This is a genomic window from Providencia rettgeri, assembly GCF_013702265.1.
Classification (GTDB): Bacteria; Pseudomonadota; Gammaproteobacteria; order Enterobacterales; family Enterobacteriaceae; genus Providencia; species Providencia zhijiangensis.
The window spans coordinates 692,058-749,728 of record NZ_CP059348.1; the positions used below are offsets into that span (position 1 = coordinate 692,058).

Here is a 57,671-nt window from a genome sequence, read left to right on the forward strand (position 1 = left end):
AGCGCTGATTACTAAAGATGGTACCGTGATGACCGTGAACTACGGTAACTCCGAAGAAGAAGATTCACAGGAGCATACAGGTGCTCAGCTACGTGTTGCAGCTTATGGTCCACATGCCGCGAACGTGATGGGTCTGACCGACCAAACCGATTTGTTCTTTACCATGCGCGATGCGATGGGATTGAAGCAATAAACCAACCCCTGTAGTTAAAAGTTCTCTGTGGCAGGATGCTGCAGAGAACTTTTTTGTTTATAAAGTCCAATAAATCCTCATTAAGTTTCCTTATTCATGCCCTGATTTCTTTTTTATTGTGTAGTCTGTATGCTCTCTATGTATCCGATTTATATAATATTTATATCCGAACAAAGAGAACAATAATAATGAGAGAAGTACGTGAACTCACGCGGGATGAAATCCCAAATGTGTGGTCGATTGATAGAACTGAATTGATTGAACACCTTTATCTTCACCAACAAGGAAAATTAGTTCTTTCCGCTCAGCGTTTTGATATGAAAGGTTGGCCGGAAGGTGAAACCGATGCATACACCCCACATTTACTGAAAAGTTATGATAATGGTGCCGTTTTCTTTGGTATTTTTGATGACGAAAAACTGATTGCGGCGGCGAGTTTAGATAACGTATGGCGAGGAGAAAATCAGGATCTGTTACAACTTTCTTTCCTTCATGTTAGTCACCAATATCGTGGTGAAGGGCTGGGTAGCCAGCTTTTCAAATTTTGTCAGCAGAGGGCGTTGGAGAAAGGCGCTGGTGGGTTGTATATTTCTGCAACCCCTTCCGAAAACACGGTACATTTTTATCAATATATGGGCTGTGAACTGCTCGAAAAGCCAGATCCTGAACTGTTTGCGCTAGAGCCTGAGGATATTCACTTTGTTTGTATTTTTGAGTGATGTTTTCACAGTGGGGAGATATTTTTCCCCACAAAAATTTGATTGATTTTTATAGAAACGCAGATATTATTGATAATCATTATTATCTTTAGCAAAATTATAGGCTAATTAAGAGTTAGCTAAAAACTCGTTAGCTATAAATGGGAGGCGTTATGGGAACTAGCGTATCAAAAGCAACAGGGTTGCGGCGTATTGGTGCTGGTTTGTGGGGCGTCTTCGCGGTGGTGTTACTGAGTATTATGTATTTGCTAAGCAATATGGGGTTTGATCCACTGAAAGTGGCGATGATCACCTTGATGATTACGACGGCAGGCATGCTGTTTAATCGAGGTTCTCGCCGCTTATTAATTATTCCAGCAGTGATGTCTTTAGGCTGTTTTTTGCTGATTTTTATTATGCGAAGCTAAGATTATCTAAGCGATATCTCGGTTAGGAATATTGCGTGAATGGCTATTGAGAATTGAATATCTGAAGATTGAATTTTTCAAGATTAAGGCTACGAATCATTAACAGTGGTGCGAAAGGGGGGACTTGAACCCCCACGTCCATAGGACACTAACACCTGAAGCTAGCGCGTCTACCAATTCCGCCACCCTCGCAAATACTGTCAAAATTCTTTCTATTGATACTTGTCTATATCATGCTCAACGCATAGATAATTGAAATTATGATATGAGCTTTCTTACTCAAAAGAATTTCAATTAGATAAAGGCGACAAACGCCGCTATTCCGTTGAGCATAGATAACTATGTGATACGGATAGCGAAGAGCAGTCAACGCATAGATAATTGAAATTATGAAGAGTAAGTGGTGCGAAAGGGGGGACTTGAACCCCCACGTCCAAAGGACACTAACACCTGAAGCTAGCGCGTCTACCAATTCCGCCACCCTCGCAATACTAACTCTTTTGCATAATTGCTCATGCATCAATAGTACGGTGCGGATTTTAGGCTAATTTGCGCAGACGTCAATAAATTTTTATCAACGCTATCTTGTTTGATGAAAAAACGGCCAACTTATAAAGTTGACCGTTAGAAACAAAATCGACAATGGGATAATTCCGTCGTTTTAGCGCTTAATGGCTTCGTAAACTTTGAATTTACCTGTCTTAGCCAGAACCACATGACCGCCAAACGCTTTATCCAGTAAGTCAGGATAAGGTAAAAATGCGTTCGCCACGATCCGTAAGCGTCCGCCTTTTTTCAGGTGCTTAGGTGCTTGGAAAATCAGTGTTTCTACCGCGTTATAACTGGTGTTGATCCCATCATGGAACGGTGGATTTGAAATGATCCAATCAAATTTATCATCAACATCGGAATAGACGTCGCTTGGGATCACTTTTCCGGTAAGGTTGTTGGCTGCTAATGTTGCTGTAGCGGAATCAATCGCGGATGCGCTGACATCACTCAGAGTTAAGGTGACATCCGGATTTTGTGAGCCGATAACCGCAGCGAGTACGCCGTTACCACAAGCCAGATCAAGCACATTACCACTCATTGGCTCAGTTAATGTGGATAGCAGTAAATCACTGCCGATATCTAACTCGTTATGGCTGAATACACCTGGAAGCGCATGAATTTTCACGCTATCAACCTGATAGTTACGCCACCAGCGTTTAATATCAAATTCGGTTGGTTGCTCGAGTTCACCATAATAGAGCCCACAACGGCGTGCCGAGTCAATTTTTTGCAGTGTTGCAATCCCATCCATAATCGCTTCGGCACTTTTTACGCCACTGCGATTTTCGCCGACGATAAAAATTTGGCTGCCAGCAGCAAGATGGGTACATAAGTCATCAAGTTGGAACGCGGCTTCTTGTTTGTTCTTAGACCAAAAGTAAATTAAGGTGTCGCAAGGTTTAACGAATTCCGCGGTTGCTGTTGAAGCAAACAGAACATTTTCACCCAATGCCGGCTGTAAGTTTTTCCAGCGATGGTACTGGTTAGTGAGCACGCGCACGCTGGCGGCTTCTAAAATTGCGCCCAGTTCATCCTGAATATCGCCTGCCAAAAGAACATGACGATCGGTAAAGTGCTCTAAATGGCGTTGAATAACTTCGCTGGCGGGTGTCAGTAATGACATATTCTGTCTATCTCCTAAAATGAATATAACCACGCGGACTACCTTACCAGAAAAAAGATAAATAGCATTGCTCTGTTGGCGCTATTAATCCCCTTTGATAAGATGTGGTTGTTAACTAACGACTGGGTAAAGCAATGACACGACGTGACAGACTTTTAGAACAAATGGGGATCACTCAATGGATGGTGAGAAATCCGACTGTGTTACGTGGTGAACGTGGTGTACGCATTCCTGAGTCGACTAAGCTTATTATTATCACTGATGAGAACCTTGATTTAAACAGCCAGCTGCTAAAAGATATTTTTCTCACAATGAAGATCGATGAGATTGACGTTGTATGCATTAATTCTGAGCAGCTCAAACTCATTCCAACACCAATAACAATACCTTGTTGGGTGATAGGGGATGGCATTCATCCCGAGGGTTCAAAAGTCACATTTATTTCTCCTGTTTTGTCTGAACTGATAGCAAGCAGCAATGCTAAACAGGCACTATGGAAACAAATTTATCAATATGATGAAAATTTCAACACTCAAGCAATCTGATCTCGCCACAGCCTTCTTAATTGAAAAGTTAAGCCATGATTTTCCGTGGACTGAGCGAGTTTTTTATGGAAACCAAGGTGAAAAGTACCATAATCTAAAAATATCAGTTAATAATCAAATTGTTGGGTATGCAATAACTCAGTATGTATTAGATGAAGCTACGCTGTTTAACATTGCCATTCATCCTGATTTTCAAGGGCGTGGTTATGGGCGTATGTTATTAGAAAGATTAATTAACGACCTTGTTAATCGAGGTATTTCAACGCTATGGCTGGAAGTGCGAGAATCGAACACCTCAGCCATTCATCTGTATGACAAACTCGGTTTTCAACAGGCTACTGTGCGTAAAGATTATTATCCAACGAAAACAGGCCGAGAAGATGCGTTAGTACTGGCATTAACCTTGTTCAGTGAAGATATGTTTAGTCAAAAAGCGTAATCCATTTTTCTAAAGAAAAACCACGGTAGCCCAGCAGCCACCGTGGTTTTTTATAACCTTCACGAGCCTATCATTTACGATTTTTCTGTTTCCGTGAAGATAGGTTTTCTCAAGCGCCCAACTTTTTCTTTCAGGCTCCTTTTGACTTTGGTCGTCGCTTTGACTTCTTCATTCAGACCTTTATAGGTTGAGTAGCACATAATCAACATTAACACCGAAAGTGGGATTGCGGTGGCGACAAGTGCGGACTGTAAACCAGTGAGTCCTCCCGTCATGATAAGCACGATAGCAATCGCCGCAATGACCACTCCCCAGATAGTTTTGGTCACATGGCTTGGATTTGGATTACCATTCTCACTGACCATACCTAAGACGAATACCGCTGAGTTTGCTGACGTAATAAAGAACACCATCACCAAGACCATGGCTAAGATACTGATTAACGTTGGTGCTGGGAAATAATCTAAGAATTTAAACAGTGCAGACGTGACATCGGTTTTGACTGCATCCGCTAAGGCCACTTCACCGAGATTTTGGATGATATGGATGGCTGAGCCGCCCATCACCGCAAACCAAGCAAATGAACCTAACACCGGAATAAATACGGCACCAATCATAAACTCTTTGATTGTACGACCTTTGGAAATACGCGCGACGAAGCTACCCACTAATGGTGCCCATGCAATCCACCAGCCGAAATAAAACAGTGTCCAGTTAGCAATCCACGAACCATCATTATAAGGCTCAGTACGGAATGACATGCTGACGAAATTTTGCATGTAATCCCCGATACCTTGGAACAGTACTTTCAAGATAGTTTGTGTTGGACCAGCAAACAGAATAAACCCCATTAATGCGAAGGCAAGCAACATGTTGAGGTTCGAAAGGTGCTTAATGGCGCCCTGTAATCCTGAAATGGTCGAGGCGATATAAATAACAGTCACAACGGCAATAATCGTGATTTGAATATAAATACTAACAGGCAAATCCCACAGATAATGCATTCCGCTGTTGACTTGTAACGTACCAAACCCGAGGGATGTAGCGATACCAATCACTATGGATAACACGACTAGTACATCCACCCATTTTCCAATTGACCCTTTGATACGATCGCCAATTAATGGATAAAACACGGAACTTAATGAAGAGGGCAATTTTTTTCTGAACTGGAAAAAGGCTAAAGAAACTCCGACTAAGGCATAGCAAGCCCAAGCCGAAACGCCCCAATGCAGATAGACATATTGCATCGCTGTTTTTGCGGATTGCTCCGTCATTCCTGGTCCCATTGGCGGGCTAATATAGTAAGAAACGGGTTCGGCTACGCCCCAAAATACCAAACTGATCCCAATCGATGCGCTAAACAGCATACCGACCCAAGTGGCCGTGTTGTATTCCGGTTTGTCATTATCATCGCCTAAGCGAATATGACCAAACTTCGAAAATCCCAGGTACATACAGAAGCTAAAAAAAATGAAAACGGCGCCGAGAATAAACCAACCTAAGTTGTTATAGATAAAGCTCAGGGCCGAGTGTGAAAATGTTTCCAGTTTGTCGGGAATAAAAGCCCCTAAGCCTATAAGGATAAGGCTAAAGGCGAGGGATACGTAAAATACAGACCTTTTATGATTCATCATACCTCTTCTCCAGTTGCTCACTTCTTTATTATCGCTTTTGTTGAGTCGTTATTTTGCAGGTGATGCTTACTTTGGGTTTACAAAGGATAGCCATTCAAAGATTGCCCAGTCAACAACTAATTAACTAAACATTAACATTGTAATTATTAAATTATGATGCAATGCATTGAATTAAATCATAAATAATTTTATTTATAAAACCTACCGAGATTTTGTTTGATCATTATTGCGATCTTCGTTAACATTCGCCTAAAAGATGTTAACTATAAGTTTACAAAAAGAGAGGGCAATTATGAGCAATGCAGCTAAAGTCATTTCGATTAATGATCACCTTGATATAGATAATGCATGGACTATCCCTGCACGTTATTACACATCCGAAGACATTTTTGATTTTGAAAAAGAAAAAATCTTTGCTAACTCATGGGTTTGTGTTGGTCATGTGAGTGAAGTAAAAGAAAAAAATGCCTATATTACTCGCCAATTAATTGGTGAAAGCCTTGTGATTGTTCGTGGTCGTGATGATGTTTTGCGCGGCTTTTATAACGTTTGCCCTCATCGTGGTCATCAGTTGATCAGCGGTGATGGCGGGAAAATGAAAAACGTGATTACCTGCCCTTATCATGCTTGGGCATTCAAGTTGGATGGGCAGTTGGCACATGCAACTAACTGTGAAAACGTGAATAACTTTGAAGCGGATGCGATGTCATTAAGTTCTTTCCATGTGACTGAGCACGCAGGCTTTATCTATGTAAACTTGACGGACGGTGTGCCTCAACCAATTGAAGAGCAGTTACCCGGTTTAGCCGAAAAAATGGAAGAAGCGTGCGCGGTTATCAATGACCTGAAATTAGCAGCGCGTTTTGTTAGCCATACTCCGGCTAACTGGAAAACCATCGTTGATAACTACATTGAATGCTATCACTGCCCGACTAACCACGTTAGCTTTGCCAGCTCTGTGGATGTGAATGTGTATGAGCACCTGCTTAAAGATAATTGGACGGTACAAATCGGTAAAGCCAAGCCCTCTGAATCCTCTTATCAGTTCGATGAGTCAGTATTAGACCCGCGTTTCTTTGGTTTTTGGATTTGGCCAAGCACCATGTTCAATATGCCTCCTGGCGGCGATTTTATGACCGTGATTTATGAATTCCCGGTGAATGCGGGCGAGACATTGCAGCATTACGATATCTATTTCTTGAATGAAGAACTGACGGAATATCAGAAAAATTTAGTGGAATGGTACCGCACGGTATTCCGTCCTGAAGATTTACGTTTGGTGGAAAGTGTACAAAAAGGCCTGCGTTCCCGTGGATATCGTGGTCAAGGACGCATTATGGCCGATAGACAACGTAGTGGGATCAGCGAGCACGGTGTTGCCCACTTCCACAAAATTGTAGCTGGCGCTCACTCAGAATAATCGCAAGGGATGGGAGACGTGACGATGAACAGGTTAAAACATGCCGCACTATTTCGCCAAGCCTGCTATATCAATGGTCGCTGGGTAGAAACGGAGAACAAAATTCCCGTGACCAATCCGGCGTCTCAAACAGTGCTGGGGACCATCCCCAGCCTAACAGCGACACAGGTTGATGAAGCCATTGAGCAAGCCCATACCGCGATGGCAGGATGGAGCCAATTAACGGCAAAAGCGCGCTCAATTATTTTGCGCCGTTGGTTTGAGTTAATTGAGGAAAACATTGATGATCTTGGGTTGCTGATGACCCTTGAGCAAGGTAAGCCGCTGCATGAAGCAAAAGGCGAAATTCGTTATGCAGCCTCTTTTATTGAGTGGTTTGCAGAGGAAGGTAAGCGTGTTTATGGGGAAACGATTCCACAAACCGTTGGAACAAATCGCCTTTCTACGATCAAGCAACCCATTGGCGTGTGCAGCGCGATTACGCCTTGGAATTTCCCTGCGGCGATGATCACGCGTAAAGCGGCGCCGGCACTTGCAGCAGGGTGCAGTATCATCATCAAGCCGGCCACCGAAACGCCATTTACCGCATTAGCATTGGCTCAACTTGCTGATGAAGCGGGGATCCCTGCGGGTATTTTTAATGTGGTCACTGGGGAATCTCGTATTCTGGGGGAAAGACTGACCAAACATGCGCTGATCAGTAAGTTTTCTTTTACAGGGTCAACACAAGTGGGGCGTGTATTAGCGGAGCAGTGCGCATCGACTATCAAGAAAACGTCGCTTGAATTAGGTGGAAACGCACCATTTATTGTTTTCGACGATGCGGATATCGATAAAGCGGTCACTAGCGCTATCCAAGCCAAATTCCGCAATGGTGGGCAAACCTGTGTCTGTGTTAACCGTTTTTATCTTCATGATGCCATTTTTGATGAATTCGAACGCAAGTTTGTGGCGCAAGTTGCCAAGTTAAAAGTCGGCAATGGTGTGGATGCCGGGGTCGATATTGGGCCGATGATCACCACGAAAGCGATTGATGGAATGAATCAACTTCTTGAGGATGCTCTTGCTAAAGGCGCGCGCCGAGTGACATTAGGTTCTGAAATTGAGGAGCACGGTCACTTTATCAACCCGAAAGTGCTGGTGGATGTTGATGATTCAATGGATATCGTCCATGAAGAGATTTTTGGCCCGATTGCCACATTGATTCGATTTAGTGATGAAGATGAAGTGCTTCGCCGTGCCAATAACACCATATATGGTTTAGCCGCTTATTTCTTTTCTCGGGATGTAAACCGTATTTACCGAGTGGCTGAAAAGCTGCAAAGCGGCATGGTTGGGATCAATACCGGTTTGATTTCTAACGAAGTAGCTCCGTTTGGTGGGGTTAAACAGTCGGGGTTAGGTAAAGAAGGCTCCCATTATGGTATCGATGATTATTTAAGTATCAAATATCTGTGTCTTGATATCGCGTAACGGAAAAAGGAACTGTGATGAGCCAACAAAAAATAGCGGTGAATGTTAGCCGAATTGAACAGGTCAGCCCAACCATTAAAATGTTCGAATTCGTGGCGCAAGAAGGACAACTTAGCCCGTTTAGCGCGGGGAGCCATGTCACGGTTCACATGGATGAACAAGCTGGACTACAACGTGCTTATTCATTAATAAGCGACCCTAAGCAGTGCGATCGTTACTGTATCTCTGTTTTGCGTGACCAGAACTCGAAAGGGGGTTCTGTTTTCATGCACGATAACATTGCGCAGGGGGATGCACTCTATTTATCCCCTGCGCAAAATTTTTTCGCATTAGCGCAAGAGCAGGACAGCAAACATATTTTGATCGCAGGAGGGATTGGGATCACACCATTTTTATCCTACTTGTATGAGCTTGAGCACTCAGGAATGAATTTTGAGCTTCATTACGGGTTCAGTGATAAAGCGACGGCGGCGTTTGTTGATGAATTGCAGGCGCGTATTGGTGCTCGTTTATTCACCTATGATAAATCCCAAGGCCAACGGATGTCCGTTACCACATTAATTCAATCCCAACCTAAAAATAGCCATGTGTATGTCTGTGGGCCTGAAAGACTGATTAATGAAGTCATTGAACGCGGCAATCAACACCTTGGCAGCGCACAAGTGCATTTTGAAAATTTTGGCGAAGTAGCGAGTGAGGGAGACTCTTTTGAAGTGCATTTTCAGCGTTCAGGATTCAGTTTACAGGTTGCGGAAGACCAATCTATTTTGCAGGTTATCGAAGCGGATAAGCGCATAAAGGTGGAATGTATGTGCCGTAATGGCGTTTGTGGAACCTGTGAAACGGCAATTTTGGAAGGGGAGGCCGACCATCGTGATTTGTATCTTGATGACGATGAAAAAGCTGAGCAAAAAACCATGATGCTGTGTGTGTCTCGGGCGAAAGGAAAACGGCTGGTGTTAGATTTATAATCACGATTTCTTAGGTTTATCGCCGCGAAACCCCAGCTTAATCACTGGGGTTTTTACTGTTATTTATGATGGTTTTAATTCAAACATTAAGAAGGATTGATGCTCATCATTAAGATGATGATAGGCGGTGATCTGTTTGTCTTGAAACACAATTTGCCCACGGCCTGTTTGGATAACATCGTCGAGCCACGTTTTATGATTAATGGCTAATTGATACAGAAGGCGCTGTAAGGCTAAATAATCAATATCTGTTGATTGGCTTTTAAGATTACTGGCAAGGATTTCTCCGGCTGTATCGGTAAAGGCAACCAAATGTTGGAAGTGAGTCAGTAACACATCAAAGTAGCATTTGATTTTTCGTAGACGTAATTCATTGTTTTTACGCTCAGTATTATCCAAGCTGATCCCAACTAATTTTGTGACTTTGCCGTTAGGGCCTTTGACGCCAGCAGCTCTGGATGTGATCCAGCGGTAGTCACCTTCCCAGTTGATTTTAAAATCCATTTCATGGGCGCCGCCTTCTTTAATAATTTTGGAGTAACCATTGACCAGCTTATCTTTGGATGCCGGATCCATTAACGCCCAGAAATCTTCGTTGGTGGTAATTTTTATGCCATACACCGCTTCAACGTTATCGGAATAATTCAGCTCACCAGTCAATAAATCCCATTCCCAAGTAACGATCTCCGCCGATTCTTGTAAATGCACTTCATTGATATTGCGCGTGCCGCCTACTCCAGATAGCGAATGTTGGGATTGCGTGTATTCGCCATACTTGAGCCAAATCTTATCGACATCGAGTAAATCAGCCAGCTTATTGAGATTATCTTCGTCAATCATGCCGCCTTTTGTCCACTTATTGACAGCAGTACGGGAAACGCCAAGTTGTTCCCCAACTTTTAACTGGCTCATTTTTTTCTGTTTCAATAGCTTGAGTAAGCGCTCTTTAAAAGTCTCTGGTTCGGTCATTAATGGGCATCCAATTGGTTATATTCATCCCCAAAGATGGGTGGTAAATGGGTGGCGAGATACTTTTCAAGATTTTCAATGAAAACTCTAAGACTAGCACTATTACGTAAACTACGTGAATAAACAGCAAAAACGTCAGCACCTTGATGCCATTGCGGTAGAACGCGCACTAGTTTTCCTGACTGAAGTTCAGGGAGTACACTCCAAAGTGAACGTAATAAAATCCCTTCACCGCTGAGGCACCATTGTTTGGCGACTTCGCCGTTATTGACCATTAATTTACTGTTCGGCGTGATGGTCATGCTTTCTTGTTGGTGCTCTAATTTCCAGATTGCGGGAGCTTGATTGCGTTCTTTGATGGCAATACACAAATGTTTCTGTTCGAGCTCTTGGGGTAAAGAAGGCTGCCCATATTTTTGAATATACGCGGGAGAGGCGCAAAGCACTCGGTTATTGCGGGCTAACCGACGTGCAATAAATTGATCCGAAATAGTGCCGCCAATGCAGATATCAAGATCGATATTCTCACTGATGATATCGACTGATCGATCTGTTAATGTCAGATCAATACCTAAAAGCGGGTAATCGGCACGTAATGCCAGTATAAAGGGATTCAGGTAGGTGCTACCAAAGCCTGTACTGCAACTGATGCGCAGTTCTCCTCGGATCTCTTCGCGACAAGCTTGTAATTCTCCCTGCATGCGCTCCAATTCTTCCAGTAACAACTCACTGCTACGCAGAACAATTCTCCCTTCTGGCGTCAATTGAATAGCGCGAGCACTACGGAAAAACAGCGTTTGCCCTAAGTTTTCTTCTAGTAATTTAATGCGTTTCGATATATAGGCTGGAGATACCAATAGTTGTTCAGCCGCTTGGGAGAAGCTCATCAATCGGGCGACCGTGACAAATACACGGATATCTTCAAGCAAAGGTAGCTTGTTCATAGTTTGTAAACCTAGGGATTACAGTTCATGCCTATACTTTATCACAGCAAGCCATAAACTGGAGAACATGCATAGATAATAATAAGGGCGTTGAAAATGGCACAATTCAATATAGCAGTCATTCCGGGTGATGGAATCGGAACGGAAGTGATCCCTGAAGGATTACGTGTTTTAGAGGCAGCAGCACAAAAGCACGGTGTAAAGCTTAACTTTACACACTTTGACTGGTCGTGTGAAACCTATCACCGTACAGGGCGCATGATGCCGGAAGATGGTTTAGAACAACTGAAAAAATTTGATGCTATTTTCTTAGGTGCAGTTGGGTTTCCTGGAGTTCCCGACCATATTTCCTTATGGGGTTTGTTACTACCAATTCGCCGTGCATTTAATCAATATGTGAATCTGCGCCCGGTTCGTTTATTTGAAGGGATTAAATGCCCGCTGGCGGATAAAAAACCGGGTGATATTGATTTTTATGTAGTGCGTGAAAACGTAGAGGGCGAATATTCTGCAATTGGCGGAATTCAGTATGAAGGGACGGAAGACGAAATGGTGTCCCAGCAAAGTATTTTTACCCGTAAAGGAACTGACCGAATTTTAAAATATGCTTTCGAACTTGCCCATTCTCGCGATAAAAAACATTTAAGTTCAGCCACGAAATCCAATGGATTATTTCACTCAATGCCGTATTGGGATAGCCGTGTGGCTGAAATGGCAAAACAGTATCCAGATGTGAAAGTTGACCAATTCCACATTGATATTTTTGCGGCTAACTTAGTGAGAATGCCGGAATTTTATGATGTGATTGTGGGATCAAACTTATTTGGGGATATTTTGTCAGATCTTGGGCCCGCATGTACGGGGACGATTGCAATTGCACCGTCCGCGAATATCAACCCTGAAAAACAGTTCCCATCGATGTTTGAACCTGTGCATGGTTCCGCACCAGATATTGCTGGGAAAAATATTGCCAACCCAATTGGGACTATCTGGGCGGCAGCGATGATGATGCAGCATCTCGGTTGCCAAGAAATGCACGATACGATTATGTCAGCGGTTGAAACGGCGATTCGAGAACGTCGTCACTTGACTCGCGATATGGGCGGAAACGCCAGCACACAAGAATTGGGGCTGGAAATTGCTCAGTTAGTGGCTGCGTCGGTGTAAGTTTATTGGGCTCCATCCTGTGGGTGGAGCGCCTAACATTTCAGGCTCTGATTGTTTATAACCCCAAGATCTGCGAAAATAACCGCCAATTACGATTAACAATACGGATTTGCTGCGCTTAGAGCCACCTCGAGCCTCTTCCTGATGCCCATACAAATCTGGATATAGACGAAAAGAACGGTTAAATGACAGATCAGAATTTTCTCCATGAAGTTAGCACCCGTAGAACGTTTGCTATCATTTCGCACCCTGATGCCGCCCAGCCTTTCAACGCTTAAAACCACCTTTCATTGCACACCACAATCACATCTCTACGTACTGAATTTAAAGGCTTTTTGTCTTTTTCTCGTTTCTTTGCTTTTCAATGATGTTCAAGCGTAACCTCGGAAAATGTGTACAAACTTGAGTACAAATCGCCATATTTACCGTTTTTAGCCAAATTCCATGACACAAACCTAGCTGTAGGCCTTGTTCCTACTGGGTTTTAGCCAAAACTTGCCTATATTTTTTATGCCAAAAATCGAGAAATGATGGTAAGACGTTCGCGATTATCTCTAATTGTTTGCCGGTTGAGTTGGTTACCGGTTGCTTTCTTGCTGTCCTAAAAGTTCATTTGTATGGGCCTGATCTTCTGAACAAATCATGCATCTTTCTGACCATCAACAAGTGATGAATCAGGCGATGATAGCTTTACATTGATTTTCAGGAGAATGCAGATGACAGCAGTAGCGCACCAAGTAACCCCTTTTCTAACGTCTTACGAAGTTATGGCTCGTTACCACATTAGCTATACGACGCTCTGGCGAAGAATAAAAGATGGCAGCTTGCCGCAACCTCGTATCAACCGAAATACACGAAACAAGCTGTGGCACATTGAAGACTTGGAGGAGTATGAGAAGAATTAGGAATAGATAGCGTAGCTTAGTTTTTCTGTTGGAGCTTGGACTAACGCTTTGAAACGCCGGCTTGTGCCAACAATATAGTTAATATGTACACCAACTTAGGCTAAGATAGCAGCATGGATTTTTTATTGATTGGATGGATAGGTAAGTGACGACTCCTCAAGAACGGACAACAGGTATTACAAATGCGTCGATAAAAAAACGTTTCGGCTCAATTCCCGCTTGGAAGATGTTGAGTGAATATATCTGGAACGGTTTGGATGCTGGTGCATCAGATATTGATGTCATTATTAACACCTGTGATCTCGGCGGGGTGGAGTCAATAGAGATCCATGATAATGGTGAAGGAATTGACTTTCATAACCTAGACCGAAATTTTGATAATTGGGATGACTCATCCAAAAAACAGGTTACCCAAAAAGGCAGTCAAGGCAGAGGGCGGTATTCATTTCATAAATATGCTGCAACAGCAACCTGGCTTACGAGAAGACAATCTGAGAATGCACGTATTACCATAGACTCGTCTCGTATTAAAACGTACAAAGTTGAGTTGATCGACGATAAAGAACAGCATAGTAGTATTCTTTCAAATGGAAGTGGGACATCAGTATTTCTTACGGGCATTACGAGTGAAAAATCTCAAAAAATCCCTAATATTGAAAATATCATGGAGGAGCTTTCAAATGAATTTGGTTGGAAGCTAATAGTTTTTTCTAACCTTAAAATATCAGTTAATAGAGTCCGAGTGACGCCTCCCCAACATAGGTTGTTTCAAGAGCTTATAGATGTTGATGGAAATATATTTAGTTCAAGTATCATTCAGTGGATAAAAAAACCATCTGGTGAAAAGTCATACAATTATTTTAGAGATTCAAAAGAACATCAGAAGTATAGAAATCTGACTGGTTTTAACTACAAAAACAATTTTTTCATAAGTGGATATATACAATCTGAGTGGTTCGATAATTTTCAAGATACCTCATCTCCAAATGCTGATCTCTTCATTAGTGAAAAGAGTGATGGGAATAAAGTTTTAGCTATGCTGCTAAAAGAACTGCGCAACAAAACAGCCGAGATTTATCAGGGGTTCCTTAGAGAAAGAGCTGTTCAGCTTGTCGATTCTTTCGAAGAAAAAGGATATTTTCCTGTTTACAATTGGGAGTCTGACGAAGATCGTTCCTTTAGAATTGCACATACGAAGAAATTAGTAACTAGTATCTGCGTTGCTGATCCAGCAGCTTTTAATGGGCTAAAGGCTAAGCAAACAAAAATTATAATCGGTTTGCTTGATAGGCTATCTACATCAAGTGAAAATGATAGTTTGATAGATATATTGGAAGGCGTTTTAGACTTAAATAAGGAGCAAATGGATGAATTTGCATCTCAAATAAGTAAATCTAAACTTGATTATATAATTAGCACGATTGGACACATTCATAAGCGAGATCTAGTCGTACAGAAAATGAAGTACCTTTTTAAAGAGCACGCTAAAGAAGTTCTAGAAACACCAGACTTACAAGGTATTATTGAGGCTAATACATGGTTGTTTGGCCCTCAGTACACAACTATAGGTGCCGAAGAGGATGACTTTTCTAATACAGCTAGAAATCTTCGGAATTCAGATATTGAAATATTGGATGGGGACGATATCAGTACCAGTGATCTTATTGAAGGCGCTACCATAGAGGGGGCAAAAGGCCAAGTAGATTTGTTTCTTGCACGCAAAATGGTCACAATTGATCATTCTACACAAGAAGAATTTATTAAATGTACGATCATTGAAATAAAAAGACCAAGTGTAGCATTGAATAAGAAACATTTAGCTCAAGCTGAACGTTATGCTGAGGTACTTGATAAGCATCCTGCCTTTAATGATGAGAGAATGAGATTTGATGTTGTTCTTGTTGGAACTAAAATCTCCCAGAATGATACTCAAATTACAAGGCGGTTGAAAGACCTTGCTGGTAAGGGCGGCGCGGGCCTTGTTTCCGGGGCGGATGAAAGAATTCGAGTATACGTTAAAAGTTGGTCTACAATTTTTAATGATTTCGAGGTGACTCATAGTGCTTTATTACAAAAGCTAAAAATAAAGAGAAGCGAGCTAGAGTATAAATCTAAGCAAACCCTTGTGGATGAATTGCAAATACCTCTCTCTGAGGCGTCGTGAGACTTATAATAATTATTCGATAAGTTGTTTTTTTGTAACTGGAAAAACAACTAATCTAAACCGAGCCAAATGCACTACTTGACTCGGTCATTTGTACTAGCTCAGTCTCTTCCTTAATTCAGCTACCCCTTATTGTCCGAAACGCCAGTTGAATGGAAAGCCTGTCGGCTCGATGATGGTTTCTAGTTGTTGATACCAAACGTCGTAAGCATGACGCATTTCGTCCAGGTACTGATATTGGTTGTAGATAGCATCCAGCCCTTTTTTGCTGTGGCCAATCATCAACTCGGCAACTTCTTGCGTCGTGATGGCAGACATTCGCGTTCGCATCGTTCTGCGAAGATCATGCATAGACCAGTGTTCCATCTCAATACCAAGCGATCTGCGAGCCCAGATTTTCACATTGTTAGGAATAGTGGTATCAAAGCCATTTGTGGCAAGCTCTTCTTGTCCGTTCGCGGGAAACAAGTAAGTTGATTTGCTCATCTGCATCGCCAGTTCAATCAGCTCAATAGCTGGCTTAATCAATGGCCGCATGATCGGCGCTCCAATTTTCTCACCTTGTTTGCGGATCTCTATGGGCACTGTCCACATTGCAGATTGCAAGTCAAAGTGATGCTTTTCAGCTTGAATGAGTTCGCCCTTGCGCCCTCCCAATAAGAGAAGCAGTTTTATGTAGATGCGATTCTTCTCAGTGATTTTTGACTCATGCAAATAGCGCCAAAGTATCCTGATCTCGTTGTCATTTAGCACCCGAGTTCGTTTTCCTTTTTTACCGCCAACCTTTTTTGCTGTGATCCCAGCGGCAGCGTTAATTTCCAAAATTTGTTCATCAATCAGCCAGTCATAGAACTTATGCAGTACAGACACTAGGCGCTCTGTGTTTGACGGAGACGATTCCGAAACCTCACGAAGACAGTTTCGCAAGGACAATTCAGTGATGTCAGTTAATGGATACTTGCCAAGTCGGGGCAGCAAATATATTTCACTGCTGCGTTTTTGGTAGTGCCACGTTTTCTCCTTTAGCCCTTGCTTACCGGCAGAGTCTATCCAGTCTCGAAAAATCGATTCGAAGCTTTGATTAGCAGAATACTTAGCCCGTTCCTGCTGTAGGTAAAGCTTGGGGTTTCGGCCTTGATCAAGTACTGCCCTTAACCTATCCAGCTCATTCCTGGCTTCAGCCAGCTTCATAAGGGGGTAAGTACCTATGTCTACCCGCTGTTGCTTGCCATCGAACCGATAACGAAACTGAAAAACAATTTTGCCCTTGGGCGATACCCGAGCACTTAGCCCATCTCGGTCGGCTTTTACTACGGTTTCTTTTGCTTCTTTATTTAACCTGGCATCGAGCCAGCTAACTGATAACGCCATGTTATAAGCCCAGCCCTAGTTTTGATTTTAATGATTGTTTACGTGTTTCTGCTTTGGGTTCTGGCGCTGTACTCATAGAAGTAACTTCACCATCTGGTGCAAGGCCATCCACCGGTACAGATGTCGTGGATAGATTGGGTTGGCTCATTTGAATTAACCCAAAGGTTGCCAGCATCCGCAGACGCTCAGCGCGTTCCCGTGGTGGCGTCTTTTCCAATTCTTTGAGTAGTTCTGGGTGGCTCCCTGGGGGAATGTTGACGACAACTCTCATGATCATGCCCCATAAAACCAGAAGCCTCGGACGTTCGCCAAAACAGACTGCTCAGGCACGATGATCTTGCTTCGTGAAAAAATCTCCTTGGCCGCTTCCTTATAAGCCAAGGCTCCACCTCCGGCGATCAATACCAAGTCCGCATTAATGCTTTCGTCACGCATGGATTGACGCATGGCTGTAAGAGCAACAGGCGCTACCTTTTTCATGGCAGCATTCAGATAAGGTGAAATATCGACTTTTTCTCCAAATAGCAGGACCTGTAAGTCGCCGGTTCTCATGGCTTTTTCAAGTCGATCCATTCCGACTTTGGCACCATGATCTTCCGAAATCAGCTTATCGATGGTTTCCAGTAGCACGGACATTGCCTGAAGACTGGTTCCTGATGAGCTGTAGCGAATTTCTCCGGCCTCAAGGGCAACCCAATCAACAGAAAAGAAGCCGGGATCAATGACGACGACACGACCTTCTTCAATCAAGCCCAGATCACCACCCGTTTGAACCAGATCCATATAGGCACCGGCAGGCTGTGGTAGTACTTTGACGTCATGAACGGTGATGCTGCGCTTAGGCGTCACTTGATGGACACCTTTTAAACGCTGCACAAGGTCAGACTTACGTTGTGGTTCATGAAACTGGGAAACCGGTAATCCAGTGACAACCAAATCGATGGATTCTGTTTCAGCCATTAACAAGGCGGCATGAAAAAGTGCCTTATAGGTTTTTGTGGTGGGATATTCCGGGTGAAGCTCTCGTTCCCAGCCTTGAAGGCGTCCAGCAGGAACACCAGCGGCCCAGCGCTCATTATCGACAGAGACATACAAACAAGTTTCATCATCGCCTCCACCGATACGCTCCGGCATACGATCCGCTGGACCGGCACCCGCAGGTAGAATAATGGTTTTCGGTTCACTACCTGATTGGCCAATTGCCAGCTTCAGGTTTGAGTAACCGATATCTACGCCTAGTACAAACATACTTATCTCCTGTGCACTCAAAGTGCTCTAACGGTTTTCAATCAACCGCGCTGTTCACGCTTGGGCATTTCCAAGTGCTCTGGCGGTTTACTCAAATGTCATTATCAGGATTCGGTGCACTGGCGGTGGGCAGAAAGGTGACAAATCCTTTCATCTATCTGCCTATTGCATTTTTGCAAAAGTATGAGAATAGGCTCTGTTTGGCGGCTGGTGACCTAGCCAAAAAAATTGAGACGCCAAACGTCGTTTGCATTCTGGCCTGAACTTGCCAAACGGTTTGTATCTTCATGGCGATACGTCTTTTTAGGTGTTTTTAAGTGAAATCAGCCTGTATCCCTTGTCGGGTATGGGATTGAGCGAGTCGATTTATATCGAGACGCCAAACAGTGATTGTGACGGCAGTTTTACGTTTGGCGTTTCGATCCAAAAGCCAAACGGATAGTGGTTTTGGCTTTAGGGGTTAATTGGATGGGGAAATTGGTTTGGTAGAAATCGTCAATGAACAATGGAAAGCAGATGTATCAGATTTACTTCAGCAAGAAACGGACAGGCTAAAAGCGCTGGCACGAGCTGAAGTTGATGACTTTTGGGTTACCCATTACAAGGTTCGAGAGAATGAGCCCTTTAAAGACTGGGGTCTGCTTGGTGTCCGTATCAGAGACTTTAAGTATGGCTTTGGCATAGAGTGGTATATCAACAGTTTTCACGGTCAACGAGGCAAACGCGTGGTCTTTAGCAAGGGGCTGCGTATCTCAAAGACGAAGCTGAGATACGCATTTTTAGACTGCCAAGGTTTGGCCAAAGAATGGGAGCTAGCGCTGGCCATGGAGAAAGAGGAATTCTTCAGTGATATTCGACGCCAGGTTGATAAGCTCAACATGCTGCGTCGCAGAGTGAATGCGTATTGAGTCAACTGCGCTACTTCACTCGCGGTAACTGGTCCCAGCGTGTTGTATAAGCGGGAGACAAATGCTCTCGCTTCATCGACCAATCTTTCTTGAGTCCTTGTCCAGCAAAGAAAACCTTTCCGGCACCGCTTTGGTTAATGGTGTCCAATACAGACATTAGCTGCTGGCTATTAGAGCGGGTCGATACGTCATCGAATAGTCCTGGTTGAAACATGCCAGGATCGTAAAAGTCAGACAGCATGACGCCCGCTTTGGCATAACGAAAACCATCCTTCCATATCCGCTTGAGTAAGTGATTGGCCAGCTCGATAAAATCCCGCGTGTCGCAACTGGGGATTAGCAATTCACCCGATGCAGAGTTGCTGTACTGCGGCTCGTTGTCCTTAAAGGGGCTGGTACGTATGAACACGGTCAGCACTTTGGCTTGCTGCTGTTCTTTGCGAAGTTTCTCAGTGGCGCGGGTTGCGTATTCGCATACGGCTTCACTTAAAAATTCAAAGTGCGTCACTTTTACGCCAAATGAACGGCTACAGACGATTTGCTTCTTAGTTGGCGGGATCTCTTCAAGTTCAATGCACGACTCACCATTGAGCTCTCTGACGGTTCTTTCTAAAACCTCTGAAAACTGGTCTCTGATGGCTCTAGGAGAGGCATTGGCGAGATCTAAGGCTGTGGTGATACCCAACGCATTTAAACGCTTAGAAAGCCGTCTACCAACGCCCCAAACATCATCAACCGGGACTAATGCGAGCAATCGACGTTGCCGATCTGGATTGGTCAGGTCTACAACCCCCTGAGTAGCTGGATATTTTTTGGCGGCATGGTTAGCCAGTTTGGCGAGTGTTTTAGTCGGTGCAATGCCTACACAGACGGTGATCCCAATCCAGTGGCCTATGCGCTCTCGCACTTGTTGTCCGAACTCGACAAGAGATATGGCAGACTCAATACCGGTTAAATCCAAAAACGCTTCGTCAATAGAGTAAACCTCTACTCGTGGTGCCATCTCCTCCAAAGTGCGCATCACTCGACTGCTTAAATCTGCATACAGCGCGTACAGTTGGCTAAGAATTCCCGCTAAAAATAGACGAGTAAGTGAGCAACCATTCTGCCGCATGGGTTGCTGGCGTCTAACACCAGAAAAATCACCCAGCCCAACCCGCTGTCTATTTTTTAAGGTGGGCATTCATCTACATGTCTAATTTTTTACCAATTTGATCGCTAAGATGTACTAATTTGATTACCGAGGGAGACTGACGGACTAATTACTTAGGGGCTTAATCGTACAATCTCCACTCGACACCACACAACTCACTTCTGGACATTTCTGAGTTGCATTTTAGCTAATTTAGAAAAACATGAATTAGATAAAGTATGGAAATTTCAAATCAATATGAGGCGGACATGAAGAAATTGAAAAAAGTAGCTTAACTGGGTTGGTCAATTTTGGTTGACCACGTCATGTTCCGGTGAGTACGCAAGTCATTGGCGCTAACGAATATGAAGGTCACTTTGCTTTTGACTTACTCTATAACAACTCTTCAGATATACAGCCTAATACCTTATCGACCGATACGCATGGTACCAATAATGTTAACTTCGCTATATTAGATTTCTTTGGTTACACATTCGCCCCTCGATACGCGAAAATGAAAAAGGTGTTTTTTGAGCTATTTGAAGTGACTGAAGAGAACGGAGGCCGTATTCAATTAAAGAAAGATATTAATCATAAGCTAATTGCTGAAGAATGGGACAATATTCAGCATATTGTTTGTTCATTGAGTCGTAAAACCACCACTCAAAGCACAATCATTAGAAAGTTGAGTAACGGCAAGAGCCGAAGATTGTCAGCATTGCATGAGTACGACCGTTTAATTAAATCTATTTATGTTTTGGAGTATGTTGATAATTCAACGTTGCGTCATTACGTCCAGCAAGCCTTGAACAGAGGTGAAGCATACCATCAGTTAAAACGTGCTATTACTTCAGTTAATGGCAATAAATTTCGTGGGGGGAATGATTACCAAGTATCACAATGGGGTTCTAGGGATTTTCCCCTCTAAAAAGACTTAATCCTCTGTAGACCACACCAATAAATGGCTGCGGAGGTGGGTTACTACTTATAAGTGTGGCAAATTAGGTAAATATCGTACATTTAATACGGAACAGCCCTGATATGGCCATCAAAAACGAAATTACTATTCTCACGAGAGCAGAACAGGCAGATCTTTATTCCCCACCCATTTTTTCAATCGAAGAACAACGTCTGTACTTTTCTCTGAACGATGCGGAATTGGCAGTTTTTCGGTCAATTCGTCTCAGAGCTCATAGATGTTACTTTGTCGCGATTTTGGGATACTTCAAATCAAAGCCCGTCATCCTAGATATCGCTTACTCGCAGGTTTCTAAGGATTTAATGTTCATCAGTAAAGAGCTGCTTGGCGGCAAGGGGCTCAGACCATTCACTCCCTCACAAAAACAAAAAGATCGACTCTACGCAAAAGTATTAGACCTTGCTGGTTATCACAAATGGGACGAAAGTCAGCACTTCAATTCTCTTTTCGACCACCTTGTTCAGGTGGCAATGCCTGGCTGGAGCCGCGTTACCTCTTTGATACTGCTATTGAATTCCTAACCAGTCACAGCATTGCTATCCCTAGGTACACCGTACTCCAGAGACTGATAAGCAGAGCGATGCAGCAGGTCAGAAAAGACCTGGCGCACCAACTTAATCAACTCACCAGTCCTGAACTTCACGTCTTTCTGGACAGCATAACAGCCATTGATGACGGACTAAGCCTGAACCAGCTCAGAGGCGGTGCAAAAAGTCTGACCGTACCTGAACTTAAAAAAGAGCTTGCCCTTTATCATCAGTTAGCGCCATGGCGCACGCAAATCAATGGCGTTATCGATGGGCTTAATCTGTCTCTTAAAAATCGACAACACTTCGGTGAGCTCATCAACTATTACGGTAGTAAACTCAAACGATTCAAACGCGCACAGCAGCATCTATGGTTGCTATGTCACCTGACAGAGCGGATACAACTGGCACTGGAACGGTTAACTGATGGGTTCATTTACCATATCCGCAAGCAACAAGAAGCTGCCAACACCTTTGCACAACAAGCAGTGTTCCTGTCCTGGCAGTCAGCCGCGGACAATGTCACGAAAGCGGCAGAGTTACTGCATCTGTTTGTGGATGAGAACATTGATGATAATCAACCCTTCTCAGTAGTCAGACAACAGGCATTGAAGGTCATGAATGACAGGGATATCCAGACCCTCTGCCTTTACCTGAAAAAACAGAAACGGACCGTGGAAGAGTACCAGTGGCAACATTACGATGAACAATGCAATCTCCTGGAGCAACTGTTAAGGCAGGTGTTCTTGTGCCTTGAATGTGAGGCCGGTAAAGGCTCAGAAGCCGTCGTCGCCCAACTTCAACAGATGCAGACGGAAATCGCATTCGGTGGACCACTGAAGACGATGGATACGTCGCTCATCCCGAAAAAGCACCTCCCATGGTTGGTTAAACAGGATAACGTTAACCCGCAACGTTACGAATGGCTGCTCTACCGGCAGTTAACCTCACGACTGAATGGACGCATTTATTTGCCAAATGTTACCAAATACCGCGCACTGGAAGACGACCTGATCCCCCAGACATCGCAGGATACCTTGCTGGCCTCATCAACACTGGACAGACTAAAACAGCCCGCAGAGTTATTGTTACAGGAGAAACAACACCGGCTGGAAAGTGCACTCAAAGACGTTGCTCTCCATATTGATGAGGGAGACAATCGAAATGTGATCATGAAAAATCGTACCGGTACCCGCTGGCGTCTGCCGACCAAAAGCGCTACATCTCTGGTCAACAATCCCTTTTTTAAGCGAATGCAACCGGTCGGTATCGCGGATGTACTGCGGTATGTAGAGCGCGAAACCGGGTTCATGAAATGTCTGACTCATGTACTTCCGATACAAAAACAAGGGTTCACTCATCAGGATGATTTACTGGCCATTCTGATTGCCAACGCCACTCACCGTGGTGTGTATGGCATGGCGCAGATCTCCGATCGAAGCTATGAACACCTGAGTACGGTGCAGGCCAACTATATCCGGCCTGAAACGCTGCATGACGCCAGCGACGTGATCAATAATGCGGTTGCAGCGCTACCCATCTTCCGCCACTACCATATTCAGGAGGACCAGCTGCATGCCAGTGCGGATGGTCAGAAATTCGAAACCCATCTGGAAACCTTTAAAACCCGGTACTCCTCTAAGTATTTCGGCACCAACAAAGGGATCACGGCCATGACACTGGTGGCCAACCACAGCGCCCTCAATGCTCGGATCATCGGTTCCAACGAGCACGAATCACACTATATTTATGACCTGTTACAATCCAACAGCAGTGAAATCAAACCTGACGTACTCTCGACAGATACACACGGTGTCAATCATGTTAACTTCGCCTTACTGGATCTATGCGGTTACAGTTTTGCACCGCGATACGCGCAGTTCAGTAGTGTCATCAATGATCTGTTTGATGTGACTGAAAGTGAACAAGGCAGCACCATACTGGCGCTAAAGAAGCCTATCAGAACGAATGTTATTACAACGGGATGGCAAGATATCAGGCGTATTGTTCTGTCACTTCAGACAAAGCGGACGACACAAGCAATGCTGGTAAGAAAGTTGTCTGGTTACCCTTCTGGACACCCAATATTACAGGCTCTGACGGAGTATAATCGACTGGTTAAAGCGCAATATTTACTTGACTACATCGACGATGCCAGTTTGCGGCAGTATGTGCAACGTGCCCTGAACCGGGGAGAAGCATGGCACTTCCTTAGACGAGCCATTGCGTCGGTGAATGGTGATCAGTTCCGTGGCAAAAACGAGTCTGAAATCGCTATCTGGAATGAATGCGCAAGATTGCTTGCCAACGCGATCATCTACTTCAACTCCGCGATACTGAGTCATCTTCTGGGACACTTTGAAGCGAGAGGAGATGAAGAGAAAGCGGGTATCACTCGTGCTGTTTCGCCCGTTGCGTGGCAAAATATCAACTTAAGCGGAACGTATAACTTCACTAATACTGGGAAATTGCCCAATATTGGCGAAATAACAAGGCCGATAGTGGATGATTAGGCTCCAAGCTGAAAGTAAACCACCTCCGCAGCCATTTATTGGTGTGGTCTACAGAGGATTATGTCTTTTTAGAGGGGAAAATCCCTAGAACCCCACCTTGAGACAGAACGCGCCTTGGTCAGAATCCCAGTCGCTGGGCGGGTTTGCGCCTACGCTCTTGACCCCCACGAGGTCTGGAAAGGGTACGACAACGCCAAAGAATACGCGGCCTTCGTGACCAAGACGCTGGTCAACAAGGACGGCGATATTAAGCGCCGGATCATGTCGATGTTTAGCCCAGAGGAACGCCCAGACGACAGGGAGTGACGGGCACTGGCTGGCAATGTCTAGCAACGGCAGGCATTTCGGCTGAGGGTAAAAGAACTTTCCGCTAAGCGATAGACTGTATGTAAACACAGTATTGCAAGGACGCGGAACATGCCTCATGTGGCGGCCAGGACGGCCAGCCGGGATCGGGATACTGGTCGTTACCAGAGCCACCGACCCGAGCAAACCCTTCTCTATCAGATCGTTGACGAGTATTACCCGGCATTCGCTGCGCTTATGGCAGAGCAGGGAAAGGAATTGCCGGGCTATGTGCAACGGGAATTTGAAGAATTTCTCCAATGCGGGCGGCTGGAGCATGGCTTTCTACGGGTTCGCTGCGAGTCTTGCCACGCCGAGCACCTGGTCGCTTTCAGCTGTAAGCGTCGCGGTTTCTGCCCGAGCTGTGGGGCGCGGCGGATGGCCGAAAGTGCCGCCTTGCTGGTTGATGAAGTACTGCCTGAACAACCCATGCGTCAGTGGGTGTTGAGCTTCCCGTTTCAGCTGCGTTTCCTGTTTGCCAGCCGGCCCGAGATCATGGGGTGGGTGCTGGGCATCGTTTACCGCGTCATTGCCACGCACCTGGTCAAGAAAGCGGGCCATACCCACCAAGTGGCCAAGACGGGCGCGGTCACCCTGATCCAGCGTTTTGGATCGGCGCTCAATCTGAATGTTCACTTCCACATGCTGTTTCTCGACGGTGTGTATGTCGAGCAATCCCACGGCTCAGCGCGTTTCCGCTGGGTCAAGGCGCCGACCAGCCCAGAGCTCACCCAGCTGACGCACACCATCGCCCACCGGGTGGGTCGCTATCTGGAACGGCAAGGCCTGCTGGAACGGGATGTCGAAAACAGCTATCTGGCCTCGGATGCGGTGGATGACGACCCGATGACACCCCTGCTGGGGCACTCGATCACTTACCGTATCGCTGTCGGTTCACAGGCGGGGCGAAAGGTGTTCACTTTGCAAACTCTGCCGACCAGTGGTGATCCGTTCGGTGACGGGATTGGCAAGGTAGCCGGGTCCAGCCTGCACGCCGGCGTGGCGGCCAGGGCCGATGAACGCAAGAAGCTCGAACGGCTGTGCCGGTACATCAGCCGCCCGGCGGTATCCGAGAAGCGGCTGTCGTTAACACGAGGCGGCAACGTGCGCTACCAGCTCAAGACGCCGTACCGGGACGGCACCACGCACGTCATTTTCGAACCATTGGATTTCATTGCAAGGCTGGCCGCCCTGGTACCGAAGCCCAGAGTCAACCTAACCCGCTTCCACGGGGTGTTCGCACCCAACAGTCGGCACCGGGCGTTGGTCACGCCGGCAAAACGGGGCAGGGGCAACAAGGTCAGGGTGGCTGATGAACCGGCAACACCAGCACAACGGCGAGCGTCGATGACATGGGCGCAACGGCTCAAGCGTGTTTTCAATATCGACATCGAGACCTGCAGCGGCTGCGGCGGCGCCATGAAAGTCATCGCCTGCATTGAAGACCCTATAGTGATCAAGCAGATCCTTGATCACCTGAAGCACAAAGCCGAAACCAGCGGGACCAGGGCGTTACCCGAAAGCCGGGCGCCACCGGCTGAGCTGCTCCTGGGTCTGTTTGACTGACGAGCCTGAAGGCCAACGATACCAATCAAAATGCTGCGTTCACAGCGCCGCGGCAGGGATCCGCCGTGCTGGTTGTCGGAAAAGGAGCCGCTAGTGGGAAAGAGGAGGGTAAATTTTCAGCGTTGCTGGCTCCCCGTCAGCCGGATTGGGTTGCATCGCAGGGGTGTCGAAAGAGTCAACTGCGGTCCAAAGCTGTTGGACTTGGGTGAAAAGGGCGTTTATTCTTCCTATACGTGCCGCGTTCCAGGCGGCGACTATGAGGGCTATGTCGATGCCCATGTGCGCCGGCTGGAGGCGCTACGCCGGGCCGGTATCGTCGAGCGGATCGACGCCGACCAATGGCGCATCCCCGATGATCTGGTCAGCCGTGCCGCCGCCCATGACGCCGGCCGAGACAGTCAGGCCAGCGTTCGCGTCCTTTCCCCGGTCGATCTGAACAAACAGATCGGATCGGACGGCGCGACCTGGCTGGACCGGCGGCTGATCCACGGCGAGACGGCCGACCTTGCGCCAACCGGCTTCGGGCAACAAGTCCGCGAAGCCATGGACCAGCGCCGCGAGCACCATATCGAACAGGGCGACGCCACCCGCAGCCGGGACAGCCGCGTCTTCTACCGGCGCAACCTTCTCGCCATCCTGCGGGAGCGCGAGGTAGCCGGCGTCGGATCGGATATGGCTTTGAGTAAGGGCCTGCCGTTCCGCGCCGCCACGGACGGCGAGAGCGTCAGCGGCAAGTTTACCGGAACCGTGCATCTATCGAGCGGCAAGTTCGCCGTGGTCGAGAAATCCCATGAGTTCACCCTTGTCCCGTGGCGGCCGATCATCGACCGCCAACTCGGCCGCGAGGTTATGGGCATCGTGCAGGGCGGGTCGGTGTCGTGGCAGTTAGGGCGGCAGAGGGGGCTGGAACGCTGAGTGCGCCCATGCCGCATTGCGGGGTTTTGCGCCCATTTCCCCCAAATGTCCCACCAATCATAATTATTCAATTGATTTTAAAGAAAAACCTATTCCTTTTTTTCACCCATTTTGATTTTTCTTTTTAGCCTAAAATAGGTTGCCCGTGAGATACCTGTCTTTGCTGTCACTATACTCATCGTTTCACCTTGCAAAATAAGCTCCTGAGCAGCTGGCGTTCGAGGATGATGTTTTCGTCCAAATTTTACCCCTGCCGCATAGGCTGCAATCCGACCTTCATTTGTTCTTTCTAATATACGTTCACGTTCGGCTTCAGCGACTGCTGCTAGTATCTGAATAACCATTTTCCCCATCGTTCCTTCAGTGCTGAGACCATTTTCAAGAAAGCGAATAGCGGTTCCCTTTTTATAACAGGTATCAACGATACGGATCATGTCAGCAGTATTACGACCGAGGCGATCCATTTTAGTACAAATTATAACGTCATCTTTCTCTGCTCGAGCGAGTAAACGTTGTAATCCTTCACGTTCATCTGTAGCTCCTGTCATCAAATCCGTAAAAATTCGGTCTTCACGTACACCGGCATTTTTCAGTTCCTTAATTTGATGGTTTAGTTTTTGATGACTAGTTGATACTCGAGCATACCCTAATAAAGCCATTTTAGTCTCACTTATCGTTTTTGATACTCTGTAGTATCATAATATATAAAATACGACTTTTGAAACTGACTTTAGGCTAGTTTATGGAGGTATCAAATATCTTAATATTTGATACCTATGTATTTAACAAATATCCAACATTTAGGTAAATTAAGACGGATGTATAAAAATCGAATTAGTATTTTGACAAAAAGTGAAGTCAATGAGCTATATCAGATCCCTTCATTTAATTCTATTGAGAGGTCTGAGTATTTTTCATTAGATGTTAGTCTCAAAAAAGAAATCAATAAAATAGTTAATATAGAAAGTAGAGTTTATCTAATATTGATTATTGGCTATTTCAGGTATAAACCCGTACTTCCTGAATTAACCTCAAAAAACGCAAAGAAAGATATAAAATATATAATCCAAACTTATTATAAAAATGAAAGTACTGTGTTAAATATTGATATCCCCAAAAGCACAAAGTCTCGTCTAGTTAAACAGATGCTTACGATGCTGGGATTTGAACAACTGACGCCAATAATGAAAATTGAATTAGCTGCACGCCTGAATGATGTGGCCACAATTAGTATGGAGCCCAAATATATTTTTGATGAGTTCCTCGCTTTCTTGGGGCAAAAACGCATTGCGCTCCCAGCGTATAGTACTATTCAGAAACTAGTATCTAATGCATTAAATGTTGAAAGAAAAAGAATACTTAATTTGCTTTCAAAAACAATGAGTAATACGACTGCACAGCAAATAACTGCTATTTTACATGATGATGGTAGCTTAAATGACATCAGAGGATACCATCGCAGTGCGAGAGATTTTTCAGCATCAGAAATAGAAAATGAATTGATATCTCATAATCTAATTCAGAGAATTTATCATGAAATAAAAGACTCCATCAATGTATTAGGTATATCACCTAGAAATATGGAGTACTACGCCACTATAGTTAAACACAGTTCAACTTTTAAACTTAAACGTCACCCTAAATGGTTGGGGATCCTTTATTTATGCTGTTATTTGTATTTCAGATATAGAGAAATAAATGACAAGATAATCACCGCCTTTCGATATTTGGTTAAAAAACACAAAAATGCGGCAGCTGCCTGCGCTAAAATTCGAGCTGCTGAGGAAGTTGAACTGATCAATAAAAAACTTAAATACGCCAGTGAAATTTTTAAAGTATTTATTGACAGTAGCATTGATGACAATACATCTTTTGGTGAAATACGCCAAAAAGTTTTTTCTCTTATATCGAGCAATGACATGCATCTTGTTAGTCAATTCTTTAATAACAACAAAATCGATGTTATTGAATACCAATGGCAATATATTGGGCACTGTTGCAAATAGAGATTTGAGTCGATGATGTTCCCTTTAAAAAGTACTTAGAGACCGAAAACCCTGTTGATTAGACACACTTCACCCTGAGGCTGACCATAATAAAATGACGATGCTTGTCCTTTACGTAGTGCACGCATGACTTCAATACCTTTAATTGTGGCATAAGCCGTCTTCATAGATTTGAATCCTAATGTGGCCCTGATGATCCGCTTTAGCTTGCCATGATCACATTCAATCACGTTATTTTTATACTTAATCTGCCTGTGCTCAAGGTCTGGTGGACATTTACCTTCCCGTTTTAACCGTGATAAAGCACGTCCATATGTGGGTGCTTTATCCGTGTTGATCACTTGTGGAATTTGCCACTTCTTCACATTATTTAAAATTTTTCCAAGAAAACAATATGCTGATTTGGTATTACGTCTAGAAGAAAGATAAAAATCAATGGTATCGCCACGTTGATCGACTGCACGATACAGATAAGACCATCGTCCATTCACTTTTACATAGGTTTCATCAATATGCCACGAGCTCAGATCTGTAGGATTACGCCAATACCAGCGTAAACGTTTTTCTATTTCAGGAGCATAACGTTGAACCCAACGGTAAATAGTCGTGTGATCAACATTCACACCCCGTTCGGCCAGCATTTCCTGCAGTTCACGATAGCTAATGCCATATTTACAATACCAGCGCACAGCCCAAAGAATGATTTCGCCCTGAAAATGCCGACCATGGAAAGGATTCATATGCTGCACCTTTAGCTAAAACAGTCTTCAGCTTACCATTCGTGGTTATTTGCAACAGTGCCGCTGACGCACACCATCGCCCACCGGGTGGGTCGCTATCTGGAACGGCAAGGCCTGCTGGAACGGGATGTCGAAAACAGCTATCTGGCCTCGGATGCGGTGGATGACGACCCGATGACACCCCTGCTGGGGCACTCGATCACTTACCGTATCGCTGTCGGTTCACAGGCGGGGCGAAAGGTGTTCACTTTGCAAACTCTGCCGACCAGTGGTGATCCGTTCGGTGACGGGATTGGCAAGGTAGCCGGGTCCAGCCTGCACGCCGGCGTGGCGGCCAGGGCCGATGAACGCAAGAAGCTCGAACGGCTGTGCCGGTACATCAGCCGCCCGGCGGTATCCGAGAAGCGGCTGTCGTTAACACGAGGCGGCAACGTGCGCTACCAGCTCAAGACGCCGTACCGGGACGGCACCACGCACGTCATTTTCGAACCATTGGATTTCATTGCAAGGCTGGCCGCCCTGGTACCGAAGCCCAGAGTCAACCTAACCCGCTTCCACGGGGTGTTCGCACCCAACAGTCGGCACCGGGCGTTGGTCACGCCGGCAAAACGGGGCAGGGGCAACAAGGTCAGGGTGGCTGATGAACCGGCAACACCAGCACAACGGCGAGCGTCGATGACATGGGCGCAACGGCTCAAGCGTGTTTTCAATATCGACATCGAGACCTGCAGCGGCTGCGGCGGCGCCATGAAAGTCATCGCCTGCATTGAAGACCCTATAGTGATCAAGCAGATCCTGGGGTCGTTTGCGGGAGGGGGCGGAATCCTACGCTAAGGCTTTGGCCAGCGATATTCTCCGGTGAGATTGATGTGTTCCCATCCGAGCGGCGAAACATGGGCCAAGAGATCGGGCGATAGCAGCTTTCCATCGCGTTTCTGGTTTGCAACGACCTCGCCGAGCTTCATGGTGTTCCAGAAGATGATGATGGCGGCGAGCAGATTCATGCCGGCGATGCGGTAATGCTGGCCTTCGGCGGAACGGTCGCGGATTTCACCGCGGCGGTGGAAGCTGATTGCCCGCTTCAGCGCATGATGAGCTTCGCCTTTGTTGAGCCCGATCTGGGCACGCCGTTGGAGTTCGGCATCCAGAATCCAGTCGATCATGAACAGGGTGCGCTCGACGCGACCGACTTCCCGCAGGGCTGTCGCGAGCTCGTTCTGCCGCGGATAGGAGGCGAGTTTCCGCAGAATCTGGCTTGGCGCGACGGTCCCGGCAGCAATGGTGGCGGCGATGCGCAGGATGTCGGGCCAATTGCGCTCGATCATGGCTTGGTTGACCTTTCCGCCGATCAACGCTCGCAGGTGCGCCGGGGCGGCCGACGGATTGAACGCGTAGAGCCGTTTGGATGGCAGGTCGCGGATGCGCGGAGCGAACCGGTAGCCGAGAATGGCACATGCGGCAAAGACGTGATCGGTGAAGCCGCCCGTGTCGGTGAACTGCTCGCGGATATGGCGTCCAGCATCGTTCATCAGCAGGCCATCGAGGATGTAAGGCGCTTCGCTTGCCGTTGCAGGAATCACCTGGGTTGCGAACGGCGCATATTGGTCGGAGACGTGGCTATAGGCTTTCAGGCCCGGGGTATTGCCATATTTCGCGTTGACCAGGTTCATGGCCTCACCTTGCTCTGTAGCGACGAAGAACTGTCCGTCGCTCGAAGCCGACGTGCCCATGCCCCAGAACCGGGCCATGGGTAACGCTGCCTGTGCCTCGACCACCATGGCCAGCGCCCGGTCATAGGCTTCGCCCTCGACATGCCACCGTCCAATGCGGATCAATTCCCAGAAGGTGTGGGTGTTTGTCGCATCCGCCATTTTGCGCAAGCCGAGGTTGATCCCTTCCGCCAAGATAACGTTCATTAGCCCGATCCGGTCAGCGCAGGGTGCTCCTGTGCGCAGATGGGTGAACGCTTCGGTGAAGCCGGTCGCCGCATCCACCTCCAGCAGGAGATCGGTGATGCGCGTGGGCGGGATCTGCTTGTAGAGATCGAGCACCAGATCTTCGGCGCCTGTCGGCGCGGCGGCTTCGAGTTTCTCGATATGCAGAACGCCGTTTTCAATCGACCCGCCCGGGATCGTGCCTGCGCGAGCGGCACGGCCAAGCTCGCGCAACCGCATGTCGAGGCGAGCTTGCCGGTCTGCCAGCCATTCCTCCGGCCGCAATGGCACAGCGAGACGACCGCCTTCCGCGATGGATTGTGCCGGAACGAGTGCGTGTTTCAGATCGCCATAGCGCCGGGACCTAGTAAGCCAGACATCTCCGGAGCGGAACGCATGGCCTTGTCGCAAATTCTTCAGGTTAACTCGATGTTGACCATGGGGAGAGAAGTTGCCGCTCCTGATATTGCGGAGCGAGCCGATGATTTTGAATACCATTGCCGAAAAGCTGAAGCGCCAGTCGAAGGATGATTTCAAGGGCAGGCATTTCGAGGCCTGGCTGATTGTACAGGCGGTTGCCTGGTACTTGCGCTACCCGCTCAGCTATCGTGACTTGGAAGAGATGTTTCGCGAGCGGGGCTTCGAGGTCGATCATAGCACGATCAACCGCTGGGTATTGGCTTATGCACCTGTCATCGAGAAACGGCTGCGGCAGTTTCGTCGACCCCATTGCGGCTCGGTCCGGATTGATGAGACCTATGTCAAGATCCGCGGCAAATGGCGCTATCTGTACCGAGCCATCGATAAGCATGGCAATCCGGTGGATTTCCTGCTGACCGCTAAGCGCGATCTCGACGCTGCCAAGCGGTTCTTCCGAAAGATGCTTAAAGATGAACCCTTGTTGTCGCCGAACAGGATTGGGACGGACGGGGCCAACACCTTCCCGTCAACGATCAAAACGTCGGTTGATGATGGGCTTCTCCATCCCGATCCCGTGCATTATGTGACCAAACATCTCCAGCAGGGGATTGAGAGCGACCATTTCCGGGTGAAGAAGAACATGCCGAAGATCGGCGGTTTCCAATCCTTTAACACGGCGCGGCGAACCATCGCGGGTTTCGAGGCGATGCTGTGGCTGCGGAAGGGCTTTGGCTTTTCAGGCGGCTGGACCGTCAATGACCAGAATGATTTGCTTGCGCGCCTCTTCGGACTGCAAAAGGTTAACAAAGCATGAAAATACCGGCCTTGGCTGGGTGATAGCTGCCTCCAAAAGTGTTTGCGACACGCCCGGAACAATTCAGCCACTGCACCCATGTTCCGAGTTGGTGTGGTTTGCGGATCGTATGCCGGCATCTCGTTGCGCAAGATCTGCACCCAATCGGCAGGCACGGGCGGCGATCTCCAATCTGCGGGATCAGTCAGATCACCCGAGTGCGTGGGCATGACAATCGTGCCCTGGGGACCAACACAATCCAGAAGGGCCTGAATCACTGCGACCGGCCCTCCCGCGACCCAGCCGAGCGAGCTTAGCGAACTGTGGACGAGAACTGTGCCACCAAGCGTAAGGCCGTTCTCTCGCATTTGCCTTGCTAGGCTCGCGCGAGTTGCTGGCTGAGGCGTTCTCGAAATCAGCTCTTGTTCGGTCGGCATCTACTCTATTCCTTTGCCCTCGGACGAGTGCTGGGGCGTCGGTTTCCACTATCGGCGAGTACTTCTACACAGCCATCGGTCCAGACGGCCGCGCTTCTGCGGGCGATTTGTGTACGCCCGACAGTCCCGGCTCCGGATCGGACGATTGCGTCGCATCGACCCTGCGCCCAAGCTGCATCATCGAAATTGCCGTCAACCAAGCTCTGATAGAGTTGGTCAAGACCAATGCGGAGCATATACGCCCGGAGCCGCGGCGATCCTGCAAGCTCCGGATGCCTCCGCTCGAAGTAGCGCGTCTGCTGCTCCATACAAGCCAACCACGGCCTCCAGAAGAAGATGTTGGCGACCTCGTATTGGGAATCCCCGAACATCGCCTCGCTCCAGTCAATGACCGCTGTTATGCGGCCATTGTCCGTCAGGACATTGTTGGAGCCGAAATCCGCGTGCACGAGGTGCCGGACTTCGGGGCAGTCCTCGGCCCAAAGCATCAGCTCATCGAGAGCCTGCGCGACGGACGCACTGACGGTGTCGTCCATCACAGTTTGCCAGTGATACACATGGGGATCAGCAATCGCGCATATGAAATCACGCCATGTAGTGTATTGACCGATTCCTTGCGGTCCGAATGGGCCGAACCCGCTCGTCTGGCTAAGATCGGCCGCAGCGATCGCATCCATGGCCTCCGCGACCGGCTGCAGAACAGCGGGCAGTTCGGTTTCAGGCAGGTCTTGCAACGTGACACCCTGTGCACGGCGGGAGATGCAATAGGTCAGGCTCTCGCTGAATTCCCCAATGTCAAGCACTTCCGGAATCGGGAGCGCGGCCGATGCAAAGTGCCGATAAACATAACGATCTTTGTAGAAACCATCGGCGCAGCTATTTACCCGCAGGACATATCCACGCCCTCCTACATCGAAGCTGAAAGCACGAGATTCTTCGCCCTCCGAGAGCTGCATCAGGTCGGAGACGCTGTCGAACTTTTCGATCAGAAACTTCTCGACAGACGTCGCGGTGAGTTCAGGCTTTTTCATATCTCATTGCCCCCGGACGAGCGTCTGCTCCGCCATTCGCCGTCCGCCGTGCCAATCGGATCAGCCGTCCAAATGCGGGATTTTCGTTAGTCGGAGGCCAAACGGCATTGAGCGTCAGCATATCATCAGCGAGCTGAAGAAAGACAATCCCCGATCCGCTCCACGTGTTGCCCCAGCAATCAGCGCGACCTTGCCCCTCCAACGTCATCTCGTTCTCCGCTCATGAGCTCAGCCAATCGACTGGCGAGCGGCATCGCATTCTTCGCATCCCGCCTCTGGCGGATGCAGGAAGATCAACGGATCTCGGCCCAGTTGACCCAGGGCTGTCGCCACAATGTCGCGGGAGCGGATCAACCGAGCAAAGGCATGACCGACTGGACCTTCCTTCTGAAGGCTCTTCTCCTTGAGCCACCTGTCCGCCAAGGCAAAGCGCTCACAGCAGTGGTCATTCTCGAGATAATCGACGCGTACCAACTTGCCATCCTGAAGAATGGTGCAGTGTCTCGGCACCCCATAGGGAACCTTTGCCATCAACTCGGCAAGATGCAGCGTCGTGTTGGCATCGTGTCCCACGCCGAGGAGAAGTACCTGCCCATCGAGTTCATGGACACGGGCGACCGGGCTTGCAGGCGAGTGAGGTGGCAGGGGCAATGGATCAGAGATGATCTGCTCTGCCTGTGGCCCCGCTGCCGCAAAGGCAAATGGATGGGCGCTGCGCTTTACATTTGGCAGGCGCCAGAATGTGTCAGAGACAACTCCAAGGTCCGGTGTAACGGGCGACGTGGCAGGATCGAACGGCTCGTCGTCCAGACCTGACCACGAGGGCATGACGAGCGTCCCTCCCGGACCCAGCGCAGCACGCAGGGCCTCGATCAGTCCAAGTGGCCCATCTTCGAGGGGCCGGACGCTACGGAAGGAGCTGTGGACCAGCAGCACACCGCCGGGGGTAACCCCAAGGTTGAGAAGCTGACCGATGAGCTCGGCTTTTCGCCATTCGTATTGCACGACATTGCACTCCACCGCTGATGACATCAGTCGATCATAGCACGATCAACGGCACTGTTGCAAATAGTCGGTGGTGATAAACTTATCATCCCCTTTTGCTGATGGAGCTGCACATGAACCCATTCAAAGGCCGGCATTTTCAGCGTGACATCATTCTGTGGGCCGTACGCTGGTACTGCAAATACGGCATCAGTTACCGTGAGCTGCAGGAGATGCTGGCTGAACGCGGAGTGAATGTCGATCACTCCACGATTTACCGCTGGGTTCAGCGTTATGCGCCTGAAATGGAAAAACGGCTGCGCTGGTACTGGCGTAACCCTTCCGATCTTTGCCCGTGGCACATGGATGAAACCTACGTGAAGGTCAATGGCCGCTGGGCGTATCTGTACCGGGCCGTCGACAGCCGGGGCCGCACTGTCGATTTTTATCTCTCCTCCCGTCGTAACAGCAAAGCTGCATACCGGTTTCTGGGTAAAATCCTCAACAACGTGAAGAAGTGGCAGATCCCGCGATTCATCAACACGGATAAAGCGCCCGCCTATGGTCGCGCGCTTGCTCTGCTCAAACGCGAAGGCCGGTGCCCGTCTGACGTTGAACACCGACAGATTAAGTACCGGAACAACGTGATTGAATGCGATCATGGCAAACTGAAACGGATAATCGGCGCCACGCTGGGATTTAAATCCATGAAGACGGCTTACGCCACCATCAAAGGTATTGAGGTGATGCGTGCACTACGCAAAGGCCAGGCCTCAGCATTTTATTATGGTGATCCCCTGGGCGAAATGCGCCTGGTAAGCAGAGTTTTTGAAATGTAAGGCCTTTGAATAAGACAAAAGGCTGCCTCATCGCTAACTTTGCAACAGTGCCATTTTAAGCGTTATGCTAAGCCCAGGAAGCCGCAGGATCTTTTGAACCACAACTGCATTAACGTCCGCTATTCTGATACGAGTGGATTGTACGCCTGGGAATTCGAGAAAGATGCTCAGAAATTCAGTCTGAAAGTCAAAGGGCAATATATTGCGAACAGCACGATTCATCAGCTCGATGCAGCATTAGACGGGCTGGGGATTGCCTATATTCCCGAGTATGTTGCAGATGGATATATCAAAAGCGGCAAGCTGATTGCTGTTCTGACCGAGTGGTGTCCATATTTTGACGGCTACCATATTTATTATCCTCACCGCCGACAGGATTCTCCTGCGTTTATGGCTTTTCTGCAAGTTTTGCGTGACAGGTACAATAATGGAATAAGATAAATTTATGAGTAAAGGATTATGTCCACGATAAGCACCTGGGTCGATTCCTGGGAGGCGGCCATGAGGGTAGGGAAGCGCCGTCCCGTCAAGTCAGCGTAATGCTCTGCCAGTGTTACAACCAATTAACCAATTCTGATTAGAAAAACTCATCGAGCATCAAATGAAACTGCAATTTATTCATATCAGGATTATCAATACCATATTTTTGAAAAAGCCGTTTCTGTAATGAAGGAGAAAACTCACCGAGGCAGTTCCATAGGATGGCAAGATCCTGGTATCGGTCTGCGATTCCGACTCGTCCAACATCAATACAACCTATTAATTTCCCCTCGTCAAAAATAAGGTTATCAAGTGAGAAATCACCATGAGTGACGACTGAATCCGGTGAGAATGGCAAAAGCTTATGCATTTCTTTCCAGACTTGTTCAACAGGCCAGCCATTACGCTCGTCATCAAAATCACTCGCATCAACCAAACCGTTATTCATTCGTGATTGCGCCTGAGCGAGACGAAATGCGCGATCGCTGTTAAAAGGACAATTACAAACAGGAATCGAATGCAACCGGCGCAGGAACGCTGCCAGCGCATCAACAATATTTTCACCTGAATCAGGATATTCTTCTAATACCTGGAATGCTGTTTTCCCGGGGATCGCAGTGGTGAGTAACCATGCATCATCAGGAGTACGGATAAAATGCTTGATGGTCGGAAGAGGCATAAATGCCGTCAGCCAGTTTAGTCTGACCATCTCATCTGTAACATCATTGGCAACGCTACCTTTGCCATGTTTCAGAAACAACTCTGGCGCATCGGGCTTCCCATACAATCGATAGATTGTCGCACCTGATTGCCCGACATTATCGCGAGCCCATCTATACCCATATAAATCAGCATCCAGGTTGGAATTTAATCGCGGCCTCGAGCAAGACGTTTCCCGTTGAATATGGCTCATAACACCCCTTGTATTACTGTTTATGTAAGCAGACAGTTTTATTGTTCATGATGATATATTTTTATCGGCACTGTTGCAAATAGTCGGTGGTGATAAACTTATCATCCCCTTTTGCTGATGGAGCTGCACATGAACCCATTCAAAGGCCGGCATTTTCAGCGTGACATCATTCTGTGGGCCGTACGCTGGTACTGCAAATACGGCATCAGTTACCGTGAGCTGCAGGAGATGCTGGCTGAACGCGGAGTGAATGTCGATCACTCCACGATTTACCGCTGGGTTCAGCGTTATGCGCCTGAAATGGAAAAACGGCTGCGCTGGTACTGGCGTAACCCTTCCGATCTTTGCCCGTGGCACATGGATGAAACCTACGTGAAGGTCAATGGCCGCTGGGCGTATCTGTACCGGGCCGTCGACAGCCGGGGCCGCACTGTCGATTTTTATCTCTCCTCCCGTCGTAACAGCAAAGCTGCATACCGGTTTCTGGGTAAAATCCTCAACAACGTGAAGAAGTGGCAGATCCCGCGATTCATCAACACGGATAAAGCGCCCGCCTATGGTCGCGCGCTTGCTCTGCTCAAACGCGAAGGCCGGTGCCCGTCTGACGTTGAACACCGACAGATTAAGTACCGGAACAACGTGATTGAATGCGATCATGGCAAACTGAAACGGATAATCGGCGCCACGCTGGGATTTAAATCCATGAAGACGGCTTACGCCACCATCAAAGGTATTGAGGTGATGCGTGCACTACGCAAAGGCCAGGCCTCAGCATTTTATTATGGTGATCCCCTGGGCGAAATGCGCCTGGTAAGCAGAGTTTTTGAAATGTAAGGCCTTTGAATAAGACAAAAGGCTGCCTCATCGCTAACTTTGCAACAGTGCCGAAAATCTCATATGATCAGAATTACAATCCTGTTGAAAAAGAAGTTACACCTTTTGAAAACTTCAAAAAAGTTCTAGGACGATCAGAAAAGAAAGAATTTTCTACAGACTTCACTTTAGTAGACAAGCAAGAAAAATTGATCAAAGCATATCTGCAAGATCACCGCCACCATATTGAAGATAAGCGGGAGATATACGGAATTAACTCGAAGATACATGCTTTAACTTCAGAGAATCGTACATTCACGAAGGAAGAAATTGTTACCGAGGTTCGTGCGAATCTTAAATCTAAATCTATTTTAGGTGATGAGATCGGTAGCATTAGAGGTATGAAAATTGCAAAAGGTGAGCTTCTCAAACTTGAGGAAGGGTTACAGATCAAGACTGGATTCTTTAAGAAAGAAACCTTTGAGAAGGGAACAGAATTAAAGGTTCTTGATGCCTACAAGATGAAAGATAAACCAATGATTAAAGCTCGAATCAATGATATGGAATATGAGATTCCATTTGAAAAACTTTCTGTTAAGTATTCAGATCGGTACTTCACAGAGTTTAAAGATCAGAGCGCACACCGTTTTACTGCCCGCAATAAAACTGAAGTTTATAGCGAGTACCGTGAGCAGTTATTGAAGCAAAAGATTACTGCACCGGAAGAAAATTTGAATGCTCCTAATCACAAGATGAAGCTGCAAAGCAATCTTAATACTACCCCTAGAAATACACCTAGAATCTAACTTCACCTGGCATAAGCAAGTGAAAATAACAAACCATAAAAGACTTTTTAATGAGTAAAGATGATCATGATAAATTTGTATTATTCCTGATAGTTGTAGGCTTTATCGTGTTAGTTGTTTGCGGTCTTGCGTGGCAGGGAGCAGGCATCTTTAACTTGCCTTTCACAGTGATGCTATGGACTATCATTAGATTAATTATCGTGGTATCGCTTGTATTTATTACTGGAAAATTCGGTCTATCAAGAGAGTTTACTTTCCCCGCAGCAGCAGTAGGTTTAGCTTTTAGTTTATTCCCTGTCCTTGATCATATTGCGTTAGGTTATTCTGCTAAAAATTTCTATGAAACCACTAATTTTATGGGGCAAACGGTTCGGGAATTTGGTGCCAGTAAAATTACGGTCTGGTGGGGTTCGATTTATGCCAAAATAGCCTATGCTAGCCTTGCAGGTTTAATTGGATATGGTGTTAAGGTCGCCACTGATGATTAAAAAAGAAAAACCAACTTGAAGTTGGTTTTTTTGGCACTGTTGCAAATAGAGATTTGAGTCGATGATGTTCCCTTTAAAAAGTACTTAGAGACCGAAAACCCTGTTGATTAGACACACTTCACCCTGAGGCTGACCATAATAAAATGACGATGCTTGTCCTTTACGTAGTGCACGCATGACTTCAATACCTTTAATTGTGGCATAAGCCGTCTTCATAGATTTGAATCCTAATGTGGCCCTGATGATCCGCTTTAGCTTGCCATGATCACATTCAATCACGTTATTTTTATACTTAATCTGCCTGTGCTCAAGGTCTGGTGGACATTTACCTTCCCGTTTTAACCGTGATAAAGCACGTCCATATGTGGGTGCTTTATCCGTGTTGATCACTTGTGGAATTTGCCACTTCTTCACATTATTTAAAATTTTTCCAAGAAAACAATATGCTGATTTGGTATTACGTCTAGAAGAAAGATAAAAATCAATGGTATCGCCACGTTGATCGACTGCACGATACAGATAAGACCATCGTCCATTCACTTTTACATAGGTTTCATCAATATGCCACGAGCTCAGATCTGTAGGATTACGCCAATACCAGCGTAAACGTTTTTCTATTTCAGGAGCATAACGTTGAACCCAACGGTAAATAGTCGTGTGATCAACATTCACACCCCGTTCGGCCAGCATTTCCTGCAGTTCACGATAGCTAATGCCATATTTACAATACCAGCGCACAGCCCAAAGAATGATTTCGCCCTGAAAATGCCGACCATGGAAAGGATTCATATGCTGCACCTTTAGCTAAAACAGTCTTCAGCTTACCATTCGTGGTTATTTGCAACAGTGCCATATATTGATAGTCATCACCTTAAGGTCGCAAATTCAATCAGAAAGCTTTTTATGGCTATTGATATTGTCTATGACAAAGAAACGTCGGTTATTGGACAGCAGATGACTACAAGTAGGAATGATCTTAAGGGTAAGGGTAAGCTCGATACTAAAGATCTAAGAGTAATATACCCATCTGAGAAAAACTACATTGTGAAGGAAGGCATTGTTAATTCGCAACGCTTCGAGTTCCATATGTACAATCGGGTATCCAATAATCTAGAAAATGGCCTTTTTTACTCGTCAGAAAGTGAGCAAAATAAACGACTAGAAGATGATTTAATAGAGCTTAGGGAATGGAATGAGAATAAATCAAGTTTGATAGAAAAAACAGGGCTTGAACGACTGATTAGCCCAATAGAGCAGACTTTAGCTAATTTAGATATAGATTTTAATACAAAGCTGAGTCATGTTAGCCTCAACATAAATTCAGATGCGAATGACTTTGTCAAAAAGCAGCCACAGTCAAATCGGTTACAATGGAGTTTAGCCAGTAAAAAGTGGAAGACCAGCATTGATAATCCGATTTACCGGCAAATAAAAAACACTGGAATAATTGATATCATGAAGTTTGTGAACAATGAAACGGGTTTTTTGTCTGTTTTTAATGCTGTCTCATCCAGAAAAAACACTCTAGAAGCCGATAATAATGATCTTCTTGCTTGTATCTTTGGTAACGGTGCAAACTATGGAGTTCACCGAATAGCGTCTGCGTCAGACCGAAGTATTGGCATACTACGTGACGTCAATGATATGTTTATTCGACCAGATACGACTGAAAAAGCCAATACAGTCATCTCGGATGCTATTGCTGACCTTTCTATTTTTAACTATTGGACGATAAACGAAAAATCACCATTTGGAAGTGTAGATGGGCAAAAGCATACTTGCCGAATCAATACATTCAAAGCACGTTTTTCAGCTAAATACTTTAGAAAGGGAAAAGGGGTTTCCGCAATGACTCTTGTATCTAATCATGTTCCATTAGCAACGACGATCATTTCACCTAACGAGTATGAAGGTCATTTTGCATTTGACCTGTTGTACAATAATGCCAGTGAAATACAACCAAAATCACTCGCAACAGATAATCATGGTATCAATAACGTCAATTTTGCAATATTGGATATATTTGGGTATCAATTTTCCCCACGTTATGCAAAATTCAAAAAAATATTTGATGGTTTGTTTGAAGTGGAACTGGAAGATGAGCAATTAATGATTAGGCTTAAAAAACAGTTTAACTTTAATCTCATTATGCAAGAATGGGAATGCATACAGCACATTATTTGTTCTTTAAGTCGAAAAACAACAGTGCAAAGTACAGTAATAAAAAAATTATCTAATTCAAAACGTAATAATAAGACATTAGCTGCACTTAGAGAATATGATCGAATCATCAAATGCATTTACATTCTCGATTATGTTGATAATAAAACGCTAAGACAATTTGTTCAGCAGGCCCTGAACAGAGGGGAAGCTTATCATCAGTTGAGAAGAGCCATTGCATCTGTTAATGGAAATCAATTCCGAGGTGGGGATGATTATCAAATAGATCAATGGAATGACTGTGCAAGATTAATAGCAAATTGCGTTATTTACTATAATTCAGCACTATTATCAGGCTTAGTTGATAAATTCGAAAAAGAAAATAATCAAAAAGCCATTGATATTCTGACTAATCTGTCACCAGTAGCATGGGGGCACATCCTGCTAGGCGGTAATTATTCGTTTGAAGATAAGGCAGCTATCACAAATTTAAATAACCTTTTAGACGATGTCGACTTACTAAGTGATGATGACGAGATTTGATACTAAAACGTTATCAATCGCGTAAGTGAAGATAAAAAAAAGTATTCGTTTTATTCTGTCTAAATGAATGCTTTTTTATTTTAAATTCAATTAGATAATTATGATTGGTGGGAAGTTTGGGTGAAATGGGCGCAAAACCCCATTGCGAAGCAAAAGATAATCGGATAAAATGTAGCAATTCATATTCGTAAGCGTGGAGTAATCAGATGGGAAATTCCAAGTCAGCAGACAAGTAAGCCGCAACAACCAGTATTGTTGTTGCGGCGCTCTGTAAGGCTAGTCTCATCTGATTGCTGACGAGCAGACGTCGCCCGGTATTCCTTAATCGAGGGTTGATTCGTCATGACCACCACACGCCCCGCGTGGGCCTATACGCTGCCGGCAGCACTGCTGCTGATGGCTCCTTTCGACATCCTCGCTTCACTGGCGATGGATATTTATCTCCCTGTCGTTCCAGCGATGCCCGGCATCCTGAACACGACGCCCGCTATGATCCAACTCACGTTGAGCCTCTATATGGTGATGCTCGGCGTGGGCCAGGTGATTTTTGGTCCGCTCTCAGACAGAATCGGGCGACGGCCAATTCTACTTGCGGGCGCAACGGCTTTCGTCATTGCGTCTCTGGGAGCAGCTTGGTCTTCAACTGCACCGGCCTTTGTCGCTTTCCGTCTACTTCAAGCAGTGGGCGCGTCGGCCATGCTGGTGGCGACGTTCGCGACGGTTCGCGACGTTTATGCCAACCGTCCTGAGGGTGTCGTCATCTACGGCCTTTTCAGTTCGATGCTGGCGTTCGTGCCTGCGCTCGGCCCTATCGCCGGAGTATTGATCGGCGAGTTCTTGGGATGGCAGGCGATATTCATTACTTTGGCTATACTGGCGATGCTCGCACTCCTAAATGCGGGTTTCAGGTGGCACGAAACCCGCCCTCTGGATCAAGTCAAGACGCGCCGATCTGTCTTGCCGATCTTCGCGAGTCCGGCTTTTTGGGTTTACACTGTCGGCTTTAGCGCCGGTATGGGCACCTACTTCGTCTTCTTCTCGACGGCTCCCCGTGTGCTCATAGGCCAAGCGGAATATTCCGAGATCGGATTCAGCTTTGCCTTCGCCACTGTCGCGCTTGTAATGATCGTGACAACCCGTTTCGCGAAGTCCTTTGTCGCCAGATGGGGCATCGCAGGATGCGTGGCGCGTGGGATGGCGTTGCTTGTTTGCGGAGCGGTCCTGTTGGGGATCGGCGAACTTTACGGCTCGCCGTCATTCCTCACCTTCATCCTACCGATGTGGGTTGTCGCGGTCGGTATTGTCTTCACGGTGTCCGTTACCGCGAACGGCGCTTTGGCAGAGTTCGACGACATCGCGGGATCAGCGGTCGCGTTCTACTTCTGCGTTCAAAGCCTGATAGTCAGCATTGTCGGGACATTGGCGGTGGCACTTTTAAACGGTGACACAGCGTGGCCCGTGATCTGTTACGCCACGGCGATGGCGGTACTGGTTTCGTTGGGGCTGGTGCTCCTTCGGCTCCGTGGGGCTGCCACCGAGAAGTCGCCAGTCGTCTAACCGACGACTGGTAGCAGGCCCGCTCCGATGCGGCGCACTAACCATCGAAACCTCGTGAATGTCGGTATCCTGTCTGGCAGGATACCGCTCATTTCCCTTGTTCAGTTCATCGCCGTCGCCGAGCATCTGAATTTTCGGCATGCGGCCAAGGCACTTGGTATCAGCCAGTCGAGCGTCAGCGCGCGTGTGAAAGCGCTGGAGGATAACCTTGGTGTCCTGCTATTTGAGCGCCATGCGCGGGGCGTTCGGCTAACAGACGCAGGCAGGCACTTCATGGAGCGTGTCACGGCGGGTGTCGATCAACTCGATCACGCAGTGAAGACCGCGGAGTGACGGGCACTGGCTGGCAATGTCTAGCAACGGCAGGCATTTCGGCTGAGGGTAAAAGAACTTTCCGCTAAGCGATAGACTGTATGTAAACACAGTATTGCAAGGACGCGGAACATGCCTCATGTGGCGGCCAGGACGGCCAGCCGGGATCGGGATACTGGTCGTTACCAGAGCCACCGACCCGAGCAAACCCTTCTCTATCAGATCGTTGACGAGTATTACCCGGCATTCGCTGCGCTTATGGCAGAGCAGGGAAAGGAATTGCCGGGCTATGTGCAACGGGAATTTGAAGAATTTCTCCAATGCGGGCGGCTGGAGCATGGCTTTCTACGGGTTCGCTGCGAGTCTTGCCACGCCGAGCACCTGGTCGCTTTCAGCTGTAAGCGTCGCGGTTTCTGCCCGAGCTGTGGGGCGCGGCGGATGGCCGAAAGTGCCGCCTTGCTGGTTGATGAAGTACTGCCTGAACAACCCATGCGTCAGTGGGTGTTGAGCTTCCCGTTTCAGCTGCGTTTCCTGTTTGGGGTCGTTTGCGGGAAGGGGCGGAATCCTACGCTAAGGCTTTGGCCAGCGATATTCTCCGGTGAGATTGATGTGTTCCCAGGGGATAGGAGAAGTCGCTTGATATCTAGTATGACGTCTGTCGCACCTGCTTGATCGCGGCCGCGATAGCTAGATCGCGTTGCTCCTCTTCTCCATCCGCGTTCCAAGCTGCGGAAAGGCACCCATAAGCGTACGCCTGGTCGAGCAGGCGACGCGGATCGACGTCCAGCGCACGAGAGAATGCGTCCGCCATCTGTGCAATGCGTCTAGGATCGAGACAAAGGTCGTCTCTGTCAGCCGGATCGTAGAACATATTGGCGGCGCCAAAGCCCACTTCACCGACCAGACCGACGGGATCTATCACCAGCCAGCCGCGACTGGAGAACATGATGTTTTCATGATGCAGATCGCCATGTAGCCCACGCAGTTCCGAGGCATTGCTCATCATTTGATCGGCTATAATCGCCGCGTGGACGTAGTCAGTTTGACAACCTGCGTTTTGATCATCGCGCGCCCGCTGAAACAAAGCTGCAAAGCGATCCCGGATCGGGAGAAGGGCAGAAGGCAGGGGTTCCTCAGATGCGGCATACAGCTTCGCCATTAGTTCCGCTGCAATTTCGGTCGCCTGGTAGTCGCCGTGCTCGGCAACGATGTGAGAGAGCATTCGCTCCCCGGCATATTCGAGCAACATCAGATTGTTCTCACGACCGAGCAACCGGACTGCTCCCCTCCCATTGCGCCATACCAGATAGTCGGCCCCGCGCAGTTCATCAGCAATGTCTTCTATAGGTTTCAATCCCTTGACGATTGCAGGAGTCCCGTCTGGCAATGAAACTTTCCAAACGAGGCTGGAAAAGGTGTCCGCAATGAGAACAGGTTGCGAAACGTGCCAATGAGCAGGAAAAACAGGCGGCATGAACATCAACCCCAAGTCAGAGGGTCCAATCGCAGATAGAAGGCAAGGCGTTCGCGGTCGGGGGCTTCGATCCCCAATACATTGAATAGGACAGCGAAGGCGCGCTCTGCTTCATCTGGCGCTGCCCAGTTCTCTTCGGCGTTAGCAATCATGAGTGCCAAATCGGCATAGCGATCTGCTGTTCCGAGCCGCCCAAGGTCGATCAGACCCGTGCATTGAAGAGTTTTAGGGTCCACCATGAAGTTCGGCATGCAGGGATCACCATGGCAAACAACCATATCGGTGCGCTCTTGGTCGAGCCGCACCGGTAGCTCTCGTTCGACACGAGCCAAAAGATCGAGCTGCGGCGTACTCTTGTCCTCGTCCGGTAAGAAGTCGGGATTGACGGCATTGCGGGACACCACATCAACGGCGCGTCCGAACATTCGCGACAGCCTGCGCTCAAACGGACATTGATCAACCGATAGGCTGTGAACAGCGCCAAGTTGCTGCCCCATTGACGGCCACGCTTTGAGCAAATCCGCTCCAGACAGATCAGCCGCCGGTACTCCCGGAATTGCCGTTATCACCAAGCATGCACCCTCCTGTTCCTCCTGCCAGTTGATGACCTCGGGGCAAGCCACACCTCGACCTTTGAGCCAAATGAGGCGGTCACGCTCTCCAGCGAGCTCACCGCGGCGGGAAGCAGGTGCGATTTTCGCGAAGGCATGCCCGTCACCACGTCGAAAAACAAAATCACCAGATTCTCCGCCTCTGACAGGCAACCAGTCAGAATGCGATTCACCAAAAAAAATATTAGTTCGATTCAATGGAGGTTCCTTCAGTTTTCTGATGAAGCGCGAATATAGAGAAATATCCCGAATGTGCAGTTAACGAATTCTTGCGGTTTCTTTCAGCGCCGCCAATACCGCCAGCCCGTCGCGCAAGGGGCGCGGCTCGTGTGTGCGGATGAAGTCAGCTCCACCTGCGGCGGCGGCAAGCTCTGCAGCGAGTGTCGCGGCCCCGACATCCCCCGGACCACGGCCTGTGAGCGCGCGCAGAAAGGATTTGCGCGAAACAGACAGAAGCACCGGCAAATCGAAGCGCAGCCGCAATTCATCGAACCGCGCCAGCACCGAGAGCGAGGTTTCGGGAGCAGCCCCCAGAAAAAACCCCATGCCGGGATCAAGGACAAGGCGGTTGCGTTTGATACCGGCACCCGTCAGCGCCGCGATGCGCGCGTCAAAGAACGCCGCAATGTGATCCATGATGTCGCCAGCGGGTGCCTCGCGCCGATCTGCCTGCCCGTCTTGCACCGAATGCATAACGACGAGTTTGGCAGATGATTTCGCCAATTGCGGATAGAACGCAGCGTCTGGAAAACCGCGAATATCATTGAGATAGGCCACACCACGCGACAAGGCATAGGCTTGCGTCGCGGGTTGATAACTGTCGAGCGAGACGGGAATGCCATCTGCCTTGAGCGCGTCCAGCACCGGCGCGATACGCGCGATTTCTGTGTCGGACGAAACAGGCGCGGCGTCGGGATTGCTGGATGCCGGACCGAGGTCGATCACATCTGCCCCCTCGGCCATCAGCTTACGCGCCTGCGCAATGGCTGCGTCTGGCGCCAGATACCGGCCTCCATCGGAGAAACTGTCCGAGGTTATGTTGACGATGCCGAAAATGATGAGCGATTTATTCATGGGGGCTTCTATAATAATAATAATCGAGCATGAGTCTCATACGGATGCTCGGGTCGAAAGGGAATCCCCAGGCGAGTAACCTGTTTGCGGTGATCCATTAGCTGCAGGAGCAGAATAGCATACATCTGGAAGCAAAGCCAGGAAAGCGGCCTATGGAGCTGTGCGGCAGCGCTCAGTAGGCAATTTTTCAAAATATTGTTAAGCCTTTTCTGAGCATGGTATTTTTCATGGTATTACCAATTAGCAGGAAAATAAGCCATTGAATATAAAAGATAAAAATGTCTTGTTTACAATAGAGTGGGATACAGACACGCTTGATATGTTTGGAGATGGGGTTCTAGGGATTTTCCCCTCTAAAAAGACTTAATCCTCTGTAGACCACACCAATAAATGGCTGCGGAGGTGGGTTACTACTTATAAGTGTGGCAAATTAGGTAAATATCGTACATTTAATACGGAACAGCCCTGATATGGCCATCAAAAACGAAATTACTATTCTCACGAGAGCAGAACAGGCAGATCTTTATTCCCCACCCATTTTTTCAATCGAAGAACAACGTCTGTACTTTTCTCTGAACGATGCGGAATTGGCAGTTTTTCGGTCAATTCGTCTCAGAGCTCATAGATGTTACTTTGTCGCGATTTTGGGATACTTCAAATCAAAGCCCGTCATCCTAGATATCGCTTACTCGCAGGTTTCTAAGGATTTAATGTTCATCAGTAAAGAGCTGCTTGGCGGCAAGGGGCTCAGACCATTCACTCCCTCACAAAAACAAAAAGATCGACTCTACGCAAAAGTATTAGACCTTGCTGGTTATCACAAATGGGACGAAAGTCAGCACTTCAATTCTCTTTTCGACCACCTTGTTCAGGTGTGCAATGCCTGGCTGGAGCCGCGTTACCTCTTTGATACTGCTATTGAATTCCTAACCAGTCACAGCATTGCTATCCCTAGGTACACCGTACTCCAGAGACTGATAAGCAGAGCGATGCAGCAGGTCAGAAAAGACCTGGCGCACCAACTTAATCAACTCACCAGTCCTGAACTTCACGTCTTTCTGGACAGCATAACAGCCATTGATGACGGACTAAGCCTGAACCAGCTCAGAGGCGGTGCAAAAAGTCTGACCGTACCTGAACTTAAAAAAGAGCTTGCCCTTTATCATCAGTTAGCGCCATGGCGCACGCAAATCAATGGCGTTATCGATGGGCTTAATCTGTCTCTTAAAAATCGACAACACTTCGGTGAGCTCATCAACTATTACGGTAGTAAACTCAAACGATTCAAACGCGCACAGCAGCATCTATGGTTGCTATGTCACCTGACAGAGCGGATACAACTGGCACTGGAACGGTTAACTGATGGGTTCATTTACCATATCCGCAAGCAACAAGAAGCTGCCAACACCTTTGCACAACAAGCAGTGTTCCTGTCCTGGCAGTCAGCCGCGGACAATGTCACGAAAGCGGCAGAGTTACTGCATCTGTTTGTGGATGAGAACATTGATGATAATCAACCCTTCTCAGTAGTCAGACAACAGGCATTGAAGGTCATGAATGACAGGGATATCCAGACCCTCTGCCTTTACCTGAAAAAACAGAAACGGACCGTGGAAGAGTACCAGTGGCAACATTACGATGAACAATGCAATCTCCTGGAGCAACTGTTAAGGCAGGTGTTCTTGTGCCTTGAATGTGAGGCCGGTAAAGGCTCAGAAGCCGTCGTCGCCCAACTTCAACAGATGCAGACGGAAATCGCATTCGGTGGACCACTGAAGAGGCTGTACTTGGAGAACCACCGACTTTTCCAGTTTCATCCTTGGTATAAAGGTTTTCCAATAAATAGTCTCGATATCTCACGATTGGACTTTCCTCTACCTTCTCGGTGCAGTCATATATTGTTAACGGAGGTTTTTCATCAACCAGAAGGCCAGTCCTTGGGTGTGTATGTTCGGGGATTTCCGTGCTCAACCACCGATAGAAGCTCAATAACGCAACTGCATGGGATTGAATCGTCTTATCGGAGGATATATCTGGATCTGCCAACAAAGAGTGAAGATATAGATTCACTGGCACCACATTGATACCATCGGGGTCTATTAAAATTGGAAGTTTATGAGCAAATGGTTTTGAGTTGTCCCTAACGTCATGGATGATCTCGCCACTGTCAGGGTGTGGCCTACTTATAAATGAGGGATATTTCTCCGTACTAATCCACATAAGACAATAGTCAAAGCCGAAGTCATCTGGAAACGACCTATTTTGTTCAATCACATTAACACCTAAATCATCCGTTATTCACACTGCTAAGCCTTCCCCCAGGGGGTTACGCGTTCATACATCTACTTTTTCAAGATATTTCTTAACCAATAGTAAAAATTGTAACCACCCCTCATCTCGACGTCTAATTTATACAACCTGAAACATTACAACATGTGATGTCTAAAGTATTTCCCAACTGTAAGCGCATAGTTAGAGGAGAATGCCAAAATGCCATGGCGCTGCATTTCGGCTTTGATCTGAAAGACGGGTACGCCCATTTTAATACCGAGTAACTTAGCTTCACGCGAGCGTGCAACCACGCAGCCGTCATTGTTGGACAGCACCACAACCGGCGTATCTTTTAAATCAGGACGAAACAGCTTCTCACAACTGGCGTAAAAGTTGTTGCAGTCCACCAAGGCAAATACAGGCATGGGACAGTCACGACTTACGGCGCATGTTTCGCACCACATTGGTGACCACACCAAATATCTCTAACTCTGCCCCTTCAGGAATATGAATGGGCTCATACGCCTGGTTTCTTGGGATCAGCTTGACGCACGGCCTTAGTTGAAGCTCCTTTACCGTGAGTTCTCCATGGATGCCAGCGATGACAATGTCACCGTGTTCTGCTTGAACAGAACGATCAACCACCAAAATATCATCTGGGTGAATCCCAGCATCAATCATTGAATCACCTTCAACACGCACAAAGAACGTTGCAGCCGGTCGCTTGATGCACAGCTCGTTGAGGTCGAGCGTTTGCTCAACATAATCCTGCGCTGGTGAGGGAAAACCAGCAGAAACACGTTCCATGAACAATGGAATACGAAGGCGCTTGGCTTTGATGAAGGCAAGTGCGCCGCTACGGCCTATCAGCGAGACACTCATGACGAACCTCGAAAAAATAGAATTAATACTGTTTGTTTATACAGTATCTGATGCTATGCTGATTTCTACAAGTAAAATTGTAGGTAAAACTGTAGTTGTTCGAGTAAGACGTTGTGTCGTGGGTGATTTCTTTTTTGTGTTGAAAAGCTTGATGTGGGGATTGCTCGCCCTCGTCAAAGCCTGCAAGGCTTGGACAATACTGCTTCTGCCTACTGCTCTTGTTTCTGTTACTGATCCTGTTACTGCTACTGGTTAACGCATGGGTCAAGTAACCGTCAAACAAGGCTTGTTGAACCCTTTGCAAAGGGTTTAAAAACAGTTAGTAAAATTCTGCTTCGTATTGAATTTACTGGCTTAAAGCGAAGTCAGGAGCATCATTAAAATGCTCAGTCGAACTCAGTTCAAGCCTTTTTCAACCGTTTGAAAAGGGGTTGGCTAAGCCATACCTAAAGGGTATCGGTAAGGGTTACCTAAAGGGTTTAGCTAAGGCTTTCTGAAAGGCTTAGCCAAAGCCTTCATACATGGGTCACCCAGTAGAAAGATCAAAAAAACGCTGAGGTATCCAAGGTGCATTTAGAGAAACCTGTGGCACAGTGAAATAACCCAAAGCGAACAATAGAATTGAAGAGGAACCATCAATGACAAGAGCCCCTGCGCCATTTCCGCTAGAGCGCCTCGCGGATATTCCAGAAAGACCAGAAGATTTTAGATTGCTGGAGCGTATTCCATTAACGCGTGAGCCGCAGTCCTGGCCACTTGAACTTTCTCCTATGGTTGGTGATGAACAGCCAATGGTGCTGCTCGATACAGAGACAACCGGACTGTCTGCCGAGGACGAGTCCATTATTGAGCTTGGTATGGTTAAGGTGCTTTACAGCCCCTCTGCTCAGCGGATTGTGTCGATTGTTGATGTGATCAGCTTGTATGAAGATCCCGGTAAGCCTATCCCCGAGCTGATTACCGAGTTAACCGGTATCACCGATGATATGGTGCAAGGCCAGCACATTGATGATTCACTGGTAGCGAGTTGGTTATCCGATGATCCGCTGGTGGTTGCACACAATGCGCAGTTTGATCGTCCTTTCTTTGAAAAGCGGTTTGCTGCATTAGGCCATCTATCTTGGGCCTGTTCAGCCAGTGGCATAGATTGGAAGGCACTGGGTTTTGAAAGTCGAAAGCTTGAGTACCTGCTGCTTCGCTTAGGTTGGTTTTATGAAGGACACCGAGCTGCAACCGATTGTTTGGCGATGGCCTGGTTGTTCCATTTGTTGCCCGAGTCCGTTGCAAACTTGTTGTCTGAAGCGGACAGGCGAACTGTGTTAGTTCGTGCGTTTGGTGCGCCGTTTGACGTAAAGGACTATTTAAAAGAGCGTGGTTACCGCTGGCATGACGGTGTTAAAGGTGCCAACAAGCATTGGTGGCGCGAAATCAGCGAAGACGAGTTACCGCAGGAACAAACTTACCTGGATGATTTGTACCATCGTGGCTCAGAACATGCCCACTATGACTACAAAGATGCTCGCAATCGATTTAAAGCTTTGTAGCTCTCTATAAGTTAAGCCTTGCATATTTGAGAATCTCTGGAAAATGGAAAGTGAACTCATGGTTTAACCAACAAGAGGAATCTTTCCATGTACCAAGACACCTACATTGAATACTGGGGCGAAATCTTCGTCTCTGCCCGCATCATTGAATTTGGCATCACGTTCGAGCGCTTTCTTAAAGATCCATGGAAGCACTTGATGTCCTGTGGCCAAGAGTCTGCACCGGACGCGATTGCTGAAGGGATGCTGCCATTGCTACCAGCCCAGGCAGAAGTCGCCAGGCGCATTCGGGAGAGTGAGCAACGAGCCCTGATGTCTACAGAGTCGGACAAAGGGGTATCTCATTGCAGTTACATCGTGGTGCCACTGGTTCGGGTAGCGCATTGATTGATAGCAACTATCATCGATGGCACCAAACAAGGTCTTCACGCCCATACCTGAGCGGCAATTGCAATCCAGATCAAAAAGTTGCCGCTTAGTCTTCCCTACAAAATAATTTGTGATAGGATGATACCTAATAAAATTAATTAGGTTGAAGCCTATTCAGTGTTTTATGGCCATCTGTCCAGCTTCAACCGGTAGAGATTGATTAGTCATTGCGGATGAAGAGCAGCATTGAGTGACACTATTCAATGTGATTACGCGATGTCTGACCGTACTTTATAAACAGAGTTTTAAGAATCTGGTTGAATTGGATAAACAAGACGCATGACAAATGATGGTCTGAAACAAACGGTAGTGGTGAAGCCAGATAGGCTTTCGCAGATAGCGCAGTTGCCACAAGCAACCAGGGATCGCATTGCCCACATCGATTTCACCTTATTGTTTAAGGGAGAAGCGGTACGGGCAGACTTAGTAGATCGGTTCAGCATAGCTGCTGCACAAGCAACGAAAGACTTCACCATGTACCGAGAGCTTGCGCCAGGCAACATTGAGTATGACCAAAAGCTCAAATTGCATAAGCGCGGTGAAGCTTTTGAACCCTTGTTCGACTACGACGTTGTCAGAACACTGGCAACCATTAGCCAAGGCTACGGAGATGGCTTTACTGGAAAGGTAAAACCACCATTGGCTTGTGAAGCGCCTTATCACCTTAACAAGCCGAGTTTGTCGATAGTGGCGAAGGTCACCGAAGCCATCCACAAAGGCAAAGCCTTGAGCATTACCTATGTGTCGTTATCGAGTGGTGAAACTACGCGTGAAATAGTGCCGCATACGCTGGTGGACAATGGCCTGCGTTGGCACGTTCGTGGTTTTGACCGCAAGCATGGCCAAAGCGGAGCGCCAAATGGGTTCCGTGACTTTGTGCTTACCCGAATTAAAGCAGCGGTCGTGCTTGAGGATTCCATTCTGTCAGAGGCTGAACTTGAAACCCAAGACCGGCAATGGAATCGCTTTGTAGAGCTTGAGTTAGTACCGCACCCACGCATAGAGCACAGCGAAGCGATTGAGCTTGACTATGGCATGAAAGGTGGTGTTTTAAAGATTGAGATTAGAGCGGCAACGGCAGGTTATTTACTCAGACAATGGAATGTCGATTGCTCCAAAGCAGCTCAGCTAAAAACACCCGAATTTCATTTATGGTTAAAAAATTATCAAACTTTATACGGTGTCGGTAACCTTGCGATTGCGCCTGGTTTCGATATGGTCACAGAATAGGAAATAACATGAACAAGCAACAATTAGCCGCAAAAATCTGGGAATCAGCAAACCAGATGCGCTCAAAAATCGAAGCTAACGAATACAAAGACTACATCTTAGGTTTCATTTTTTACAAGTACCTGAGCGACCAATTAGTTCAGTTTGTCACCAAAGAGGGCATGACACCTGAAGACATTAAAGCCCTAAACGAAGAAGACGCGGACACGGTCAAGTACATTCAAGACAATCTAGGCTATTTCATCGCTTATGATAACTTATTTTCAACATGGATTGCTCCAGAGTCCGACTTTGACGAGTCTAACGTGCGCGATGCGCTATCCGCCTTTAGCCGTTTGATTTCTCCTACCTACAAAAAATTGTTTGAAGGTATTTTCACCACACTCGAAACGGGTCTTAGCAAACTGGGTGAAAGCGCGGGTAAACGTACTAAAGCCATTAGTGACCTACTGCATTTAATCAAAAGTATCCCAATGAACGGTAAGCAAGGCTATGACGTACTGGGTTACATCTATGAATACCTGATTGAGAAATTTGCCGCCAATGCCGGTAAAAAAGCCGGTGAGTTCTACACGCCGCATGAAGTCTCGGTACTGATGTCGCACATCATCGCCCACGAATTAAAACACAAAGACACCATCGAGATTTACGACCCAACGTCGGGCTCAGGTTCGTTACTGATTAATATTGGTGAAGCGGTCGAAAAATACGCCAAAAGCAAAGACAGCATTACCTATTATGCCCAAGAACTGAAAGCAAATACCTATAACTTGACCCGTATGAACCTGATCATGCGCGGGATTAAAGCCAGCAATATCAAAACCCGTAACGGTGACACCTTAGAAGACGATTGGCCATACTTTGATGAAAACGATCCGCAAGGTACTTATCATGCCCTATATGTGGATGCGGTTGTCTCTAACCCGCCTTACTCACAAGCCTGGGACCCAAGTTTTAAAGACAGCGATCCACGTTATTCGCGTTTTGGTCTTGCGCCCAAAACCAAAGCAGACTTTGCCTTTTTGCTGCATGATCTTTATCATCTAAAACCCGATGGCATTATGACCATTGTCTTGCCCCATGGCGTGTTGTTCCGTGGCGGTGAAGAAGGCGAAATTCGCAAGCAATTAATTGAGCAAAACCACATTGATGCCATTATCGGCTTACCTTCTAATATCTTTTTTGGTACTGGTATTCCTACCGTTATTTTGGTGCTTAAGCAGAAGCGTGAAAACAATGACGTATTGATTGTGGATGCCTCCAAGCACTATGTTAAAGAAGGCAAAAATAACAAACTGCAAGCCAGTGACATCAAGCGCATTGTTGATTCCGTCATCAATCGCGAAAGCATCGAAAAATTTTCGCAAGTAGTCAGCAAACAAACCCTGCGCGACAACGGCTACAACTTAAACATACCGCGTTATGTAGACTCGTCACCAGCGGCTGAAAGCTGGGATTTACACGCCACTATGCTAGGCGGCATCCCAAATAGCGAAATTGCGCAGTTACACCAATATTGGCAATCATTCCCGCAATTGCATGATGCGCTGTTTGTGGCCAAGTCTGCCGCCTACAGTGAATTAGCCATTGCCAAACGAGACGTTAATGCAACCATTACCCAGCATCCACAAGTCATCGAATTTATCAGCACTTATAACCAAGCTTTCGCCGGTTTTGATGACTATTTAAACACTACACTTATTCAAGGCTGGCAAGCCGTTAACCGTAACCAGCAAGAGCCTGAATTAAGCACCGAACTTTTCACACGCTTAGCGCCCATTGCACTCATAGACAAATACCAGGCCTATCAATATTTGAACAACCAATGGCAATTGATTAGTGCTGATTTAGAAATGATGCAAACTGAAGGATTCGTCGCCACGAAACAAGTTGACCCCAATATTGTGGTTAAAAAAGTTAAGGGCAAAGATACCGAAGTGCAAGACGGCTGGAAAGGCCACATCATGTCCTTTGATTTAGTACAACAAACATACCTGAGCGATGACCTAGCGGCTCTGGCAAAACAAGAAAACCGCCTTGTCGAAATCGCCAGCGCGCTTGAGGAAATACTCGAATCTCTAAGCGAAGAAGACAAAGAGCAAGACACGGTAAAAGAAAGCAAAGACGGCTTTGCCAATGCCGAAGTCGCCAAGGCGGCGAAAGCTTTCCTAAAAGAGCAAAAAGACAGCAAAGTTAAATTTGCAGCCGAAAGCTACGAAGCCAAGATAATGGCGGCGAGTAAACTCATCGACGAAGAGAAAAAGCTGAAAAAAGCAGTCAAAGAAGCTCAATTCGCCCTGCACTTAAAAACGAAAACCACCATCGAAGGTTTAAGCGACCAGCAAGTCAATGAATTGCTGCACCTAAAATGGATCGCGCCATTAAGCCAAGAGCTTGCTGCTATGCCAAGCGCCGTGATTACTCAGCTCACCAGCCAAGTACAAGCCCTTGCCGATAAATACTCGGTGACCTATTCGCAAGTCGCGAATGAGATTAAAACCACCGAACAAGAACTGGCAGACATGACGGGTGAACTCACTGGTAATGAATTTGATCTGCAAGGCTTAGCTGAGCTTACTAGCTTATTAAAGGGCGCTTAAGATGACCATTCAGACGAAGGCACCAGACATTCGCTTCGAGAACTTTAGTGGTGATTGGCAAGATAAAGAAATTGGAAGTATTTTAGCTGAGACAAGACGCCCAGTTGAGCTGCTCGATAACGAATTATATCAATTGGTGACCGTGAAGCGTCGCAACGAAGGTGTTGTGGCTAGAGCTTCACTAAAAGGAAAAGATATATTAGTAAAAAACTATTTTGGGATTAAATCTGGTGATTACTTAATTTCAAAGCGGCAGGTTGTTCATGGTGCCAATGGGATTGTACCAGAGAGTTTAGACAATGCTGTTGTATCTAATGAGTATCTTGTCGTAACAGATAGTGATGAAATAACTGCCAAATTTTGGACTGTGATTTCAAAGCGCCATCAGATGCATAAGCTTTTTTTTATTAGCTCCTATGGCGTCGATATTGAAAAGTTAGTATTCGATGTTACGGACTGGAAAAGTAGAGTCATTACAATCCCAGATATAACCGAACAAAGCGCTATAACTGATTATTTCCGGCAGCTAGATGGTCTAATCAACCAACACCAACAAAAGCATGACAAGCTTAGCAACATCAAAAATGCCATGCTGGAAAAAATGTTTCCTAAGCAAGGCAAAACGATCCCTGAAATCCGCTTTAAAGGATTTAGTGGGGAGTGGATGGAAGTTCAATTTAAGAGCATTGCTGGAGTAAGGAGAGGACTTACTTACAAGCCAGATGATATCGCTGAAAATGGAATTATTGTTTTGCGTTCATCAAATATTAATGTTGATAGATTCGAATTAAGAAAAGATGACGTCCAAGTCAATAAAAATGCAGTGAATATTAACCGTGTTAAAAATGGCGACATACTAATAACATCAGCAAATGGCTCAAGCAATTTAGTTGGAAAACATGTTGTAGTGTGCGGCTTAACTGTAGATGCAGTGCATGGAGGCTTTATGTTGCTAGCCGAAACAGATGTACCTCATTTCTTAAATGCTTCAATGAATACATATTGGTACGATCGATTTCGTTCTATGAATGTATCCGGTGGAAACGGAGCTATTGGAAACATTAAAGGAAGTGCTTTAGAGGAAGAATATCTTTATATCCCTAAGAAGGAAGAGCAGATCGCCATCGGCAACTACTTCCAAAAACTTGATGCGTTGATCAACCAACAC

49 protein-coding genes, 2 tRNA genes and 9 pseudogenes (2 of these 60 cut by a window edge) are annotated in these 57,671 nt (G+C 46.9%); 36 read left to right on the forward strand and 24 right to left on the reverse strand.

Annotation, left to right across the window (positions count from 1 at the left end):
• The 3 genes from phoA to H0913_RS03060 form a co-directional block, all read left to right on the forward strand.
• Positions 1-193, forward strand: partial view of an alkaline phosphatase gene (phoA, locus tag H0913_RS03050; protein WP_154637940.1) — the 3' end only. The gene continues 1,247 nt to the left of window position 1, outside the view; only the last 193 of its 1,440 coding nucleotides appear in the window; its start codon lies off the left edge, out of view; its stop codon occupies positions 191-193.
• A 188-nt stretch (positions 194-381) separates the two neighbouring features.
• Entirely contained in the window at positions 382-912 is a 531-nt protein-coding gene (locus H0913_RS03055) for a GNAT family N-acetyltransferase (protein ID WP_181477977.1), read from the forward strand.
• Positions 913-1,064: 152 nt separating this feature from the next.
• Entirely contained in the window at positions 1,065-1,319 is a 255-nt protein-coding gene (locus H0913_RS03060; protein WP_181477978.1) for a DUF1435 family protein, read from the forward strand.
• A gap of 106 nt (positions 1,320-1,425) precedes the next feature.
• Here the strand turns inward: H0913_RS03060 and H0913_RS03065 are convergent.
• The 3 genes from H0913_RS03065 to rsmC all read right to left on the reverse strand — a co-directional run bounded on the left by H0913_RS03065 (position 1,426) and on the right by rsmC (position 2,994).
• A tRNA-Leu gene (locus H0913_RS03065) sits at positions 1,426-1,511 on the reverse strand.
• Positions 1,512-1,720: 209 nt separating this feature from the next.
• Positions 1,721-1,806 (reverse strand) — tRNA-Leu (locus H0913_RS03070).
• A 174-nt stretch (positions 1,807-1,980) separates the two neighbouring features.
• The gene (rsmC, locus tag H0913_RS03075) at positions 1,981-2,994 is read right to left on the reverse strand and encodes a 16S rRNA (guanine(1207)-N(2))-methyltransferase RsmC (protein WP_154602809.1); all 1,014 of its coding nucleotides are present in this window, start codon (positions 2,992-2,994) and stop codon (positions 1,981-1,983) included.
• Positions 2,995-3,128: 134 nt separating this feature from the next.
• On the opposite strand from rsmC, the gene H0913_RS03080 reads away from it, so the two are divergent.
• Positions 3,129-3,539 carry a DNA polymerase III subunit psi gene (locus tag H0913_RS03080; protein WP_181477979.1) on the forward strand — a complete coding sequence of 137 codons (411 nt, stop codon included), beginning with the start codon at positions 3,129-3,131 and terminating at the stop codon, positions 3,537-3,539.
• Positions 3,508-3,978, forward strand: coding sequence for a ribosomal protein S18-alanine N-acetyltransferase (rimI, locus tag H0913_RS03085; protein WP_154627273.1), 471 nt, complete (start codon positions 3,508-3,510; stop codon positions 3,976-3,978). The genes H0913_RS03080 and rimI overlap by 32 nt, the downstream gene beginning before the upstream one ends.
• A gap of 74 nt (positions 3,979-4,052) precedes the next feature.
• Here rimI and H0913_RS03090 read toward each other — a convergent pair whose 3' ends face one another.
• Positions 4,053-5,615 (reverse strand): BCCT family transporter, encoded by a 1,563-nt coding sequence (locus H0913_RS03090; protein WP_154602806.1) that lies wholly within the window; start codon positions 5,613-5,615, stop codon positions 4,053-4,055.
• Positions 5,616-5,907: 292 nt separating this feature from the next.
• Between H0913_RS03090 and H0913_RS03095 the strand changes: the two genes are divergently transcribed.
• The 3 genes from H0913_RS03095 to H0913_RS03105 are packed head-to-tail and all read left to right on the forward strand — an operon-like array spanning position 5,908 to position 9,479.
• The gene (locus H0913_RS03095; protein WP_154637942.1) at positions 5,908-7,035 is read left to right on the forward strand and encodes an aromatic ring-hydroxylating oxygenase subunit alpha; all 1,128 of its coding nucleotides are present in this window, start codon (positions 5,908-5,910) and stop codon (positions 7,033-7,035) included.
• Between the two features lie 24 nt (positions 7,036-7,059).
• A complete protein-coding gene (locus H0913_RS03100; RefSeq protein ID WP_181477980.1) occupies positions 7,060-8,508 on the forward strand; it encodes an NAD-dependent succinate-semialdehyde dehydrogenase in 1,449 nt (482 codons plus the stop codon).
• A 17-nt stretch (positions 8,509-8,525) separates the two neighbouring features.
• Complete coding sequence (locus H0913_RS03105; RefSeq protein ID WP_181477981.1) at positions 8,526-9,479, forward strand: PDR/VanB family oxidoreductase; 954 nt, start codon at positions 8,526-8,528, stop codon at positions 9,477-9,479.
• A gap of 63 nt (positions 9,480-9,542) precedes the next feature.
• Here H0913_RS03105 and H0913_RS03110 read toward each other — a convergent pair whose 3' ends face one another.
• Together H0913_RS03110 and H0913_RS03115 are read right to left on the reverse strand one after the other, a co-directional pair.
• Complete coding sequence (locus H0913_RS03110) at positions 9,543-10,448, reverse strand: helix-turn-helix domain-containing protein (protein ID WP_154602802.1); 906 nt, start codon at positions 10,446-10,448, stop codon at positions 9,543-9,545.
• The gene (locus H0913_RS03115) at positions 10,448-11,392 is read right to left on the reverse strand and encodes a LysR substrate-binding domain-containing protein (protein WP_154602801.1); all 945 of its coding nucleotides are present in this window, start codon (positions 11,390-11,392) and stop codon (positions 10,448-10,450) included. Before H0913_RS03115 ends, H0913_RS03110 begins: the two co-directional genes overlap by 1 nt.
• 96 nt (positions 11,393-11,488) lie before the next feature.
• On the opposite strand from H0913_RS03115, the gene H0913_RS03120 reads away from it, so the two are divergent.
• From H0913_RS03120 to H0913_RS03130, 3 genes are all read left to right on the forward strand, one after another.
• Positions 11,489-12,559, forward strand: coding sequence for a tartrate dehydrogenase (locus tag H0913_RS03120; RefSeq protein WP_181477982.1), 1,071 nt, complete (start codon positions 11,489-11,491; stop codon positions 12,557-12,559).
• Positions 12,560-13,275: 716 nt separating this feature from the next.
• Positions 13,276-13,464 carry a helix-turn-helix transcriptional regulator gene (locus H0913_RS18820; RefSeq protein WP_000127615.1) on the forward strand — a complete coding sequence of 63 codons (189 nt, stop codon included), beginning with the start codon at positions 13,276-13,278 and terminating at the stop codon, positions 13,462-13,464.
• Between the two features lie 145 nt (positions 13,465-13,609).
• Positions 13,610-15,628 carry an ATP-binding protein gene (locus H0913_RS03130; RefSeq protein ID WP_000211147.1) on the forward strand — a complete coding sequence of 673 codons (2,019 nt, stop codon included), beginning with the start codon at positions 13,610-13,612 and terminating at the stop codon, positions 15,626-15,628.
• Positions 15,629-15,757: 129 nt separating this feature from the next.
• Here H0913_RS03130 and H0913_RS03135 read toward each other — a convergent pair whose 3' ends face one another.
• From H0913_RS03135 to H0913_RS03145, 3 genes are read right to left on the reverse strand one after another with little or no spacing between them, the layout of a single operon-like run.
• A complete protein-coding gene (locus H0913_RS03135; RefSeq protein WP_001218618.1) occupies positions 15,758-16,999 on the reverse strand; it encodes a tyrosine-type recombinase/integrase in 1,242 nt (413 codons plus the stop codon).
• 1 nt (position 17,000) lies between these two features.
• Positions 17,001-17,270 (reverse strand): hypothetical protein, encoded by a 270-nt coding sequence (locus H0913_RS18825; protein ID WP_001995600.1) that lies wholly within the window; start codon positions 17,268-17,270, stop codon positions 17,001-17,003.
• A 2-nt stretch (positions 17,271-17,272) separates the two neighbouring features.
• Complete coding sequence (locus H0913_RS03145) at positions 17,273-18,247, reverse strand: ParM/StbA family protein (RefSeq protein WP_000497807.1); 975 nt, start codon at positions 18,245-18,247, stop codon at positions 17,273-17,275.
• A 464-nt stretch (positions 18,248-18,711) separates the two neighbouring features.
• Between H0913_RS03145 and mobI the strand changes: the two genes are divergently transcribed.
• Positions 18,712-19,155 carry a conjugative transfer protein MobI(A/C) gene (mobI, locus tag H0913_RS03150; RefSeq protein WP_000348524.1) on the forward strand — a complete coding sequence of 148 codons (444 nt, stop codon included), beginning with the start codon at positions 18,712-18,714 and terminating at the stop codon, positions 19,153-19,155.
• Between the two features lie 10 nt (positions 19,156-19,165).
• On the opposite strand, the gene umuC is transcribed toward mobI, so the two are convergent.
• Positions 19,166-20,338 carry a translesion error-prone DNA polymerase V subunit UmuC gene (gene umuC / locus H0913_RS03155; protein ID WP_001142610.1) on the reverse strand — a complete coding sequence of 391 codons (1,173 nt, stop codon included), beginning with the start codon at positions 20,336-20,338 and terminating at the stop codon, positions 19,166-19,168.
• Positions 20,339-20,612: 274 nt separating this feature from the next.
• Between umuC and H0913_RS03160 the strand changes: the two are divergent.
• From H0913_RS03160 to H0913_RS18630, 5 genes and pseudogenes are all read left to right on the forward strand, one after another.
• Positions 20,613-21,191, forward strand: a pseudogene (locus H0913_RS03160) (Tn3 family transposase); the annotation flags it as partial.
• Between the two features lie 137 nt (positions 21,192-21,328).
• A pseudogene (locus H0913_RS03165) lies at positions 21,329-24,306 on the forward strand (Tn3 family transposase).
• A gap of 93 nt (positions 24,307-24,399) precedes the next feature.
• Positions 24,400-24,612, forward strand: a pseudogene (locus H0913_RS18830) (repA); the annotation flags it as partial.
• Positions 24,613-24,723: 111 nt separating this feature from the next.
• Complete coding sequence (locus tag H0913_RS03170; protein WP_001120888.1) at positions 24,724-26,217, forward strand: IS91-like element ISCR2 family transposase; 1,494 nt, start codon at positions 24,724-24,726, stop codon at positions 26,215-26,217.
• 30 nt (positions 26,218-26,247) lie between these two features.
• Positions 26,248-27,132: a DUF3363 domain-containing protein gene (locus tag H0913_RS18630; protein WP_001447541.1), complete on the forward strand. Its 885-nt coding sequence runs from the start codon at positions 26,248-26,250 to the stop codon at positions 27,130-27,132.
• Between the two features lie 89 nt (positions 27,133-27,221).
• On the opposite strand, the gene H0913_RS03180 is transcribed toward H0913_RS18630, so the two are convergent.
• Positions 27,222-27,791, reverse strand: coding sequence for a recombinase family protein (locus H0913_RS03180; protein ID WP_096154199.1), 570 nt, complete (start codon positions 27,789-27,791; stop codon positions 27,222-27,224).
• 159 nt (positions 27,792-27,950) lie between these two features.
• Here H0913_RS03180 and H0913_RS03185 point away from each other — a divergent pair, with 159 nt between their 5' ends.
• Positions 27,951-29,138: a DUF4158 domain-containing protein gene (locus H0913_RS03185; protein WP_232368822.1), complete on the forward strand. Its 1,188-nt coding sequence runs from the start codon at positions 27,951-27,953 to the stop codon at positions 29,136-29,138.
• A 35-nt stretch (positions 29,139-29,173) separates the two neighbouring features.
• On the opposite strand, the gene H0913_RS03190 is transcribed toward H0913_RS03185, so the two are convergent.
• A complete protein-coding gene (locus H0913_RS03190; RefSeq protein WP_001067784.1) occupies positions 29,174-29,878 on the reverse strand; it encodes an IS6-like element IS1006 family transposase in 705 nt (234 codons plus the stop codon).
• A gap of 63 nt (positions 29,879-29,941) precedes the next feature.
• Here H0913_RS03190 and H0913_RS03195 point away from each other — a divergent pair.
• A pseudogene (locus H0913_RS03195) lies at positions 29,942-30,676 on the forward strand (IS91-like element ISCR2 family transposase); the annotation flags it as partial.
• 32 nt (positions 30,677-30,708) lie between these two features.
• Here the strand turns inward: H0913_RS03195 and H0913_RS03200 are convergent.
• Positions 30,709-32,208 (reverse strand): annotated as a pseudogene (locus H0913_RS03200) (Tn3 family transposase); the annotation flags it as partial.
• Positions 32,209-32,293: 85 nt separating this feature from the next.
• Here H0913_RS03200 and H0913_RS03205 point away from each other — a divergent pair.
• Entirely contained in the window at positions 32,294-33,046 is a 753-nt protein-coding gene (locus H0913_RS03205) for an IS6 family transposase (RefSeq protein WP_000602738.1), read from the forward strand.
• Positions 33,047-33,156: 110 nt separating this feature from the next.
• Here the strand turns inward: H0913_RS03205 and H0913_RS18965 are convergent.
• The 4 genes and pseudogenes from H0913_RS18965 to aac(3)-IVa all read right to left on the reverse strand — a co-directional run.
• Positions 33,157-33,462, reverse strand: a pseudogene (locus tag H0913_RS18965) (AAC(3) family N-acetyltransferase); the annotation flags it as partial.
• A gap of 5 nt (positions 33,463-33,467) precedes the next feature.
• Positions 33,468-34,493 carry an aminoglycoside O-phosphotransferase APH(4)-Ia gene (gene aph(4)-Ia, locus H0913_RS03215; RefSeq protein ID WP_000742814.1) on the reverse strand — a complete coding sequence of 342 codons (1,026 nt, stop codon included), beginning with the start codon at positions 34,491-34,493 and terminating at the stop codon, positions 33,468-33,470.
• On the reverse strand, positions 34,480-34,701 hold the full coding sequence (locus H0913_RS18835) for a hypothetical protein (RefSeq protein ID WP_000171321.1): 222 nt from the start codon (positions 34,699-34,701) through the stop codon (positions 34,480-34,482). Before H0913_RS18835 ends, aph(4)-Ia begins: the two co-directional genes overlap by 14 nt.
• A gap of 20 nt (positions 34,702-34,721) precedes the next feature.
• Positions 34,722-35,498 (reverse strand): aminoglycoside N-acetyltransferase AAC(3)-IVa, encoded by a 777-nt coding sequence (gene aac(3)-IVa, locus H0913_RS03225; RefSeq protein WP_001199192.1) that lies wholly within the window; start codon positions 35,496-35,498, stop codon positions 34,722-34,724.
• Between the two features lie 113 nt (positions 35,499-35,611).
• On the opposite strand from aac(3)-IVa, the gene H0913_RS03230 reads away from it, so the two are divergent.
• Positions 35,612-36,316: an IS6-like element IS26 family transposase gene (locus H0913_RS03230; protein ID WP_001067855.1), complete on the forward strand. Its 705-nt coding sequence runs from the start codon at positions 35,612-35,614 to the stop codon at positions 36,314-36,316.
• Positions 36,317-36,355: 39 nt separating this feature from the next.
• Positions 36,356-36,757: a LysR substrate-binding domain-containing protein gene (locus tag H0913_RS03235; protein WP_001183556.1), complete on the forward strand. Its 402-nt coding sequence runs from the start codon at positions 36,356-36,358 to the stop codon at positions 36,755-36,757.
• A gap of 136 nt (positions 36,758-36,893) precedes the next feature.
• On the opposite strand, the gene H0913_RS03240 is transcribed toward H0913_RS03235, so the two are convergent.
• Positions 36,894-37,709, reverse strand: a complete 816-nt coding sequence (locus tag H0913_RS03240) for an APH(3')-I family aminoglycoside O-phosphotransferase (RefSeq protein WP_000018323.1) — start codon at positions 37,707-37,709, stop codon at positions 36,894-36,896.
• A 129-nt stretch (positions 37,710-37,838) separates the two neighbouring features.
• Here H0913_RS03240 and H0913_RS03245 point away from each other — a divergent pair, with 129 nt between their 5' ends.
• The 3 genes from H0913_RS03245 to H0913_RS03255 are packed head-to-tail and all read left to right on the forward strand — an operon-like array spanning position 37,839 to position 39,816.
• On the forward strand, positions 37,839-38,543 hold the full coding sequence (locus tag H0913_RS03245; protein ID WP_001067855.1) for an IS6-like element IS26 family transposase: 705 nt from the start codon (positions 37,839-37,841) through the stop codon (positions 38,541-38,543).
• Positions 38,544-38,548: 5 nt separating this feature from the next.
• On the forward strand, positions 38,549-39,328 hold the full coding sequence (locus tag H0913_RS03250) for a hypothetical protein (protein WP_223307992.1): 780 nt from the start codon (positions 38,549-38,551) through the stop codon (positions 39,326-39,328).
• 50 nt (positions 39,329-39,378) lie between these two features.
• Entirely contained in the window at positions 39,379-39,816 is a 438-nt protein-coding gene (locus H0913_RS03255; RefSeq protein ID WP_000030933.1) for a hypothetical protein, read from the forward strand.
• 84 nt (positions 39,817-39,900) lie between these two features.
• Here H0913_RS03255 and H0913_RS03260 read toward each other — a convergent pair whose 3' ends face one another.
• Complete coding sequence (locus H0913_RS03260; protein ID WP_001067784.1) at positions 39,901-40,605, reverse strand: IS6-like element IS1006 family transposase; 705 nt, start codon at positions 40,603-40,605, stop codon at positions 39,901-39,903.
• A gap of 165 nt (positions 40,606-40,770) precedes the next feature.
• On the opposite strand from H0913_RS03260, the gene H0913_RS03265 reads away from it, so the two are divergent.
• The 4 genes and pseudogenes from H0913_RS03265 to H0913_RS03280 all read left to right on the forward strand — a co-directional run.
• The gene (locus H0913_RS03265) at positions 40,771-42,519 is read left to right on the forward strand and encodes a transposase (RefSeq protein ID WP_227336996.1); all 1,749 of its coding nucleotides are present in this window, start codon (positions 40,771-40,773) and stop codon (positions 42,517-42,519) included.
• 342 nt (positions 42,520-42,861) lie between these two features.
• On the forward strand, positions 42,862-44,076 hold the full coding sequence (gene floR / locus H0913_RS03270) for a chloramphenicol/florfenicol efflux MFS transporter FloR (RefSeq protein WP_000214122.1): 1,215 nt from the start codon (positions 42,862-42,864) through the stop codon (positions 44,074-44,076).
• A gap of 27 nt (positions 44,077-44,103) precedes the next feature.
• A complete protein-coding gene (locus tag H0913_RS03275; protein ID WP_001255015.1) occupies positions 44,104-44,409 on the forward strand; it encodes a LysR family transcriptional regulator in 306 nt (101 codons plus the stop codon).
• Positions 44,410-44,520: 111 nt separating this feature from the next.
• A pseudogene (locus H0913_RS03280) lies at positions 44,521-44,925 on the forward strand (IS91 family transposase); the annotation flags it as partial.
• Between the two features lie 106 nt (positions 44,926-45,031).
• On the opposite strand, the gene H0913_RS03285 reads toward H0913_RS03280, so the two are convergent.
• The 3 genes from H0913_RS03285 to sul2 are packed head-to-tail and all read right to left on the reverse strand — an operon-like array spanning position 45,032 to position 47,547.
• Complete coding sequence (locus H0913_RS03285) at positions 45,032-45,868, reverse strand: aminoglycoside O-phosphotransferase APH(6)-Id (RefSeq protein ID WP_000480968.1); 837 nt, start codon at positions 45,866-45,868, stop codon at positions 45,032-45,034.
• On the reverse strand, positions 45,868-46,671 hold the full coding sequence (gene aph(3'')-Ib / locus H0913_RS03290) for an aminoglycoside O-phosphotransferase APH(3'')-Ib (RefSeq protein ID WP_001082319.1): 804 nt from the start codon (positions 46,669-46,671) through the stop codon (positions 45,868-45,870). The genes H0913_RS03285 and aph(3'')-Ib overlap by 1 nt, the downstream gene beginning before the upstream one ends.
• Before the next feature lie 60 nt (positions 46,672-46,731).
• A complete protein-coding gene (gene sul2 / locus H0913_RS03295; RefSeq protein WP_001043260.1) occupies positions 46,732-47,547 on the reverse strand; it encodes a sulfonamide-resistant dihydropteroate synthase Sul2 in 816 nt (271 codons plus the stop codon).
• A 470-nt stretch (positions 47,548-48,017) separates the two neighbouring features.
• Between sul2 and H0913_RS03300 the strand changes: the two are divergent.
• Positions 48,018-49,331: pseudogene (locus H0913_RS03300) on the forward strand (DUF4158 domain-containing protein); the annotation flags it as partial.
• A gap of 678 nt (positions 49,332-50,009) precedes the next feature.
• Here the strand turns inward: H0913_RS03300 and H0913_RS03305 are convergent.
• Positions 50,010-50,243 (reverse strand): annotated as a pseudogene (locus tag H0913_RS03305) (DNA polymerase V subunit UmuC); the annotation flags it as partial.
• A 7-nt stretch (positions 50,244-50,250) separates the two neighbouring features.
• Entirely contained in the window at positions 50,251-50,700 is a 450-nt protein-coding gene (gene umuD, locus H0913_RS03310; protein WP_000116661.1) for a translesion error-prone DNA polymerase V autoproteolytic subunit, read from the reverse strand.
• Here umuD and H0913_RS03315 point away from each other — a divergent pair.
• The 6 genes from H0913_RS03315 to H0913_RS03340 all read left to right on the forward strand — a co-directional run.
• Entirely contained in the window at positions 50,699-50,956 is a 258-nt protein-coding gene (locus tag H0913_RS03315) for a hypothetical protein (protein ID WP_000182836.1), read from the forward strand. The two genes, umuD and H0913_RS03315, sit on opposite strands and share 2 nt — an antisense overlap.
• Before the next feature lie 382 nt (positions 50,957-51,338).
• On the forward strand, positions 51,339-52,244 hold the full coding sequence (locus tag H0913_RS03320) for a 3'-5' exonuclease (protein WP_000196208.1): 906 nt from the start codon (positions 51,339-51,341) through the stop codon (positions 52,242-52,244).
• Positions 52,245-52,331: 87 nt separating this feature from the next.
• Positions 52,332-52,631: a hypothetical protein gene (locus H0913_RS03325; RefSeq protein WP_000284112.1), complete on the forward strand. Its 300-nt coding sequence runs from the start codon at positions 52,332-52,334 to the stop codon at positions 52,629-52,631.
• A gap of 321 nt (positions 52,632-52,952) precedes the next feature.
• Positions 52,953-53,903 carry a WYL domain-containing protein gene (locus H0913_RS03330; protein ID WP_025611179.1) on the forward strand — a complete coding sequence of 317 codons (951 nt, stop codon included), beginning with the start codon at positions 52,953-52,955 and terminating at the stop codon, positions 53,901-53,903.
• Positions 53,904-53,911: 8 nt separating this feature from the next.
• On the forward strand, positions 53,912-56,503 hold the full coding sequence (locus H0913_RS03335; RefSeq protein ID WP_025611180.1) for a type I restriction-modification system subunit M: 2,592 nt from the start codon (positions 53,912-53,914) through the stop codon (positions 56,501-56,503).
• A 1-nt stretch (position 56,504) separates the two neighbouring features.
• Positions 56,505-57,671, forward strand: the 5' portion of a protein-coding gene (locus tag H0913_RS03340; RefSeq protein WP_025611181.1) for a restriction endonuclease subunit S. It continues 63 nt past the right edge of the window; 1,167 of the gene's 1,230 nt are visible here — the first part of the coding sequence; the start codon lies at positions 56,505-56,507; its stop codon lies beyond the right edge, outside the window.

What these genes read in the sequence shown, in the direction of transcription:
- H0913_RS03055 (WP_181477977.1), top strand. Translation starts at nt 382, where the DNA reads ATGAGAGAAGTACGTGAACTCACGCGGGATGAAATCCCAAATGTGTGG.
- H0913_RS03060 (WP_181477978.1), top strand. Translation starts at nt 1,065, where the DNA reads ATGGGAACTAGCGTATCAAAAGCAACAGGGTTGCGGCGTATTGGTGCT.
- rsmC (WP_154602809.1), bottom strand. Translation starts at nt 2,994, where the DNA reads ATGTCATTACTGACACCCGCCAGCGAAGTTATTCAACGCCATTTAGAG.
- H0913_RS03080 (WP_181477979.1), top strand. Translation starts at nt 3,129, where the DNA reads ATGACACGACGTGACAGACTTTTAGAACAAATGGGGATCACTCAATGG.
- rimI (WP_154627273.1), top strand. Translation starts at nt 3,508, where the DNA reads ATGATGAAAATTTCAACACTCAAGCAATCTGATCTCGCCACAGCCTTC.
- H0913_RS03090 (WP_154602806.1), bottom strand. Translation starts at nt 5,615, where the DNA reads ATGATGAATCATAAAAGGTCTGTATTTTACGTATCCCTCGCCTTTAGC.
- H0913_RS03095 (WP_154637942.1), top strand. Translation starts at nt 5,908, where the DNA reads ATGAGCAATGCAGCTAAAGTCATTTCGATTAATGATCACCTTGATATA.
- H0913_RS03100 (WP_181477980.1), top strand. Translation starts at nt 7,060, where the DNA reads ATGAACAGGTTAAAACATGCCGCACTATTTCGCCAAGCCTGCTATATC.
- H0913_RS03105 (WP_181477981.1), top strand. Translation starts at nt 8,526, where the DNA reads ATGAGCCAACAAAAAATAGCGGTGAATGTTAGCCGAATTGAACAGGTC.
- H0913_RS03110 (WP_154602802.1), bottom strand. Translation starts at nt 10,448, where the DNA reads ATGACCGAACCAGAGACTTTTAAAGAGCGCTTACTCAAGCTATTGAAA.
- H0913_RS03115 (WP_154602801.1), bottom strand. Translation starts at nt 11,392, where the DNA reads ATGAACAAGCTACCTTTGCTTGAAGATATCCGTGTATTTGTCACGGTC.
- H0913_RS03120 (WP_181477982.1), top strand. Translation starts at nt 11,489, where the DNA reads ATGGCACAATTCAATATAGCAGTCATTCCGGGTGATGGAATCGGAACG.
- H0913_RS18820 (WP_000127615.1), top strand. Translation starts at nt 13,276, where the DNA reads ATGACAGCAGTAGCGCACCAAGTAACCCCTTTTCTAACGTCTTACGAA.
- H0913_RS03135 (WP_001218618.1), bottom strand. Translation starts at nt 16,999, where the DNA reads ATGGCGTTATCAGTTAGCTGGCTCGATGCCAGGTTAAATAAAGAAGCA.
- H0913_RS18825 (WP_001995600.1), bottom strand. Translation starts at nt 17,270, where the DNA reads ATGAGAGTTGTCGTCAACATTCCCCCAGGGAGCCACCCAGAACTACTC.
- H0913_RS03145 (WP_000497807.1), bottom strand. Translation starts at nt 18,247, where the DNA reads ATGTTTGTACTAGGCGTAGATATCGGTTACTCAAACCTGAAGCTGGCA.
- umuC (WP_001142610.1), bottom strand. Translation starts at nt 20,338, where the DNA reads ATGCCCACCTTAAAAAATAGACAGCGGGTTGGGCTGGGTGATTTTTCT.
- H0913_RS03170 (WP_001120888.1), top strand. Translation starts at nt 24,724, where the DNA reads ATGCCTCATGTGGCGGCCAGGACGGCCAGCCGGGATCGGGATACTGGT.
- H0913_RS18630 (WP_001447541.1), top strand. Translation starts at nt 26,248, where the DNA reads ATGCTGCGTTCACAGCGCCGCGGCAGGGATCCGCCGTGCTGGTTGTCG.
- H0913_RS03180 (WP_096154199.1), bottom strand. Translation starts at nt 27,791, where the DNA reads ATGGCTTTATTAGGGTATGCTCGAGTATCAACTAGTCATCAAAAACTA.
- H0913_RS03185 (WP_232368822.1), top strand. Translation starts at nt 27,951, where the DNA reads ATGTATAAAAATCGAATTAGTATTTTGACAAAAAGTGAAGTCAATGAG.
- H0913_RS03190 (WP_001067784.1), bottom strand. Translation starts at nt 29,878, where the DNA reads ATGAATCCTTTCCATGGTCGGCATTTTCAGGGCGAAATCATTCTTTGG.
- H0913_RS03205 (WP_000602738.1), top strand. Translation starts at nt 32,294, where the DNA reads ATGATTTTGAATACCATTGCCGAAAAGCTGAAGCGCCAGTCGAAGGAT.
- H0913_RS18835 (WP_000171321.1), bottom strand. Translation starts at nt 34,701, where the DNA reads ATGACGTTGGAGGGGCAAGGTCGCGCTGATTGCTGGGGCAACACGTGG.
- H0913_RS03230 (WP_001067855.1), top strand. Translation starts at nt 35,612, where the DNA reads ATGAACCCATTCAAAGGCCGGCATTTTCAGCGTGACATCATTCTGTGG.
- H0913_RS03240 (WP_000018323.1), bottom strand. Translation starts at nt 37,709, where the DNA reads ATGAGCCATATTCAACGGGAAACGTCTTGCTCGAGGCCGCGATTAAAT.
- H0913_RS03245 (WP_001067855.1), top strand. Translation starts at nt 37,839, where the DNA reads ATGAACCCATTCAAAGGCCGGCATTTTCAGCGTGACATCATTCTGTGG.
- H0913_RS03255 (WP_000030933.1), top strand. Translation starts at nt 39,379, where the DNA reads ATGAGTAAAGATGATCATGATAAATTTGTATTATTCCTGATAGTTGTA.
- H0913_RS03260 (WP_001067784.1), bottom strand. Translation starts at nt 40,605, where the DNA reads ATGAATCCTTTCCATGGTCGGCATTTTCAGGGCGAAATCATTCTTTGG.
- H0913_RS03265 (WP_227336996.1), top strand. Translation starts at nt 40,771, where the DNA reads ATGACTACAAGTAGGAATGATCTTAAGGGTAAGGGTAAGCTCGATACT.
- floR (WP_000214122.1), top strand. Translation starts at nt 42,862, where the DNA reads ATGACCACCACACGCCCCGCGTGGGCCTATACGCTGCCGGCAGCACTG.
- H0913_RS03275 (WP_001255015.1), top strand. Translation starts at nt 44,104, where the DNA reads ATGCGGCGCACTAACCATCGAAACCTCGTGAATGTCGGTATCCTGTCT.
- H0913_RS03285 (WP_000480968.1), bottom strand. Translation starts at nt 45,868, where the DNA reads ATGTTCATGCCGCCTGTTTTTCCTGCTCATTGGCACGTTTCGCAACCT.
- sul2 (WP_001043260.1), bottom strand. Translation starts at nt 47,547, where the DNA reads ATGAATAAATCGCTCATCATTTTCGGCATCGTCAACATAACCTCGGAC.
- H0913_RS03315 (WP_000182836.1), top strand. Translation starts at nt 50,699, where the DNA reads ATGACGAACCTCGAAAAAATAGAATTAATACTGTTTGTTTATACAGTA.
- umuD (WP_000116661.1), bottom strand. Translation starts at nt 50,700, where the DNA reads ATGAGTGTCTCGCTGATAGGCCGTAGCGGCGCACTTGCCTTCATCAAA.
- H0913_RS03320 (WP_000196208.1), top strand. Translation starts at nt 51,339, where the DNA reads ATGACAAGAGCCCCTGCGCCATTTCCGCTAGAGCGCCTCGCGGATATT.
- H0913_RS03325 (WP_000284112.1), top strand. Translation starts at nt 52,332, where the DNA reads ATGTACCAAGACACCTACATTGAATACTGGGGCGAAATCTTCGTCTCT.
- H0913_RS03330 (WP_025611179.1), top strand. Translation starts at nt 52,953, where the DNA reads ATGACAAATGATGGTCTGAAACAAACGGTAGTGGTGAAGCCAGATAGG.
- H0913_RS03335 (WP_025611180.1), top strand. Translation starts at nt 53,912, where the DNA reads ATGAACAAGCAACAATTAGCCGCAAAAATCTGGGAATCAGCAAACCAG.